This window comes from Siphonobacter sp., assembly GCF_048595215.1.
Taxonomy (GTDB): Bacteria; Bacteroidota; Bacteroidia; order Cytophagales; family Spirosomataceae; genus Siphonobacter.
On the sequence record NZ_JBMDWJ010000309.1, the window covers coordinates 1 to 56,799 of the forward strand.

39 protein-coding genes are annotated in these 56,799 nt (G+C 48.1%); 22 read left to right on the forward strand and 17 right to left on the reverse strand.

Features of this window, described 5'->3' with window-relative positions; all coding sequences use genetic code 11:
- Nucleotides 1-157: 157 nt before the first annotated feature.
- The 4 genes from ACOJTG_RS18960 to ACOJTG_RS18975 form a co-directional block, all read right to left on the reverse strand.
- Nucleotides 158-1,315: a glycoside hydrolase family 172 protein gene (locus ACOJTG_RS18960; protein ID WP_420155259.1), complete on the reverse strand. Its 1,158-nt coding sequence runs from the start codon at nucleotides 1,313-1,315 to the stop codon at nucleotides 158-160.
- 107 nt (nucleotides 1,316-1,422) lie between these two features.
- On the reverse strand, nucleotides 1,423-2,988 hold the full coding sequence (locus tag ACOJTG_RS18965; protein WP_420155260.1) for a hypothetical protein: 1,566 nt from the start codon (nucleotides 2,986-2,988) through the stop codon (nucleotides 1,423-1,425).
- Nucleotides 2,985-3,584 (reverse strand): RNA polymerase sigma factor, encoded by a 600-nt coding sequence (locus ACOJTG_RS18970; protein WP_104715864.1) that lies wholly within the window; start codon nucleotides 3,582-3,584, stop codon nucleotides 2,985-2,987. Before ACOJTG_RS18970 ends, ACOJTG_RS18965 begins: the two co-directional genes overlap by 4 nt.
- 725 nt (nucleotides 3,585-4,309) lie before the next feature.
- Entirely contained in the window at nucleotides 4,310-4,954 is a 645-nt protein-coding gene (locus tag ACOJTG_RS18975; RefSeq protein ID WP_420155261.1) for an NAD(P)-dependent oxidoreductase, read from the reverse strand.
- Between the two features lie 100 nt (nucleotides 4,955-5,054).
- Here ACOJTG_RS18975 and ACOJTG_RS18980 point away from each other — a divergent pair, with 100 nt between their 5' ends.
- Nucleotides 5,055-5,471: a winged helix-turn-helix transcriptional regulator gene (locus ACOJTG_RS18980; RefSeq protein WP_420155262.1), complete on the forward strand. Its 417-nt coding sequence runs from the start codon at nucleotides 5,055-5,057 to the stop codon at nucleotides 5,469-5,471.
- 74 nt (nucleotides 5,472-5,545) lie between these two features.
- Here the strand turns inward: ACOJTG_RS18980 and uvrB are convergent, their stop codons facing one another.
- Entirely contained in the window at nucleotides 5,546-7,561 is a 2,016-nt protein-coding gene (gene uvrB / locus ACOJTG_RS18985) for an excinuclease ABC subunit UvrB (RefSeq protein WP_420155263.1), read from the reverse strand.
- 209 nt (nucleotides 7,562-7,770) lie between these two features.
- Here uvrB and ACOJTG_RS18990 point away from each other — a divergent pair, with 209 nt between their 5' ends.
- A complete protein-coding gene (locus ACOJTG_RS18990) occupies nucleotides 7,771-8,691 on the forward strand; it encodes a hypothetical protein (protein WP_420155264.1) in 921 nt (306 codons plus the stop codon).
- Nucleotides 8,692-8,770: 79 nt separating this feature from the next.
- On the opposite strand, the gene ACOJTG_RS18995 is transcribed toward ACOJTG_RS18990, so the two are convergent.
- Nucleotides 8,771-9,763 carry an aspartate-semialdehyde dehydrogenase gene (locus tag ACOJTG_RS18995; protein WP_420155265.1) on the reverse strand — a complete coding sequence of 331 codons (993 nt, stop codon included), beginning with the start codon at nucleotides 9,761-9,763 and terminating at the stop codon, nucleotides 8,771-8,773.
- Nucleotides 9,764-10,069: 306 nt separating this feature from the next.
- A complete protein-coding gene (locus ACOJTG_RS19000) occupies nucleotides 10,070-10,729 on the reverse strand; it encodes a 5-formyltetrahydrofolate cyclo-ligase (protein ID WP_420155266.1) in 660 nt (219 codons plus the stop codon).
- Between the two features lie 104 nt (nucleotides 10,730-10,833).
- Between ACOJTG_RS19000 and ACOJTG_RS19005 the strand changes: the two genes are divergently transcribed.
- A complete protein-coding gene (locus ACOJTG_RS19005; RefSeq protein ID WP_420155267.1) occupies nucleotides 10,834-11,547 on the forward strand; it encodes an outer membrane beta-barrel protein in 714 nt (237 codons plus the stop codon).
- 78 nt (nucleotides 11,548-11,625) lie between these two features.
- Here the strand turns inward: ACOJTG_RS19005 and ACOJTG_RS19010 are convergent, their stop codons facing one another.
- The 3 genes from ACOJTG_RS19010 to ACOJTG_RS19020 all read right to left on the reverse strand — a co-directional run bounded on the left by ACOJTG_RS19010 (nucleotide 11,626) and on the right by ACOJTG_RS19020 (nucleotide 14,925).
- Entirely contained in the window at nucleotides 11,626-12,249 is a 624-nt protein-coding gene (locus ACOJTG_RS19010; RefSeq protein ID WP_420155268.1) for a thioredoxin family protein, read from the reverse strand.
- Between the two features lie 249 nt (nucleotides 12,250-12,498).
- Entirely contained in the window at nucleotides 12,499-13,971 is a 1,473-nt protein-coding gene (locus ACOJTG_RS19015; protein WP_420155269.1) for an amino acid permease, read from the reverse strand.
- A gap of 180 nt (nucleotides 13,972-14,151) precedes the next feature.
- On the reverse strand, nucleotides 14,152-14,925 hold the full coding sequence (locus ACOJTG_RS19020) for a TerC family protein (RefSeq protein ID WP_420155270.1): 774 nt from the start codon (nucleotides 14,923-14,925) through the stop codon (nucleotides 14,152-14,154).
- Nucleotides 14,926-15,210: 285 nt separating this feature from the next.
- Here ACOJTG_RS19020 and ACOJTG_RS19025 point away from each other — a divergent pair, with 285 nt between their 5' ends.
- The 3 genes from ACOJTG_RS19025 to rdgB are packed head-to-tail and all read left to right on the forward strand — an operon-like array spanning nucleotide 15,211 to nucleotide 18,647.
- Nucleotides 15,211-17,322 (forward strand): thioredoxin family protein, encoded by a 2,112-nt coding sequence (locus ACOJTG_RS19025; protein ID WP_420155271.1) that lies wholly within the window; start codon nucleotides 15,211-15,213, stop codon nucleotides 17,320-17,322.
- Between the two features lie 48 nt (nucleotides 17,323-17,370).
- Nucleotides 17,371-18,072, forward strand: coding sequence for a L,D-transpeptidase family protein (locus ACOJTG_RS19030; protein ID WP_420155272.1), 702 nt, complete (start codon nucleotides 17,371-17,373; stop codon nucleotides 18,070-18,072).
- Between the two features lie 5 nt (nucleotides 18,073-18,077).
- Complete coding sequence (gene rdgB / locus ACOJTG_RS19035) at nucleotides 18,078-18,647, forward strand: RdgB/HAM1 family non-canonical purine NTP pyrophosphatase (protein ID WP_420155273.1); 570 nt, start codon at nucleotides 18,078-18,080, stop codon at nucleotides 18,645-18,647.
- A 109-nt stretch (nucleotides 18,648-18,756) separates the two neighbouring features.
- Here the strand turns inward: rdgB and ACOJTG_RS19040 are convergent, their stop codons facing one another.
- On the reverse strand, nucleotides 18,757-19,716 hold the full coding sequence (locus ACOJTG_RS19040; protein WP_094808149.1) for an MlaD family protein: 960 nt from the start codon (nucleotides 19,714-19,716) through the stop codon (nucleotides 18,757-18,759).
- 296 nt (nucleotides 19,717-20,012) lie between these two features.
- Here ACOJTG_RS19040 and glyA point away from each other — a divergent pair, with 296 nt between their 5' ends.
- From glyA to ACOJTG_RS19055, 3 genes are all read left to right on the forward strand, one after another.
- Nucleotides 20,013-21,308: a serine hydroxymethyltransferase gene (glyA, locus tag ACOJTG_RS19045; protein WP_102202248.1), complete on the forward strand. Its 1,296-nt coding sequence runs from the start codon at nucleotides 20,013-20,015 to the stop codon at nucleotides 21,306-21,308.
- A 164-nt stretch (nucleotides 21,309-21,472) separates the two neighbouring features.
- Nucleotides 21,473-22,363 (forward strand): twin-arginine translocase subunit TatC, encoded by an 891-nt coding sequence (gene tatC / locus ACOJTG_RS19050; RefSeq protein ID WP_420155274.1) that lies wholly within the window; start codon nucleotides 21,473-21,475, stop codon nucleotides 22,361-22,363.
- A gap of 367 nt (nucleotides 22,364-22,730) precedes the next feature.
- Nucleotides 22,731-26,684 (forward strand): S8 family serine peptidase, encoded by a 3,954-nt coding sequence (locus tag ACOJTG_RS19055; RefSeq protein ID WP_420155275.1) that lies wholly within the window; start codon nucleotides 22,731-22,733, stop codon nucleotides 26,682-26,684.
- 65 nt (nucleotides 26,685-26,749) lie between these two features.
- Here the strand turns inward: ACOJTG_RS19055 and ACOJTG_RS19060 are convergent, their stop codons facing one another.
- From ACOJTG_RS19060 to ACOJTG_RS19070, 3 genes are all read right to left on the reverse strand, one after another.
- On the reverse strand, nucleotides 26,750-27,253 hold the full coding sequence (locus ACOJTG_RS19060) for a hypothetical protein (protein WP_420155276.1): 504 nt from the start codon (nucleotides 27,251-27,253) through the stop codon (nucleotides 26,750-26,752).
- A gap of 82 nt (nucleotides 27,254-27,335) precedes the next feature.
- On the reverse strand, nucleotides 27,336-28,178 hold the full coding sequence (mreC, locus tag ACOJTG_RS19065) for a rod shape-determining protein MreC (RefSeq protein WP_420155277.1): 843 nt from the start codon (nucleotides 28,176-28,178) through the stop codon (nucleotides 27,336-27,338).
- A 123-nt stretch (nucleotides 28,179-28,301) separates the two neighbouring features.
- Nucleotides 28,302-29,333: a rod shape-determining protein gene (locus ACOJTG_RS19070; RefSeq protein WP_104715878.1), complete on the reverse strand. Its 1,032-nt coding sequence runs from the start codon at nucleotides 29,331-29,333 to the stop codon at nucleotides 28,302-28,304.
- A 220-nt stretch (nucleotides 29,334-29,553) separates the two neighbouring features.
- Here ACOJTG_RS19070 and rnr point away from each other — a divergent pair, with 220 nt between their 5' ends.
- The 9 genes from rnr (at nucleotide 29,554) to ACOJTG_RS19115 (ending at nucleotide 46,545) form a co-directional block, all read left to right on the forward strand.
- On the forward strand, nucleotides 29,554-31,968 hold the full coding sequence (gene rnr, locus ACOJTG_RS19075) for a ribonuclease R (RefSeq protein ID WP_420155278.1): 2,415 nt from the start codon (nucleotides 29,554-29,556) through the stop codon (nucleotides 31,966-31,968).
- Nucleotides 31,969-32,152: 184 nt separating this feature from the next.
- Entirely contained in the window at nucleotides 32,153-35,626 is a 3,474-nt protein-coding gene (locus ACOJTG_RS19080; protein ID WP_420155279.1) for a DUF4175 family protein, read from the forward strand.
- A 213-nt stretch (nucleotides 35,627-35,839) separates the two neighbouring features.
- Nucleotides 35,840-36,256, forward strand: coding sequence for an rRNA maturation RNase YbeY (ybeY, locus tag ACOJTG_RS19085; protein WP_420155280.1), 417 nt, complete (start codon nucleotides 35,840-35,842; stop codon nucleotides 36,254-36,256).
- A gap of 141 nt (nucleotides 36,257-36,397) precedes the next feature.
- Nucleotides 36,398-38,260 carry a tRNA uridine-5-carboxymethylaminomethyl(34) synthesis enzyme MnmG gene (gene mnmG / locus ACOJTG_RS19090; protein ID WP_420155281.1) on the forward strand — a complete coding sequence of 621 codons (1,863 nt, stop codon included), beginning with the start codon at nucleotides 36,398-36,400 and terminating at the stop codon, nucleotides 38,258-38,260.
- Between the two features lie 148 nt (nucleotides 38,261-38,408).
- Nucleotides 38,409-39,293 carry a methyltransferase domain-containing protein gene (locus tag ACOJTG_RS19095; protein ID WP_420155282.1) on the forward strand — a complete coding sequence of 295 codons (885 nt, stop codon included), beginning with the start codon at nucleotides 38,409-38,411 and terminating at the stop codon, nucleotides 39,291-39,293.
- Nucleotides 39,274-40,905, forward strand: coding sequence for an Ig-like domain-containing domain (locus ACOJTG_RS19100; RefSeq protein ID WP_420155283.1), 1,632 nt, complete (start codon nucleotides 39,274-39,276; stop codon nucleotides 40,903-40,905). The genes ACOJTG_RS19095 and ACOJTG_RS19100 overlap by 20 nt, the downstream gene beginning before the upstream one ends.
- 585 nt (nucleotides 40,906-41,490) lie before the next feature.
- Nucleotides 41,491-43,326 carry a tetratricopeptide repeat protein gene (locus ACOJTG_RS19105; protein ID WP_420155284.1) on the forward strand — a complete coding sequence of 612 codons (1,836 nt, stop codon included), beginning with the start codon at nucleotides 41,491-41,493 and terminating at the stop codon, nucleotides 43,324-43,326.
- 152 nt (nucleotides 43,327-43,478) lie between these two features.
- On the forward strand, nucleotides 43,479-44,606 hold the full coding sequence (locus ACOJTG_RS19110) for a M48 family metalloprotease (RefSeq protein ID WP_420155285.1): 1,128 nt from the start codon (nucleotides 43,479-43,481) through the stop codon (nucleotides 44,604-44,606).
- A 130-nt stretch (nucleotides 44,607-44,736) separates the two neighbouring features.
- Entirely contained in the window at nucleotides 44,737-46,545 is a 1,809-nt protein-coding gene (locus ACOJTG_RS19115) for an AMP-dependent synthetase/ligase (protein ID WP_420155286.1), read from the forward strand.
- Nucleotides 46,546-46,619: 74 nt separating this feature from the next.
- Here the strand turns inward: ACOJTG_RS19115 and ACOJTG_RS19120 are convergent, their stop codons facing one another.
- Nucleotides 46,620-48,029 carry an APC family permease gene (locus tag ACOJTG_RS19120; RefSeq protein ID WP_420155287.1) on the reverse strand — a complete coding sequence of 470 codons (1,410 nt, stop codon included), beginning with the start codon at nucleotides 48,027-48,029 and terminating at the stop codon, nucleotides 46,620-46,622.
- A 386-nt stretch (nucleotides 48,030-48,415) separates the two neighbouring features.
- Between ACOJTG_RS19120 and purB the strand changes: the two genes are divergently transcribed.
- From purB to map, 4 genes are all read left to right on the forward strand, one after another.
- A complete protein-coding gene (purB, locus tag ACOJTG_RS19125) occupies nucleotides 48,416-49,762 on the forward strand; it encodes an adenylosuccinate lyase (protein WP_420155288.1) in 1,347 nt (448 codons plus the stop codon).
- 285 nt (nucleotides 49,763-50,047) lie between these two features.
- Nucleotides 50,048-51,253 carry an exonuclease subunit SbcD gene (sbcD, locus tag ACOJTG_RS19130; RefSeq protein ID WP_420155289.1) on the forward strand — a complete coding sequence of 402 codons (1,206 nt, stop codon included), beginning with the start codon at nucleotides 50,048-50,050 and terminating at the stop codon, nucleotides 51,251-51,253.
- A 53-nt stretch (nucleotides 51,254-51,306) separates the two neighbouring features.
- On the forward strand, nucleotides 51,307-54,414 hold the full coding sequence (locus tag ACOJTG_RS19135; protein ID WP_420155290.1) for an AAA family ATPase: 3,108 nt from the start codon (nucleotides 51,307-51,309) through the stop codon (nucleotides 54,412-54,414).
- 62 nt (nucleotides 54,415-54,476) lie between these two features.
- A complete protein-coding gene (map, locus tag ACOJTG_RS19140) occupies nucleotides 54,477-55,241 on the forward strand; it encodes a type I methionyl aminopeptidase (protein WP_420155291.1) in 765 nt (254 codons plus the stop codon).
- Between the two features lie 4 nt (nucleotides 55,242-55,245).
- On the opposite strand, the gene ACOJTG_RS19145 is transcribed toward map, so the two are convergent.
- Entirely contained in the window at nucleotides 55,246-55,740 is a 495-nt protein-coding gene (locus tag ACOJTG_RS19145; protein ID WP_420155292.1) for a hypothetical protein, read from the reverse strand.
- Between the two features lie 30 nt (nucleotides 55,741-55,770).
- Nucleotides 55,771-56,706 (reverse strand): L-threonylcarbamoyladenylate synthase, encoded by a 936-nt coding sequence (locus tag ACOJTG_RS19150; RefSeq protein ID WP_420155293.1) that lies wholly within the window; start codon nucleotides 56,704-56,706, stop codon nucleotides 55,771-55,773.
- Between the last annotated feature and the right edge of the window lie 93 nt (nucleotides 56,707-56,799).

Here is a 56,799-nt window from a genome sequence, read left to right on the forward strand (position 1 = left end):
CGACTCATAGCGTTCTGCGGCAATTTTCTGTTCACGAAACTTTCCTTTATCGGGATAAAAAATCATGACGACCAGGATAAACATTCCTCCAATAACCGTTCTCATAGGCAGCTGTATGATGAATGAATCTAGCCTTTAAAAATCTGTACTACGCCTCTTAGTTGATCTCCAAAGCGTTCTTATTAGGCAGTCGGGGAAATGCCGCATGTGGTTCGGTCTGGTACCAGAAAATGGTGCTTGCCACATCGGAATTTTGCTGGAGATACCGACCCTCACTCCGCCAGCCCAGATCCTGAATCGTTACTTTCAGGTCTTTCTCGAAACGAATAGGGTCCGTTAGATGCCAGCGATACAACCCAAACCGTTGCTGGGATTTATAGGTCCCATCGGGGCGAATTACCTGCGGAAGACCCGCGTACGCCGTTGAGAACTCGACGTATTTCCCCGCCCGGTCGAAGTTGTAACTTCCACAGAAATAATCCTCCGTACCCGTACCGGCAATGGTGGGAAACGCTTGGTCTCCGTCCATGTAGAACTTGATTTCTCCTTCACCCCACCAGCCCGTATTACGCACGCCCCAGGCCAGATACGTGCCTACGTACTGTCCTTTTCCCCTGATACCATCGACGAGTGTAATGACCTGCTCCGTTGGATGCCCATTCGCCCGGCGGAACTGAGCGTGGAAATACGCCGCATCGTCGGGTACATCTGTCAAGGTATAATCGACCTGATAGTAGAGTCGCATCTCACGCTCGTCGAGATTTTCCATCGTAATCCGGCATTTCTTTCGAAAAGGCATGGGCCAGTAACAGTTGAAGGCACTACCCGGATTAACCGTAACGGCCAATGAATTCAGCGGAGCATACTCGCCCCAACCCATGCCGAAGAAATCACCCACGGGTACTTCCACGGAGGGCGTCGTTTCGTCGTCCCAATACAAGCGAAGGATACTAAATCGCCAGTTACCCGTAGGTGTCATCCAAATGTGTTGGATTTGGCCCGAACCCGTAATTTCGGCCAGGGTGAACACCTGCTTTGATGGAATGATGACAAAGGGATTGACTTTCCAGCCCCGGCCCAGATCACGGGCTTCACGACGGGCATTGGCCTGATTGGGCCGTCGGTCGGAGGTATCCGCCATGGCACCTTTGCCGCGTTCACCCGTAAAGTTTTCGGGACTGATGGATCGGGTTTGAGCGTTGGAAAGGCGATACAGATTAGATAACCCAACGTCCAGACCATTCCAGGGTTTTGTTTGAGCCTGCGTTAGAGTACAGGTCAGGGAGACCATTAGTACAAGCCAATACTTTTTCATAGTAAGAAGAGGTTATAGGCGAAAGGTCGTGAATCCTCCCCTTACTCGCAATGATGAATCACCGTAAGCAGCAAAAAGGCCTGCCGTAATTACGGCAGTCCTTTCCTTTATGGTCCGAACTGGTACAGGGCTCGAATTCGTAAGCCTGCGGGTGTTTGTTCCTTTCGATAGGAACAATTTTCCAGGGATGGAGCCAGATACGCTTCCGTCTGTACGACCAGATGATTCCAGCGTTTTTCAATGCCTACGCCAACATTAAGATTATTCAGTACGGGCTCTTTGGGCTTGAAATCGATCTGACTTTTCGCAAAAGGAAATTCATTTTTGACTACATCGAATTGCAGTTGTTGCGTCACTTTCAGATCCAGCGTACTGCCGGCCATTGCCAGTAAAGTCCAATCCTGTTTCAGCGGAACCCGGTAATTCAGTTCAATAGGCATGCGTACGACCGAAGCCTGCGTTTGAATGTTTTTGATTTTAAATAGCTGCGGCGGCAGGATGATCTTATGCTCTTTTCTGAAATTTCGGGGAGGCTGATTTTTCTTGTGATCCCATTCGACTTCATCCCGGTATCGTGGTCCTTCTACCGTTCCCCAGCTTAAGCCTAATGAAAGGCCCCAGTGTTTGCCAACGATTACGCCCGCGGCCAGTGATTTCCCAAGAAAGTTCCTTTCTAGGTCCACGCCCGCTCCGGCTCGCAGAGCTACCGTAGTTTCCTGGGGAAGGCGTAGTTTGGGTGCTTTCGCTACCTTTTCGGTTTTCTCCGTGGTCGGTACGTAATTCGTCCATTTGTAATTTTTCCTCGTTACTACAGGCGAATGCAGGGCAGGTAAGGTAACGTCAAAGGTTAGCCGGGGCCGCAGTCGGGCAGCTTCCACCAAACCTTGACGATTTTCGGCTATTGTTTCAAAGGATTCCCTTGATCCTTTTTTCTCAATACCCGTTAATTCATTTCCGTACTCACCTGGGAATGTTTGCCGAATTGAGGTGCGTTTGGTTTTCCCAGACGAGTTGGGTGTACGAACCAAGGACGGACGATCGATACCCGATGACGTAACATCCGCACGAGCACCTTCTGTCTGGTGATTAGGACGGATGATTTTATCAGAAGCGGTACGAATCGACTCCGTAGTACGAACGTCAGTGGCAACCGCTTCACGCTGCTGGTTTTCTTCGAACGAAGTGGGATCTAAACTGATCGTTTCTTTTTCCTGCGATCCAGAAGCCGGTCGGGTTTGGGAATGAGTTATCGTAGCCTTATTCGCTTTCTTGGTACTGTTGGGTTCTACCTCATTTTCAGAGTAATCAGAAACGGCTGGATTTGCCGGTGTCTTGACAGCAGGTACAGATGCATCATAGGCTGGGGTCTGAACAGCCGCCGATTCTGACCGCTGCATTTCTTTGGTTTGCTGAACTTCTTTTCTTAATTCGGCTACCGTTTGGGTAAGCTTTTTATTTTCCTGATACTGAATGAGATTGGTCACAATGAGCAGCGTAGCTACTAAACCAGAAGCTCCGTAGCCAATCCACTTAGCTCCGCTCCGGACCCACCACGAGGCGGGCATCTGTTGTTTGGTAAACGTCTGAAACTTCTTCCATTCCTGTTCTTGGAATGGCGGTTCGATTCCCTCCAACTTTCGTCGGATGGCTTCGTTGAAACGATCCGTTTTCATTGTAAAGATGTATTTCCCCAGTTTCGCTGAGCGACGTGGGGATACGATTCAATAACCAGTTGCTGAAGGATCACGCGAGCCCGGGCAAAATGCGAGCGTACGGTCCCTTCCTTTAAATTCAGTTGATCCGCGATTTCACGAAGCTGGTACCCATCCACCACGTGCATGAGGAAAATAGAGCGATAAATGGGTCGGAGCTGTTGAACCAGTTCTAAAATTTCCTCCGCCGCGATCTGTTCGACCACGTCATCGTCCAGAGCTGGTTCTGGAAAAGATTCAAAGCCAATTTCGCTATGGAATTTCTGATGTTTTCGGAAATAGCTAATGGCCGAATTGACCATAATAGTCCGTAACCAGGCTTTAAAAGGCAATTGCAGATCGTAATGATGCAGGTTTTTGAAAACCTTAAAAAACCCTTCGTTTAAAATTTCCTCCGCTTCTTCTACGCTCGAGGAGTATCGTAAACAAATGCTTTTGGCATAACTGAAATACTGTTGGAAAAGCACCCGCTGAGCCCGCTTGTCTTCTAACAAACAGGCCTGAATAACCCCTTCGAGGTCATCATCAGTGAAGGATGATTTTTTCCGGAAAAACAAAATCAGTTAAAAATTAAGGTTCCTCAATGAATCTATACGCGAAGGATTGTCTGGCCGTTGCAGCCAACCAATAAAATTCTGCTAAAAAATAACCCGGCCTCTTTCTCCGCTACAAATTTTACTGATTTTCAATAAGCTACGCTTAAGGTATGCTTAAAATAACGTAATCCTTTTTCCTGGCCGCAACGCGGCATAGGCCTTCGGCGTACTAGGTATATAGTGGAATCATACCCACCCCAAAACTTACGGTACAGACCTGATTAGTAAAACGCTGGCTTTTGAGTAGTCATCAGGACCGCTAATTTTCAACCAAACGCACACCTGTATGGAAATTTTCTCTCCACAATCGCCTAAGTCTGAGCATAAATCTTTGATAGAATTTGATACCCCTCAACGTCAATATTCGCTGGGAGCATGGATACTTGAAGCCTTAGTTATCAGTATAAGCATTTTTATGGCCTATCTAGTATTCTAAAAATCAATAGCTTATACAAAGAAAAGCCCCTCGTTCCCAGAAGGATCGAGGGGTCTGTATAGTTAATGTGACTCCACCGCCTTGGTGTCACGTTACTGAATTTGTATCAACAATAAAGCTTCAGGTCGCCACCTCCGCCTTATTGTTGATACAAAGTTGAACGTTAACCACGACTAATTTTTAGAACTTCGATGGATAGTAACATTTACAGTTTTTTTGGATAGAATTAAGCCTTTATTGGTATTAACTACTAATACCCTACGGTAAAGCGTTGTTGGGAAAACTGTTGATTTTCAAGTTCATCCACAATCGCTACGGCTAAATCAGCTACCGTAATGCGGCTCTCTCCTTTTTCATCCGCAACGGGTGTATCCAGTTCGGTGCGATACTGGCCCGTCCGTTCTCCGGGAACCAGCTGAATAGCCGGACTCAGGAAAGTCCAGTCCAAGGCTTCTTCTTTCTTAATGACATTCAGAAAATCGCGGGAAGCGGTCGCTCCAGCTTTCCAGTCAGCTGGAAACTGAGGCGTGTCTACCAATTGAAGGCCCGGAGCGGCGTATAAACTCCCAGCTCCACCCACTACGAGTAAACGGGGTACACCAGCAGCTTTTGTACCGTCGAGAATGGCCTGTGATCCTTTCAGGAAGTCATCGTAGAGATTAGGGTTTGTCCAGCCCGCGTTAAAGGCACTTACTACGGCGTCTGTTCCGGCTACGAGTTCCTGTACTTCCGCTGAATCCATTACATCCCCCGTCTTGAGGATAAGATCATCCGAAGTATTCGTAATTTTTTCGAGGTTCCGAGTAATCGCCGTTACTTGGTGTCCTCGGTTCAATGCTTCCGACAATACGGCTGTTCCGACAAAACCGCTTGCTCCAATCAGTGCAATTTTCATAGTAATTAGTTATTTTTGTTTCCTTAGTTACTTTTAATAACTCAAAAGTAAATCAAGGTTTTAATTCCGACAAGAAGGCATTTTCAGATAACCAAGGCACATGGTAGTAACTATTGTTGATAGTCAGGCAACTCCTGTTCAGGAAAAGATAGAAAAAATTTTCAGCAAGACCGATGACTTGGGTGTATGCCCCGTTCGCGGTATTTTGGATCGCATTGGAGACAAGTGGTCTTACCTAACCATCCTACACTTAGGCAATTCGGGTAAGCTCCGTTTCAATGAATTGAAAGCTCAGATTGGTGACATTTCGCAGCGAATGTTGACAGTTACGCTGCGAAGTCTGGAGGAAGATGGACTGGTTCAGCGACATATCTACGCCGAAGTTCCGCCCCGGGTGGAATATCAGCTTACGGCTTTGGGCGAGAGCTTACTCCAACGCATGATTGATCTAGCCGAATGGGCTAATATGTATAAGGCAGAAATTGTGAAGGCCCGCAGTCGGTACTCAACGAATTAGTGGTTGATGTAAAAACAACGGCTCGGAAATCTTAGGACTTCCAAGCCGTTTCATCTTTTATCCACTGTATATACTTACAACATCTTCTTCAAAGTCATCATTTCATCCCGCAGTTTGGCAGCGTTGAGGAAGTCCAGCTCCTTGGCGGCCTGCTCCATTTCTTTTTGTACCTGCTTGATGCGTTCGTTAATGGCATCTTTGTCCATGTACGCCATGACCGGGTCAGCAGCCAGCGAGAGTTCCTGCGGTTCTACGTAGTATTTCTTGGTTGGCTTACCCATCACGTCAGCGACACTGGTTTGCTCCATAATTGACTCTTTTGACTTACGAACCGTACGGGGTGTAATCCCGTGATCGGCATTATACTCCATTTGCAGGGCCCGGCGTCGCGAGGTTTCATTGATGGCTTTTTCCATGGAACCCGTAATACGATCGGCGTACATGAGCACCTTACCGCGGTCATTCCGGGCGGCCCGGCCAATGGTCTGGATCAACGAACGAATGTCCCGTAAGAAGCCTTCCTTGTCGGCATCCATAATGGCTACCAGCGATACTTCCGGTAAATCCAGACCTTCCCGAAGTAAGTTTACGCCGACTAATACGTCGAAGATTCCCAAGCGTAGCTCGCGAAGAATTTCTACCCGCTCGAGGGTTTTAACTTCCGAGTGAATATACCGGCACCTTACCCCAACCCGATCCAGATACTTGGAAAGTTCTTCAGCCATCCGCTTGGTAAGCGTCGTAACCAGTACGCGTTCTTCGCGGCGGATCCGGTCGTGGATTTCATCCAGCAAATCGTCAATCTGATTGATACTGGGCCGTACTTCAATTTCAGGATCCAATAATCCCGTCGGACGAATGATCTGCTCGACGACCACCCCTTCACTCCGTCTCAACTCATAATCAGCGGGCGTTGCGGATACGTAAATCGTTTGAGGGGCCATGCCTTCAAACTCTTGGAAAGTCAGCGGTCGGTTGTCCAGAGCACTCGGCAGACGGAATCCGTAATCCACCAGAGCCTCTTTGCGGGAGCGGTCACCACCCCACATCGCCCGAATCTGCGGTACGGTTACGTGACTTTCGTCAATCACCATCAAGTAATCTTCCGGGAAGAAATCCAGCAAACAGAACGGTCGCTGGCCGGGCAAACGGCGGTCAAAATACCGGGAGTAGTTCTCAATTCCTGAACAGTAACCCAGTTCCCGCATCATTTCCATGTCGAACTCCGTGCGTTGCTTGATTCGGTCGGCTTCCTGCAAGCGAAATTCTTTCTCGAAGAATTTAATTTGCTCGACCATATCGTCCTGGATTTCGTGCATGGCCCGGGCCAGCGTGTCTTTTCCGGTTACGAACAGGTTGGCGGGGAAAATAGAAACCCGGTTCTCTTCCCCGATTTTCTTTCCGGTTTGCGGATTAATCCGGTGAATGGCTTCAATTTCATCCCCAAAGAACACAAAGCGGTACCCAAATTCCGCGTACGGCAGGTGTACATCTACCGTATCTCCTTTTACGCGGAAGGTGCCCCGGGTAAATTCGGCCTCCGTTCGTGAGTACAGAATTTCTACCAGTCGGTACAGAAACTGATTCCGGGAATAGATTTCACCGACGCCCACCCGCATGATGCTTCTACGAAACTCTTCGGGGTTCCCCATCCCATAAATACAGGATACGGAAGCCACTACGATTACATCCCGCCGTCCGGACATCAGAGCCGAGGTTGCCGAAAGCCGTAGCTTATCGATTTCCTGGTTAATTGCCAGATCTTTTTCGATGTACGTATTGGTCGTAGCGATGTAGGCTTCGGGCTGGTAGTAGTCGTAATAACTAATGAAGTACTCGACGGAGTTGTTCGGGAAGAATTGTTTAAACTCCCCATACAGCTGGGCCGCCAGCGTTTTATTGTGACTGAGAATTAAGGTAGGCCGGTTAATCTCCTTGATCACATTGGCTACCGTAAAGGTCTTTCCCGATCCCGTAACCCCGAGAAGTACCTGAGCCGGTTCATCCCGATGGATGCCTTCAAGGAGTTGCTGAATGGCTTTGGGCTGGTCGCCCGTAGGCTGGTATTCAGAGGTTAATTCAAAATTCATGGCGTTCGGAGCGGCTTTGTTAAGCGAATGAACCGAAGGGACGTGGGTCCGTTTCGAATCAGTGAAACTACTAAAAAATGACCAGAAACCGAAGGTTGGGGCCATCCAGACAGTAACGTCTAAAAAATGCTTTCCATTCCAACGGTTTTGAAATTTTTAGGGTCTTTCGTGTAGTTACGACTCTTTTTATAACCTACCCTACGCCTTTTATGTCTTACCTCTATCGAATCGTTCTTTTTTGTTGTTTTATTGCCTGCCTGTCTAGCTGCCAGGCGATCTACAATCACCGATTAGGAGCTGGACTCCATGCCCATGATCTAATTTATCAACCCAAGCCACTGGCCTCCCGGGACAGCGGTGTGAACACGGCAACGTATCTGGGCGGCGTAGCACTTTGGGGAAAGGGATATCACGAAGGATTTATGAATGGACAGTCACAAGATCGTCATTGGCTGGGACTTTTGCAGGTTAGTAGGGCTCATAGCTGGAATGCAGCGACCGTTTCCTATGGAGCTTTCGGATATTTGGGACAATATTATATCGGCGGTGACTCTTTCAGTGAATACCCCAAAGATTCCTTAGGTAATGTTATGAATAAGCCGTTACCAAGTATTTATCAGGGTAACTATGGATTTTATGGATTTGGCTTTCGCGGTAGTGCTCAGTTAAATGCCATTTTGGGGCGAAATACAAATTGGCGGTTTTTAGGCGTTGACATGGCTTATAGTCGTGAGTACGGAGAATTAACGAGCATCCGTCAACGCATCCCGAAAAAGACGGTTAACAACGGCTTAGGCAGAGTATATTCAGGCCATAGTACAGGGTATGATCGTTGGATTGTTGCCCGCCAACCTGCTCTTTTTACCATTGCGGCTACTACAGAAATGGTGTTTAACTCCGATCCAGGGAAAGATCGTTCGTTTAGTATGAAGTACAGTATCGGAACCTCCTCTGCACCCTATGGCACCTCCCGCTGGTTTACCATTAGTCAGTTGGTTGCTGCGTATCAGTATTATCAGCATACCGTTTCTGTAACCCTCGGGTATTTTAATTCCAAACCCAATACCCACCTTTCCTACCATCAACGTTTCGGCTACAAGCAAAAAAAGAAAGCGAACCTATATGAATAAGCTCGCCTTCTTTGGTAGGGTTTCCCAGGGTTTTACCCTGGGCTATTGCTATTAAACGCTTTTAACGTTTGAAATCTGATTATACTAATTCATTCGTATTCAGATACTCAGCAATTTGAACGGCGTTCGTTGCAGCACCTTTCCGTAGGTTGTCAGCTACGATCCACAGGTTGAGCGTATTGGCTTGTGACTCGTCCCGACGGATACGACCTACGAAGGTATCGTCTTTGCCGTGAGCGGTCAGCGGCATGGGGTATACCTGATTCTTCGGATCGTCCTGTACGACTACGCCGGGAGCTTTTTCCAGGATAGCCCGTACTTCTTCCAGATCGAAATCGTTTTCGAACTCGATGTTTACGGCTTCCGAGTGACCGCCAATCGTGGGAATACGTACCGTTGTAGCCGTTACTGCGATGGCATCATCTCCCATGATTTTCTTGGTTTCATTCACCATCTTCATCTCCTCTTTCGTATAACCGTTATCCAGGAATACGTCGATGTGCGGCAGTACGTTCAGGTCGATGGGGTGCGGATATACTTTTTTCACACTGTCATCGCCTTTACGCTCGGCAAACAACTGATCTACCGCGGCTTTACCCGTACCCGTTACCGACTGGTACGTCGAAACGACTACCCGTTTGATTTTGTATTGCTGGTGCAGGGGGTTCAATACCACCACCATCTGAATCGTTGAGCAGTTGGGGTTGGCAATGATTTTATCTTCTTTCGTCAGCGTGTGAGCGTTGATTTCGGGTACTACCAGTTTCTTGGTAGGGTCCATCCGCCAGGCTGAGGAGTTGTCAATGACGAAAATACCAGCTTCAGCAAACTTGGGAGCCAGTTCCAGTGACGTACTACCACCCGCCGAGAAAATAGCAATCGCAGGTTTGGCAGCGATGGCGTCCTCAAAACTTACTACGCTATATTCCTGTCCCTTGAAGGTCACCTTTTTACCAACAGACCGCTCGGAAGCGACCGGAATGAGTTCGGTGATGGGGAAGTTACGTTCTTCCAGTACTTTCAGCATCTCACCACCTACAAGACCGGTGGCTCCAACAACAGCGACTTTCATTGTTTTGTAAAAAAGAAATTAGGGTGAAAAATAAAATATGAGTCTATAATCCGCTCATCCTCAACAACCATTTCTATGCCAGCGTTGAGGTATGGGCATAAAAAAATTCGTCACCGTGAAGGAGAGAAAACCGACAAAACAATTCTGGCAAACGAGGGTCGAGGCCCCGCTCACTCCGAATGTTCTATTTAATTTTCTTAGTGTTCACTGTGACGAATTGTCGAATTGGCCGCAAAGTAAGCGCTTTCTAGCGTACTGAAAAAACACAAGCCCTATTTTTTTATTTTTCTTTTGGCCAGTCTCGACTTATAAAAGTTCTTTACTTCCCTCAAACCTCCAAATACCCTTTGGCGTAACGGAAGCCGTGAGTGGAATATCAAAGTTATCCACATCGCTAATGCTTTCTACTGGCTCAAAGAAAGAGAGGCCAATTTTCAGTACATCCGGTCGGCACTGAGCCAGAAAACGATCGTAAAAACCCATCCCATACCCTACCCGATACCCCCGTCGATCAAAAGCCAAGAGTGGTACTAACACGGCATCCAGTTGTTCAGGAGCTATCTGTAAGCCTGATTGCGGTACGGGTTCTGGGATACCCCACTCATTTTCAAGGATTTCGGTCTGATCTGTGTACCGATAGTGTTCCATCTCACGGGCCTGAGCATCCGATCGGGAAATAGCAATGTGGATATGTGGATAACTTTCACGCAAATTGTGGATAACTATATAGTTGTCCACTTCTTTCTGTCGACGAATGGGTAAGAAGGCGTGTACGGTCTTACTATCGTTCAGTAAATCAGATTGAATAAGTTGCTGAGACAATGCTCGGGTGTGGATAAGTACATCGGCTTCGCTCAGTTTCTGTCGGCGTTGCCGGAACTCCCGTCGTATTTCTGCTTTCGTCATCGCTACCTTTTCAAATTCATCCGCTGTTTTCACCCTTCCTCCGTAAAAAATTCCTTTCATACGGGTTTTCGTCACCTTCTCCTTGCGGCGTTCATCTGTTTTTTGAATTCGAAAATACGAATTCTATTCCAACAACTGACGAACCTCTTAATTCTCGTATAGCCATGAAACGTTCATTGATTGCCTTCGCTACTATCGCTTTATCCACCGCGGCATTATCCGCCTTTGCTCAAATCAGTACGGACACTTTACCCGTCACGACAACGATCAAACCCTGGATTCCTGCTCACAAGAGCGACTTAGAAATTTCACTGGGGTTCAATACCTTCGCCGGAAAGAATGCCCAGACGACCAATGGTTACGAACTTCGTCCCTTAGGTAGCCGCTTCGTTTCGCTGGGTGCCATGCACCGCTTCCGGATTGTCAGTGGACAAAAGACCGCCCTGGCGTTGAAGACGGGTCTGGAAGTAAGCTGGAATAACTTTATGCTCGAAGGAAACCGGGTGATTAGTACTACGGGTGGACAAGTGGCTTTCATGGATTCTGACGTACCCCTGGCTAAAAGCAAACTTACCGTAGCGTATCTGAACATTCCCGTTATGCCTACGGTCGTTTTCCGCAAAGGAGCCGTGAGCCATATTAGCTTAGGCGGCTACGCGGGTATGCGACTCGATAGCTATACGAAAACCAAAACGCAGTCGGGCAGCAAAGACCGCGATCATGGTCGCTACTATGTGAATAACTTCCGTTACGGCGTAGGGATGAGCGTTGGCTTCCGTTGCGTAGGTACCGTATTCGCCGAATATGATTTAAATAAAGTGTTTGAAGCGGGCAAAGGTCCTCAGGTGAGTGCGGTAAACTTTGGTATTCGCCTATAAGATTTCTAATTTCCTTCCCCCATATAAAAGGCTCGCGACAATCATCGCGAGCCTTTTATATGGGTCTATTCACTTGTTCTATGCTTCCTTCCACTGAATGGCACAGCCTACGGGTCTGGTTACGTTTAGCATCACGGGCTTTCCCTGTAATAGATTATTAACCGCATCTTCCACGTACCGCCGGGTTACACTGCTGGGGTCTTGTGAACTATCGTCGATGGTACCGATGTACTGAACGGTGAATTTATCGCCTTGTCGCTGCAGTACAAACACCTGGGGCGTACGGGTAGCTCCGAAGGCTTTGGCCGTTTTCTGCGTATCATCAAGCAGGTACGGAAAGGTATAGCCCTTGGTTGAAGCCCGGGCTTTCATGTTTTCAAAGGAATCTTCTTCGTACGCCGCCGGATCATTGGGATTGATGGCCACGACAGGAAATCCCTGCGAGCGATACTTCATATCCAGAGCAATGATTCGCTCTTCGTAGGCTTTGGCAAAGGGGCAATGGTTCGTTGTAAAGACGACGATTACGCCCTTATTTGTTTTCAAATCTGAAAGGCGTACCGTGTTTCCATTGACATTTCGTAGTTGAAAGTCGCCGACGGCTTCCCCAATATTATAACCCCGCTGTTCCAGGGGTTTATCGGCTGCTCCTGCAAAGTTCCAGGCCCAGACGAGAACCCAAATCAGCCCAATTGATTTCATACGTAACATAATATTCATAGTGGTCAGATACATAAAATAGGATGCCGAAGCAAACAGTGGCGGATGTTTTGTTGTACAAGATTGTGTTTGTACGGATGAATAACGAATAGTGAACAGAATTTATTTGTGTAACGGGTTTGAAGACTTGATTTTCAACCGTATAACAAAAGAGCGACGCAGAATGATCTGCGTCGCTCCTATTTATTTTTTGTTCGGATGAAACGGTCCGATTTGCTGTTTCAGTCCTGCTTATTTGCGTTGCAATTTACTGCGACGAACGCTGTATCCGAAGTAGATGACCAAACCAATACCCATCCAGACAATCAGACGCATCCAGTTTTCGTGACCTAAGCCGTAGATCATTAGTAAACAGGTCAAAGCCCCTAGAATCGGAACGACCGGAGAGAAAGGCGTTCTAAAGGGACGCTCAATGTCTGGATCTGTTTTACGCATGATAACCACGCCAATCGATACCAGAACGAAGGCAAACAACGTACCGATACTGGTCATATCGCCTACCACGTCACCCGGTACGAACGCCGCGAAGATGCCTACGAATACGAAGAAAAGCAGGTTTGAGCGGTAGGGCGTACGGAATTTCGGGTGCAGTTGGCTGAATACTTTAGGTACCAGACCATCGTTAGCCATCGAGTAGAATACCCGTGACTGACCCAGCAACATCACCAGAATTACGGAAGAGAAACCAGCCAGAATGGCTACCGTAATCATCGTACCCAACCACTGATAATCGTGCATGTATTTCTGAATGGCATATACCACGGAAGCTTCTTTACCAGCCGTCCGGAATTCGCTGTAGTGAGCTACGCCCGTCAATACGTGACCGAATAGAATATACAGGATTGTACAAACTACCAGGGAAACCAGAATCCCGATGGGCATATCCCGACTCGGATTTTTTGCTTCTTGAGCGGCGGTTGATACGGCATCAAAACCAATGAAAGCGAAGAACACGGTACCAGCCCCGCCAACAATTCCCCAGAAACCGCCAAAGTCATGGGACACACCCGCACCGTCTACTACCTTAGTTGCTTCAGGAATGTAAGGCATGTGGTTAGCTGGGTTGATGTACTGCCAGCCTAAAGCGATGAACAGAATGACAATCGCCACTTTTAATACGACGATAACGGCATTAACGGTAGCCGATTCCTGTACGCCGCGAATGAGCAGCAAGGTCAGACAGAACAGAATGAATACGGCGGGAATATTCATAATCCCTTGCGTACCCAATTCCGATACCTGAAACGGAGAATGGCACCACTGGTAGGGTATTTCGGTCCCAAATAAAGTCGCTAAGAGCTTATTGAGGTATTCCGACCAGGCGATGGAAACCGTAGCGGCTCCTAGTGCGTATTCAAGTACTAAATCCCAGCCAATCGTCCAGGCCACAAATTCACCCATCGTTGCGTATGAATACGTATAGGCAGATCCCGCAATGGGAATCATGGAAGCAAATTCAGCGTAACATAAACCGGCCAGAGCACAGCCTACGGCGGCTAAAATAAATGAAATCGTAACCGATGGACCTGCACTTTCGGCCGCTGCTGCTGCCGTACGTACGAAAAGTCCAGCTCCAATAATTGCACCAATCCCCAACGCTACGAGGTTTCCAGCCGAGAGCGTCCGCTTGAGCGAACCTTCGCCTGAGGCTTCGGCCTCGTTCATCAGTTGTTTCAGGGGTTTCTTTACCCAAATGTTAGCCATACAAATGTTCCGTTAGGAGTAAATTTTAGAATGATGTTTAGGTTTGTGAATGAAGCGACAAATATTATTCGTCAAATATGCAAAAAAACAGAGCTTAGCCGCAAACGATACGTAATTTTTGAGGAATGCTTTCTTGCGTATGATTAGGGTTGAAGTCACGAAAATCAGACGGACAGTATATTACTCATCCGCTACCGTGTGTCGTTTGGGAAAATTAAATAACCAGGACGTTAAAATAGGAATTACGAATAAAACGACCGTAGCAATGGATACGTATAGATCGGCTTCTTCGCTTTCCATGAAGTGACAAATGGCCGTTTCCTTGAAAAAGTGACAAGCCGCCGAAGACATCAGTTTCATACCCAATAATCCGATGACGAGAAAGGCAATACCTTCCAGAAACGGAAAACGCTCCATGAGTCGCACGAATGACTGAGCCACAAACCGCATCGCCAGAATTCCGATGAAAACGCCCGTACAAATCAGGTAGATATTGTCGGTAAAGGCCACCGCCGCAAAGACGTTGTCGATTGAAAAAGCCAGGTCCATTACCTCTACCAACGCTACCGTTGCCCAGAATTTACCCAGTAAACCAATAGTATTGCGATAAAACCAGGAATCCTTCTTTTCAATGTGTTCTTCTTCGTGAGGCTTATCGCGACTCAGAAAATAATTGAAGCACAAATACAGCAAATACAGCCCGCCAATGGGTTTAAGCCACCATACTTTCACCAGCCAGGTAGCAGCAACTAAACAAATTCCCCGGAAGATATAGGCACCAATGATTCCGTACTTGAGGGCTTTCTTTCGCTGATCCGGCGAAAGATCCATGACCATCGTGGCGAGTACAGCAGCATTGTCTACGGAGAGTAAACTTTCAATCAGGATCAAATTTAAAATCACAAACCCGGCCGCTTCCAGATCATTGCCGAATAACTGGTGTAGAAAATCCATTATGGTTTTTGTAAGAGAAAATTGCGAGAGTTGCCCCTTACGCAAGGCAAATTTACGGCATCAAGCCCGAAAAGCTTCTTTCTTAAGCGATCCACCGGCAATTATTTGCTACCAATTGCGTCATATGCGTGATTAGAGCATACCTAAAACTAAACTATACTGACTTATTTTGCGTTGCCGAATCATTCAGGTACCATCGGATTCGATACGAATGCAGAAGAGCCCCCGGAGCATAGCCACTCTATTCCTTCGTATTCGTAACGTTATACGCTTTTAAGCTTCTTCATGAAAAAATTAGTAGTTCTCAGTCTTTGGATATGGACGGCCGTGGCCGCTCAGGCTCAGGTTGTCAAGCCCTATAGTCTGAAATTTTCCCTGTCGAAAAATGAAGTGAAAGTGGGTGAAACCGTCGATATTCTCGTCGAAGCCGACGTGAATGAGGGCTGGCACATCTTCTCGCCCGATCAGGATCCGGACGTGGGTCCCCTACCCACGATACTCAAGCTCAAGAAAAATGACGCCTACGAAGCCGTGGGTAAACTTCGGACCACGAGCAAACCCAAGGAAAAAATGGACGAGATTTTCGATGGGAAAGTCCGTTTTTTTGAAGGCAAAGCTACCTTTCGCCAGAGTGTCAAGATTTTAAAGGAAGGAGCCAAACTCGAAGGTAACATTGGTGGACAGGTTTGCCAGGACGATGGTTTATGTATTCCTATCAATGATGGTGACTTTAATCTAAGCAAACTCAAGGTAATTGCCGCCGCTAACACAGCCGTACCGACCGAAACGGCCCCAGCTACTACGCCATCGACGACGACGGCTTCGGCTCAGGATACGACGACGGTTGCCCCCGCTACCACGGCTGTAGCAACGGATACGAATACCACTACGGTTGAAAGTGCCGCTCCGGCCGTTGCCTCCACTAGCGAACCCGCCGCTGACAAACCCGCCAAAGGCGTTTCGTTTGGCGATTTAGTACTGGCCTTTTTAGCCGGACTCGCGGCAGTAGCCATGCCCTGCGTATACCCCATGATTCCGATGACGGTAGCCATGTTTACCAAACGCGTGGATTCGCGGGCGGAAGGAATTACCAAAGCCCTTTTCTACGGTCTCTCGATCATTCTCATTTTTGCCTTCTTTGGTACCCTGATTTCCGCTCTGTTTGGAAGTGGTTTTACTAACTTCATCAGTACGCACTGGTTACCCAACGTATTCATCTTTACCATTTTCGTTCTGTTCTCGCTTTCGTTCTTGGGAGCGTTTGAACTGACCTTGCCCAGTGCCTTTGTGAATAAAGTAGACGCTCAGGCCGATAAAGGTGGCTGGGGCGGTATTTTCTTTATGGCCTTTGCTCAGGCTCTGGTTTCGTTCTCGTGTACCGCTCCAATCGTAGGTACGGCGGCCATTCTGGCGGCCAGCGGTAGTGTATGGGATTCGGCCTTGCTGAATATCAGCTTCGGTACGGCCTTCGCTCTCCCCTTCGTGGTCGCTGCGTTTATCCCCAGCTTCCTGAAAACCATGCCTAAATCCGGCGGCTGGCTGAACACGCTGAAAGTGCAATTAGGTTTCCTGGAATTAGCGATTGCCCTGAAATTCCTGAGTGTACCCGATCAGACCTACCACTGGGGCCTGTTGAACCGGGAAGTATACCTTTCGCTCTGGATTGTCATCTTCACGCTGATGGGATTGAACCTGATTGGTAAAGTACTGATGTCGCACGATAGCCCAGTAGATCGGGTTTCGATTCCCCGGGTGTTGTTTGCGATTGTTATTTTCTCGTTTGCGGTCTATCTGGTACCCGGCTTGTTCGGGGCTCCGCTGAAACCACTTTCGGGTCTGTTGCCTCCCGAAACTTCCCAGGAGTTTAACCTGCACCATAATACGCCGACCAGCAGTACACCGGCTTCGGCGGGTACGCTTCCGGCTAACCGCAAATACGTGGGCTTCTTCAAATTACCCCACGGACTGGAAGGCTTTTTCGATTATGAGGAGGGCCTCGCCTACGCCAAGCAGGTGGGCAAACCCATCTTCATTGACTTTACGGGTCACGGCTGCGTGAACTGCCGGAAGATGGAAGAAACCGTCTGGAGTCAGCCGGAAGTACTGAAACGACTTCGGGAAGATTACATCATCGTTTCGCTCTACGTGGATGACAAAACGGAACTACCCGAAAATGAGCACTACACGTCGAAAGTAGATGGCAAACAGAAAACGACCATTGGCGACCAGAACCTGGACTTTGAGATTGCCAAGTACAATTTCAACGCTCAGCCCCTGTACGTACTGATTGATCCGAACAATGATGCACAGCCCCTCGTAAAAGCTGTCGCCTACGAACCCAATGTGGAAACGTTTGTGAAGTACCTGGATGAAGGGAAAGCGAAATTTCAGAAATAATATACGGGCCATTCGTCATTAGCGAATGGCCTTTTTCTTGTGTATTGCATGCGAAAACTCGTCTTTCTATTCCTGATCTGGAGCATCACCGTACAGGCCCAAACGCTAGATACGCAGCAATTGCTCGTTGTAACGATGCCTACCTTGACCAGCGTAACCGGAACATTGCGTACTTACGAATGGAATCAGATTCAGCAGCAATGGAAGCAAGCACGACCCCCTCAGGCTATCGTCGTAGGAAAAAATGGACTAGCCTGGGATCGTAAACACCCGCTGGCTTCGCCCCCGTATAAACAGGAAGGCGATGGCAAAGCTCCGGCGGGTATCTTCCGACTGGGTACGGCCTTTGGTACGCCACCTAAACCCGCTACTATACGCTGGCCGTATGTGCAAACCAATCGCTCCTGTTTCTGCGTGGACGATGCCCGTTCCCGATACTATAACCAGCTCGTTCATACCGATTCCGTACAGAAAGACTGGGCTTCGGCGGAACGCCTGTTTATCCCCGATTACAAGTACGGTCTGGTGCTTGCTTACAATACCGATTCACCGCAAGCGGGTGCAGGTTCCTGTATTTTTATGCACCTTTGGGAAAATCCTACGCACGGTACGTCGGGCTGTACGGCCATGACTGAGACGGATATGCTGTCAATTTTACGCTGGCTTGACCCGGTAAAAAAACCGTTATTGATTCAGATGCCGGAGCCGGACTACGACCGCTTAAAACGTTTATATGCTTTACCCGAATGACTGAAATGAAATTAGTAGTTGCTACCAACAACCGTCATAAGCTCGAAGAAATACAGGCTTTTCTCTCTCCCTCCATTCAGCTCTTAACCCTGGCTGACATTGGCTGTACCGAGGAATTACCCGAAACCGGTCGTACGCTGGAGGCTAATTCGCTGCAAAAAACCAAGTATCTGGCCGATTATTACCAGGTTGATTGCTTCGGCGATGATACGGGACTGGAGATTACGGCTCTTCAAGGCGAACCCGGCGTTGACTCGGCTTTTTACTCGGGTTCGCGGGATGCTCAGGCCAATATGCAGAAAGTGTTGACGCAACTACAGGGCGTTACCGATCGCTCGGCTCGTTTCCGTACGGTGATTACACTCCTCATTCAGGGAGAAATGTATCAGTTTGAGGGAATCGTGGAAGGAACCATTCTGGAAGCTCCGCAGGGTGAGCAGGGGTTCGGTTACGATCCTATTTTCGTACCCGAAGGCTATGATCGCAGTTTCGCCCAAATGAGTGTCGCCGAGAAAAATGCCATCAATCACCGGACCCGGGCGGTTGCGAAGATGGTGGAGTTTTTGAATCAGTAGAGATTTCCAGTGGTCATAATCTTAGGTTAGCTCATTAAAAAAGGCGGCAAGAATATATTCTTGCCGCCTTTTTTAATACGAATGAAAGGGATAAGCCCTATTGCTCTGCCTACTTTTCTCCATTGCCCAGCGTATCGCCCGCGGCTTTATTCTTCTTTTTACCCCCTCCAAAAACGGAGAAGTGTACGTACCGTTTGGGTTGCTGACGTAAGTCTACCAGCAGTTTATCCAGATCTTTGATGGACTGGTTCATGTTGGTATACAGCTGATCGTCCTTCAACAGTTTTCCTGCCGTACCCTGACCATTTTGCAAGCTTTGTAACATCGCCTGCAATTCGGCTACCGTCTGGTTGGCCTTGGCTACGGTCTGACCCAAGCGTAATGCATTAAGTGAATCGGCAAACGTATTGGCTTTAGCCATAATCGGCTGAATACTTTTCTCCGTTTCAACCAGCTGAGCGGAAAGTCGATTCAAATTCCCCGTGATGGAAGAAAGATTTTTCCGGTTCTCGTTGAGTGTTGCCCGTAATGCTAAACCCGTTTGATCCACATTGGAAAGCAGTTGATTCAGTACATCGCCCGTCTGTTTAAAGCGGGAAACGACTACGTTCAGGTTACGAATCAGCGAATCCGCATCCGTCATAATCGGCAGAGCCTTGTCCTGTAACGCCGCCGTTAGACCTGCTTGCTTGGAGGACTTCAGGGTATCGCCGGGTACAATGGCCGTACCCTTGCCGATTTGGAGCTGAATGACTTTTCCACCGATCAATCCATTATCGCCCAAGGCGGCTACGGTATTGTTCGTCAGCGGAATTTCCTGATCCAGAGTCAGTACCACCAGAATCTTATTATTTCGATCGGTAAGAATGCGGGTTTCCTTTACTCGCCCTACGGCCACGCCGTTCAACATCACTTGATTAGAGGCCGTCAGACCGTCTACACTGTCATAGAGAGCGTAAAAATCGCGGGAAGAAGAAAACAAATCGGAACCCTTTAGAAAGTTAAATCCGAAATATAAAATGACGCCCGAGACGAGGGTCATCAATCCAACCTTAATTTCTTTAGACATGGCTTTTTTCAATGTTCAGTAAACAATAGTCAGGCGTTGTTGAAGGTTCGAACGCTGTAAGGCTGACTATTCCGACAGAAAACTCCCAAAAGTAGCCGATAAGCGGGAAATTGCAGAACGTGTTTATAAAAACACTGAGCCAGCCGCAAGAAACCCACGGGTATTTGGCAAGCTTAGCTTTCCGGTGTACCTTTGTGTTTCGCTATCCTTCTTGGTCCTTAAGAAGGACAATTGGCTGACTTTCAGCTAATTTTTTAGCTAATCGACTCATCTTTTTACAACCAGCTTTTTTGCCCATGTCAACGGTCACCGCTTCCCGCATTGAACGCGACACCCAACTTTTCGATCTCATTGAGAAAGAAGCTCATCGCCAGGAATACGGCATCGAACTGATTGCTTCCGAAAACTTTACCTCCAAGCAGGTGATGGAAGCTCAGGGAAGTGTTCTGACGAATAAATACGCTGAAGGTCTGCCCGGTAAACGTTACTACGGCGGATGCGAAGTCGTTGATCAGGTTGAACAACTCGCTATTGATCGGGCGAAAGAATTGTTCGGAGCTAGCTGGGCGAACGTACAACCGCACTCCGGAGCACAGGCGAACGCTGCCGTTTTCCTTTCGTTCCTGAATCCCGGTGATAAAATTTTAGGCTTTAGTCTGGCCCACGGTGGCCACCTTTCGCACGGGTCGCCGGTTAACTTTTCCGGAAAATATTTCCAGCCTTTCTTCTACGGTGTTGAACAGGAAACGGGTCTGATTGACTGGGATAAAGTAGAAGAGATTGCATTGCGGGAACGTCCCCGTCTGCTGATTTGCGGAGCTTCCGCGTACTCACGTGATTGGGATTACGTTCGTCTGCGGGCCATTGCTGATCAGATTGGTGCTTTATTGCTGGCTGATATTTCGCACCCTTCAGCCCTGATTGCCAAAGGTTTGCTGAACAATCCAATGGAACATTGCCACATTGTAACGACAACGACGCATAAAACGCTGCGTGGTCCTCGCGGTGGTCTGATTCTGGTTGGCAAAGATTTCGAAAATCCCTTCGGTATCAAGTCCCCTAAAGGTGAACTCCGTACGATGACGAGCCTGCTGGATTCAGCGGTATTCCCCGGTACGCAAGGTGGTCCGCTGGAACACGTAATCGCAGCGAAAGCCGTAGCCTTTGGTGAAGCTTTGACGGAAGAATTCGGCGAATACGCTCTTCAAGTAAAGAAAAACGCTCAGGTGATGGCTCAGGCCTTCATCGATAAAGGATATCAGATCAGCTCCGGCGGTACGGACAATCACCTCATGCTGATTGACCTGCGTCCGAAAGGCTGGACAGGTAAACTGGCCGAAAACACGCTGATCAAAGCCGACATTACGGTTAACAAAAACATGGTACCCTTCGACGACAAGTCACCCTTCGTAACTTCCGGTATGCGGGTAGGTACGGCGGCTATGACGACGCGTGGCCTGAAAGAAAACGATATGCTGCAAATTGTGGAGTGGATCGATGATGTACTCACCCACAATGACAACGACAGCTACCTGGCCGAAGTGAAGAAAAAGGTAAACGCCTGGACGGAAAACTTCCCGCTGTACCGTTAAAATCAGCTTACGTGTGAAGATCGTTTGAAACAGTTGAGAAGGCTTTGAAGTTTCTTCAAACAAACTGCTTCAAACGATCTTTACGTTTATAGGTACAGTCCGTGTTTTGCGTAACCCCACGAACCTGTTTACATTTGATCATTACACCTACTAACTAAGATACAATGCCTCTGGATCAACACTGGGACGAACAAGAGGAAGAAGGCGGCGGCGAAATGACCTTCATTGAACATTTGGAGGAACTTCGCTGGCACATCATCCGGGCACTCGCAGCAATTATCATTTTTACCGTTTTAGCTTTTGTTTTCAAAACCGAACTGTGGAATGGCGTTATTTTAGCTCCCAGCCGCCCCGATTTCTGGACTTACCGTAAACTTTGTGAATTTGCTGAAGTGGTAAGTGCTCCTGATTTATGCGTCAAAAAAATTGACTTTATCCTGATTAACCGGGAGATGACGGGTCAGTTTATGATGGCCATTACGTATTCCTTTTTCATTGGTCTATCGCTGGCTTTTCCGTACGCTTTTTGGGAACTCTGGCGATTCATCAGACCCGGTTTACGCGACGTCGAAGTCAGTGCCTCTCGGGGAGCCGTATTCTGGGTAACCTTCCTGTTTTTTTGCGGTGTACTTTTCGGCTATTACGTGGTAAGTCCGCTGGCGATCAACTTCCTGGCTGACTTTAAGATCGACGAATCCATTGAAAACCAGGTGGATATTTCTTCGTACGTAAGTTTGCTGGTGATGATGGTACTGGCCTGCGGACTCACATTCCAGTTACCCATGATCATCTTCGTACTCTCGCAGGTAGGCATCGTGACCCCTAAATTCATGCGGGAATACCGGAAGCACGCGTTCATCGTGATTCTGATTATTGCGGCCATTATTACGCCCTCGCCGGATATCTTTAGCCAGTTGCTGGTAACGGCACCGCTGCTGCTACTCTACGAAATCAGTATTTTCGTTTCGGCTCGGGTCAATAACAAACGGGAAAAAGCCCGATTAGCCAGCGAAATTGCCGAAGAAAACGAGATGCGTTTCCGTAACAATCAATAAGGTATTTTATATGCTAAAAAGCCTTCGATGTAGATCGAAGGCTTTTTTTATGTCTTTTATTGGATACGTTTTTTAGGATGGTTTAATTTATACAATTAAGAAGTCCGATTTTAATAGACTGTTTTTAGTCCCGTTGAGACGGCTGGTTTTTAGTCCGTATGCATTGCATCCCATGCCGGCACGCTTGCCGAACCAAACTTCGTTTGCTCAAATTGCCATAAATTAAACCATCTCTAAACGATAACCCTTTACCCCACTTTACCTTTTTCCCCCCACGAGTCTTATCCACATTCGCTTGCTCATCACCTTACGCAACGCCCGCTGATTGAACAGCGTATTCCTAATAGAACCGACTTCCTGCCCGGATATGAAAAAACTTGTATTGCTTGGCTTAAGCTTCTTTGCCTTACCCTGGGTATGGGCTCAGAAACCGATTTCCTTATATACCAATACCACCACCAAACAGCTCGAAAAATCAGCTCGTCAGGTAGCGGATGCGGAACAACAGTCGTACACCAAAGCCCTAAGCTTAGCTCAGAAACGAGGCTGGTTTATCGAGCGGATGTACGCCAATGGCCGACGCGTGAAATTGCAGGGACTGGATGCTCTGGGAGACCCCATCTACCTGAGTACCTTTTCAAACGTGGTAGCCGCCGCCACTACGCGTACCAATACCCTGCAAACGGGCGGAAGTTTGGGCCTCAACCTGACCGGCGGCAGTAGTCGGATGAGTGGGCGTCTCGGGATCTGGGACGGTGGTGCTGTGCGTTTGGATCACGTAGAACTGACCGGAAGAGTAACGCAGGTGGATAACGCAACGACGGCCAATGCTCACGCTACCCACGTATCGGGTACGATGATTGCCTCGGGTGTAAACCCGGCGGCGAAGGGAATGGCGACGGGGGCCTCACTACGAGCCTGGGACTTTACCAATGATCTTTCAGAAATTACGGGGGCCGCCTCGGGTCTGCTTATCTCCAACCACTCCTACGGACAACTGGCGGGCTGGGATCTGGACGAAGACGGTACGACCTGGCGTTGGTACGGCAGCGATGCGGTCAGCGAAACGGAAGATTATAAGTTCGGTTACTACGATTCGAAAGCCCAGTCGCTCGACAAGCTGGCCGTTAACACCCCGAATTACCTCATCTGTTTTTCAGCCGGAAATTCCCGGGATGCCGCAGGTGTCAATAAACCCGCCGATGGAGCTTCGTACAACCTAGGTTCGGGTTCAACTACCAGTACCAAAGTCCGCAAGAGCAATGGAGCTTTTGATAATATTCCGACCTATAGTACGGCTAAGAATATTCTCACCGTCGGAGCCGTAGGGGGTCTTCCCAATGGCATCAATCAGGCTTCCGATATTCAACAGGCTTCGTTTAGTAGCTCCGGTCCTACCGATGATGGCCGTATCAAACCCGATATTATGGGCGATGGCGTGGGTCTGCTCTCGTCTACCTCCACGGCAACCGATGCCTATACAACCTTATCTGGTACCTCGATGGCTTCTCCCAATGTCTCGGGTAGTTTGTTTTTATTACAGGAATTATACGGGCAACTCAATGACAACCAATTCATGCGTTCCTCGACGCTAAAAGGCTTGGTTATTCATACGGCTGAAGACGCCGGAAACCCTGGTCCGGATTATAGTTTCGGTTGGGGATTACTCAATGCAGAAAAGGCCGCGACGGTGCTGTTAAACACGGATAAAAGTCATTCGGTAACGGAACGTCAACTTACTTCCGGCCAAACCTATACCCAACAGGTGATCGCCTCAGGTCGTGGTCCGCTGACGGTTACCATTACCTGGATTGACCCCGAAGCTACGCCAGTCGCCATCGGTCCATCGGCTTTAAATAGTCGTACCCCCCGGCTGATCAATGATTTAGATATTCGGATTTCCGATGGTACGACGACTTACCAGCCCTATATACTCGATCCCAATAACCCTACGCAGGCGGCTACCACGGGCGACAATATTCTGGATAACGTAGAGAAAATCTACATCGCCAATCCCGTTCCCGGTCGAACCTATACCGTAACAGTCACGCATAAAAACAGTTTGCAGGGCGGTACTCAGGCCTATAGCCTCCTGATGAGTGGCATGGGTGGTACGGCCTATTGTTCTGCTCTGGCGACTACTCCCAACGTTAGTAAAATCAGTAAGGTGGTTTTCGGAAACTTCAGCCGTACCCTGCCCGATGGCTGTGGTAGTAATCAGATCTACACGGATCAGGTCGCTGAAATTTCAGTGGGTCAGACCCTTTCCTATGAAATTTCGGTAGCCAACTGCAACGGCCAAAACACGCAGAAAACGATTCGGATGTTTGCGGACTGGAATCTCGACGGCGATTTTGACGATAGCAACGAAACGCTGGCGACGTCTGGTACGTTAAGCAGTGGCGGGGTATTCAGTGGCTCGCTAACGATTCCTTCCAATGTAAGTGTGGGGCAGCTTATTCCGCTACGCATCATTAGCCGGGAAGGCACGACTGCCCCTACAGCCTGCGGTAACTACACGGCTGGGCAAACGCAAGAGTATCAACTCAAAGTAGTAAAACCCGCTCGGGACGCGGGCGTAACGGCATTGCTTTCTCCCGAAAATAATTTTTGCCCAAATGGGGGTATCGCTCTTCAGGTCACGGTGCAGAACTTTGGTACCGAAGCTCAGACAAACGTACCCGTTACAGCTCAGATTAGCGATGGTACTACAGTCGTTGCTACATTGCGGGGACAGGTTAGTCTCAATGCTTTTCAGCAGAAAAATGTCTGGCTTACCAGCGATTTTACGGCTGTGGCCAACAAAAGCTATACGATTACGGTACGTACGGAGTTGGAAGGGGATCAGCTAAGTACGAACAATGCCCTTACCCAAACCCGCACGACCGCGGCCGTCATCGCTCCACAAGCAACGGCTCAAACCTGCGGTACCGACGGGAAAGTGACGCTTCGGAATACAGCCGCGGGTACGGCCTTCTGGTACGATGCTCCCAGCGGTGGTAATCTGATTGCCATTGGAAATGCTACTTCACTGGAACAGAAACCCGCGTCCGCAACGGTATACGTAAGTTTAAACGAGTTCAGAAGTACGGTAGGCCCCGCGACTAAATCGGTTTTTGCGGGAGGTGGATATAACCAGTTTTCACCCGCCCTCACCGTACGGGCGGAAGTTCCGGTTGTCTTGGAAAGTGCCCGGCTGTACATTGGTAATTCGGGGAAAATTACGTTTACGGCCGTCAATGCAGCCGGAAGGAATGTCTCTAGCGTGACTTTGGACGTGACGGCTACCCGAAATCCAGCCGCCGCCGGAGCCAGTACCGATGATCCTAATGATACCGGAGCGGTTTATCCCTTGAACCTGACCTTGCCCGAGGCGGGAGACTACCAGATTCAGATTTCGTACGCGAACGGAGCTACGATTTACCGAAATCTGAGCAGCAGCACGAAGCCCTACCCCTTCTCCCTGCCCAATGTCTTTTCCATTACTGGAAACACCGCCGGATCGGCTGCCAACACCTACTATTATTATCTGTATGATTTGAGCGTACGGGCAAACGGATGTACGAGTAGTCGTTTGGCCATTCCTATTACGGCGGGCACCGTGACTTCACCCGCCCGAATTACGGCCGGAGCGAATGCTACGCTTTGCCAGAACAGTTCGTTGACCTTACAAGCCAATACGGGTACGGGTTTCGTGTACCAGTGGTACCGCGAGAATCAGCCTATTTCGGGAGCTACCGGAGCTACGTTTACGGTCACACAGGCCGGGAACTACACCGTTCGTGTATCCGAAGCTTCGGGTTGTGAAACTACGTCTTCGCCTACCAGCGTTCAGATACAGGCCGTTTCAATACCCACCATTGGCCGGGAAGAATTGAAACTTACTTCTTCTCAGGCCGCGGGTTATCAATGGTATCGCGATGGTACCTTGATTACGGGAGCCACCAGTCAGAATTACTTGGTGGGACAGTCTGGGGCCTACACCGTACAGACCAAAAATGCTGCGGGATGTACGGCCACCTCCGAGCCTACGACGGTAACTATTACCGCCATTACTCCCGAGCAAACGCAGTTCCTTTTCACGTTACAACCCAATCCCGCTCAGGAACGTATTCGCATTACCTACCAGGCCGTTGGTCTTCAACAGGCTACCGCCCGCATGTATAGCAGCGACGGCAAGCTGATTTCCACACAAAGCGTAGCCGTTGAAGGGAATCTCTATCAAACCGACGTGGATGTAACGCATTGGGCACCGGGCCTGTATTTGGTTCAGATTTCAGATGGCCAGCGAATCGTCAGCAAACGGTTTATTAAAAACTAAAGGCTGTACCACAAAAAAAGCTCCCTGTTTGGCAGGGAGCTTTTTTTGTGGAGATAAGATAAGCCTTATTTTCCGCGAAAAAATTGCAAGGTCACCATCACAAACGTCGAGTAGAATGTACTGGTGATAATCTTAAGTAACGTCGGTATCAGTAGAGCCAGACTCAGGGCTTCCAGACCAAATAAAAGCGTATGGTGAATCAGAGCGGCAATAAACGTATACCGAATCACCCACCAGAGATTCATTACGGCGAGCGTAGGTTCGTTGCGTTCTTCGTACCCCCGAGCTGGGGTCAGTAAACGCAAAATAGCTGGTCGTATGAAAGCCAGAAAGACGGTACAGGCCGCGTGTAAACCTAACGTATTATAGAAGAAATCTACAAATAAGCCGGTTGCGAAGGCCAGCAACAGAACCCGCGTCTGAGGCGTATCGAAGGGCAGCGAAAGGGTACTGGCAATGTATACAAAGCAAAAGGCATGATCGAAGAGAATCATGCTGCGGAAAAAGAAGACCTGAAGCAGTAAATAAACAAGTACCCAAAGAGCACTACTAAAAAAATTCCGATTCATTGATCACTGGCTGTTAGCTATCAGCTGGAGGCTTTTAGCTAGTGATGGGTTCATTCAACGAAAATCCTTTCGTTTGAAAGTCTTATTTCGCCTGAATTGTTTTTTCCAACTGCTCCTGCTCTTTCTGAAGGCGGTTGTTGATGATGTACACGTAAGACAAATTACGGAAATCCGTGGCTAATTTCAGATCAATATCCCAGAAGGTCTGATCTGAGCTAACGCCCAGTTTCTTCACCGTCCCTACCATGATACCACCGGGGAATACCGAGTTCAGTTGCGAGGTTACCACCGTATCGCCCATTTTCACCGACTTATACCGTGATACATCGAATAGCTTCACGACTTCGGTATTATCTCCCTCCCAGCGACTGGAACCGATTTCTCCACTCCGTTTTACCTGAGAAGAAATTCGCATGGGTGGATCTAGATGCAACAAGGACGTAACCAGTGAGAAGTGTTCCGAACAGCCTCTGATGATTCCGACTACGCCCGTGGGTGAAACAACCCCCATACCCGGTAAAATACCGTCAGCGGTACCTTTATCGAGCGTCAGATAGTTGTTCTGAGCAACGACAATAGAGTTTTTTACCACCTTGGCTACGATGGGTTGAAAACGGGCGGCTACCGTGGAATCCGCTTTGTAATTGATGATCGTAGGAACCTGCTGGCCTTTCAGCGTAGTCAACTCCGCATTCAATCGGGCATTTTCTGCGGCTAAACCCGCATTTACCTGACCCAGATTTAAATATTGGGTAACCGATGCCTGGAGTTGAAGTCCTTTCGCTACGTAATAGTTGGTCGTATGAAAATAGATGGCACTCGGGTAATTATTGAACTTGAAGTAAAACCACAAGCTCAACACTTCCAGCAAAACGAATACGATAAAGGCCCGCTGCCGGGCGATAAAGGCAAATAGCGAATTCATAGAATAGGACAGCGGATTACAAAGAGACGATAGAGAACAGCGAATAGATGACAGAGCCTAGAATATTAGCAACGCTAACTTCTACTCTCCGTCATCTATTCGCTCTATACTTTGATCGCTCCTCTAGCTGATAAGCACAGCTTTGTACTTATCCAGATCTTTCAGCACTTCGCCCGTACCCCGTACGACGGCCCGCAGTGGATCATCGGCGATGTGAATGGGAAGCTTCGTTTTCGCACCCAAACGTTTATCCAGACCGTGCAGCAGAGCACCGCCACCCGTCAGATGAATACCGTTGTGGTAAATATCCGCCGAAAGCTCCGGAGGTGATGTTTCCAGGGCTTTCATCGTAGCTTCTTCAATCTTTGAAATCGATTTGTCGAGTGCGTAGGCAATCTCCGAATACGTTACCTTGATTTCTTTCGGAATACCCGTCATCAAATCCCGACCGCGGATTTCGAAATCAGCGGGTGGGTTTTCCAGTTCGGGTAACGCCGCTCCTACCTCAATCTTGATCAGCTCCGCCGAACGTTCCCCGATCAATAGGTTGTGTTCGCGTCGCATGTAATCGACAATATCACGGGTGAAAACGTCACCGGCAATCCGTACCGATGCTTCGCAGACGATACCGGAAAGAGCAATCACGGCGATCTCGGTTGTACCTCCTCCGATGTCCACAATCATGGAACCATTGGGTTGCTGAATATCGATACCGATACCTAGAGCGGCCGCAATAGGCTCATGCACCATGTACACTTCTTTAGCACCGGCATGCTCGCACGAATCTTTTACAGCTCGTTTTTCTACCTCTGTAATACCGGAAGGAATACAAACGACCATTCGGTGTGAAGGAGTGAAGAAACGTAGCCCTTTACGTTCGTCGATCATTTTAATCATCCCCCGAATCATCAGCTCGGCGGCCGTAAAGTCAGCGATAACGCCGTCCTTTAAGGGCCGAATCGTTTTGATGTTTTCGTTGGTTTTTTCGTGCATTTGCATGGCCCGGTGGCCAATGGCAAGTACTTTACCACTAGTTTTATCGAGGGCGATAATAGAAGGTTCGTCTACTACTATTTTGCCTTTATGAATAATGAGCGTATTGGCCGTGCCCAAATCGATCGCTATGTCGCTGGTTAGAAAATCGAATAATGCCATTGGAAGCCTCTGAGCGTCAGTTTTTTGGTTTCAATTCTTAGGAATGTGCAAAATTAGAGAATCTATCGCAGAATAGCCCGCGAAAGATTTTTTAAATCGTACAACGTAATTCGTTGTTCTTTGCTACAGTATAGGTATTTCCAAGCCGTATATACTTTATTTTCAACGCAGAACCATTTCACTCAACTATCTGTTAATCAATACGTAACAATATTTTTACATGAAAAAGAATTCCCAAGAAAAACATACTGCCTCGAAAGAAGAACGCTTTATCACTCAACTAAAGGCCGAAATTCACTCTTTTTTTGATATTAATTACAACGAGTCTTTTACAATTTCTGAGTTGTGCGATCGAATGGATGTACGGGGAAAATCCCTTCGGGAGATTTATCGCCTGATGATCGAAGAATTGCACGAGGATGGAAAGCTACTATTTGAAAACGGTAAGTATCAGATAGATACGGGCTTAAAATTCCGCACAGGACGGCTTGAACACGTCAATAAAAATTTTGGATTTGTTGTTTTAGATAACGCTCAGGAAGGCGAAGCTGATGTATACGTGCCTACTGAAAATTTAAATACGGCCCTTGACGGGGACCAAGTAAAGATTTCCATCTGGAAAGGAAGCCGCCGTTCGAACTTTCGTCCTGAAGGCGAAGTGATTGAAGTCGTACAAAGAATCCGTAAGGAATTGGTGGGTACTTTCGAACAGATGAGTCCGAAGTACGGCTTTGTTTACCCAGACAATCGTCGCGTTTATAACAGTTTCTTTGTGCGTAGCGAAGATTTCAACGGCGTTCAGGATGGACAAAAAGTAATCGTAGAGATTACTAAATTTCCTACTGAAGGGCAACGAGCGGAAGGAAAGGTTAAAATCGTATTAGGTGACGCTGGAGATAACGATACAGAAATGCACGCTATCCTGGCGGAATTCGGTTTACCAAATGAATTCCCCGCTCAGGTAGATGCCGAAGCGAATGCGATTTCAGAGAAGATTCAGATCAAAGAAATCAAGAAGCGTCGGGACTTCCGTCCCATTACGACGTTTACGATTGACCCCGCCGATGCCAAGGATTTTGATGATGCGCTCTCCATCGAGTATCTGGATAACGGAAATATTCGCGTTGGGGTACACATCGCTGACGTAACCCACTATATCCAGCCCAACACGGAGCTGGAAAAAGAAGCGTACATGCGGGCGACTTCGGTGTACTTAGTGGATCGTACGGTACCGATGCTTCCCGAAAAGCTTTCCAATAACCTGTGTTCCCTGCGTCCGAATGAAGATAAGCTGACGTTCTCAGCGGTATTTGAACTGGACGAGCAGGCCCGGATTAAAGAAGAATGGTTTGGTCGCACCATTATCCACTCCGACCGCCGTTTTAGCTACGAAGAAGCTCAGGAGTTACTGGAATCGGAACTGACGCCCGATACCGAAGTAGAAGTACAGTCGCAAGAGCCGGTGAAAGGACGGAAGAAAAAGGCAACAGCCCTTCCACCAAGTACAAATTTCACCCAGCACCTGCATGTGCTAAATGATCTAGCCAAGAAGCTTCGGGACGAACGTTTCCGGAAAGGTGCAGTTAATTTTGAAACCGTTGAGGTTAAATTCCGCTTAGACGAAAATGGTAAGCCCCTGGAAGTCTATCAGAAAGTCCGGAAAGACGCTCACAAGCTGATTGAAGAGTTCATGCTGCTGGCTAATAAACGCGTGGCTGAATTTGTCTTCAATCTGCGAAAAGAAGAACCCCGGAATACAATGGTCTACCGGATTCACGAAGCTCCTGACAAAGATCGGCTGAAGACTTTTGCGGATTTTGCCCTGCGTTTCGGGTATCAGGTGAATGTAGAGGGTAATATTTCCAGTTCGCTCAACAACATGATGACGGCCGTAGAAGGCAAGCCCGAACAAAACCTGATGGAAAATCTGGCGATTCGGACGATGGCCAAAGCCCGGTATTCCACGGAGGAAATTGGTCACTTTGGACTAGCCTTTTCGCACTACTCGCACTTTACCTCGCCCATTCGCCGGTACCCGGATATGATGGCTCACCGGCTGCTCCAGCATTACCTGGATGGCAAGGAATCGCCCAACAAGAATGAATTTGAAGGTCGCTGCAAACACAGCTCCGAGCGGGAGAAAATGGCTGCTGAAGCCGAACGGGCCAGTATCAAATACAAACAGGTCGAATTCATGCAGACGCGGGAAGGCGAAGTGTTCACGGGTATGGTTTCCGGCGTAACGGAGTTTGGGGTGTTTGTGGAAATCAAGGAAACGGCCAGCGAAGGCATGGTACGCTTGAGCGAACTGAAAGACGATTATTACGAACTCGACGAAGCGAACTACCGACTTATCGGACAGCGATCAGGCCGGATCATCAACTTTGGTGATAGGGTACAGGTAAAAGTGATGGAAGCGAACCTGAGCCGCCGTACGATTGATCTGGAATTACTGGGCATCATGAGTACGGGGGAAGCTCCCCGGATGAAACCCCTACCCCGATCCACGGGTCGATCGGGACGTAACGAAAGCCGAGGCGGTGGAGGAAGAAAGTCTTCTTCCCGCGGTAATGAAAGTAGCCGGAAGAGTGGTAATGGCGGTAAGCCGGAAGCCAAAGGTCGCAAGCGACGTTAGTAGTGTATGCATCACCGTTCGAAAGACATACTGCCCTGGGTAGTATGTCTTTTCTTTTTTCGTCGCTATCCTGCCCGCTTTCCAGCAAATTTTTTGTACCTTAATTCGTTCTAGTAATAGATTATAAATAGACGAGTTCGGGTATAGTTTTTATACATGGTTTATCGTCAGGCCTCTGCTCCGTATGCAACATTCTTCGATCACTACCTTGCTGGTTCAGCTGGATGAGTACAAGCGAAAATACTATACGAATCTCCTGTTGAAGGGCGTTATTTTTTCAGCAGCGGTCGTACTCTCCGCGTACCTGTTCCTGAATACACTCGAATATTTCGGGCATTTTGGTACGACCTTTCGTACACTTTTATTCTTTGGTTTTCTGGGCGTTTTTCTGTTTTCTCTGGTATTCTGGGTAATCAAACCCATCGTGTATCTCTACGGAAAACAAAAGCCGCTGTCGAACGAAGAAGCCGCTCAGCAGATTGGACGGTTCTTTCCCGAAGTCGGCGATCGTCTCCTGAATACACTTCAACTGGTTAGTCTCAATCCCAATCAGAATGAATTATTGCGGGCTTCCATCGAGCAAAAGTCGCAACAGCTCGCTTTTGTGAAATTCGCCGATGCTGTCAAGCTGAATGAGAATAAACGTTACCTCAAATTTGTCCTCGTTCCAGCCTTGGTCATTGCTGGTATTCTGCTGGTATGGCCGCAGTTTTTCACGAAGTCAACGACCCGGATTGTTCATTTCACGAACGAATACGCCGAGGAAGCTCCTTTTACCTTTGTACTGGAAAACAAAAATCTCAAAGCATTTAAAAACGAAGATTACACGGTTAAGCTCAATCTACAGGGCGAAGCCATCCCGGAGGGCGTGTATCTGACGTTCGAGGGTCGTCGGTTTAAAATGGAAACGACCGATCAGCGGCATTACGAATATACTTTCCGTAAAGTACAGCAGGATATTTCGTTTACGTTCGAAGCGGCGGGTTACTCCTCTCCTACCTACGAAGTCGATATTATTGCTCGGCCTAACCTGACGGGCTTTGAAGTTCAGTTGAATTACCCTTCGTATCTCAACAAGCCTAACGAAGTGGTAAAGAACACGGGTAATCTCACCGTTCCCGAAGGCACAAAGATTGAGTGGCAGTTTGCCGCCACGGAGACCGAGGCCGTCGAGCTAAGCTTTGAAGGCGATCAGGAAAAAAGTACGGCTGAGAAGTCCATGCTCAGTGGCTTTACATTCGAAAAACGGGCAAAAAAATCGGGCGAGTATCAGGTTTTTCTAAAGAATAAGTATGCTACCAACCGCGAGCCTGTCAGCTTCTTTTTGAACGTCATTCCTGATAAATACCCAACTATTTCGCTGGAACAGTACCGGGATTCTACGCTCTACAATTACCTCGTACTGGGCGGAAATATTGGCGATGATTACGGCGTCTCCAACCTGCGGCTTTTCTATAAGGTAGTTCGTGAAGGTGGTAAGGACCAGAAAGCCTATGCTTCGGTGGGCATTCCCTTCTCAAAAGGACAAACCATTCAGAGTTTTTACTATCAGTGGTCCACGGATAGTTTAAAACTGGCTCCGGGTGATAAAATCGAGTATTTCGTACAGGTATGGGATAACGACGGTGTCAACGGAGCGAAGTCGGCTAAAACGGGCGTACTCAACTATTCCATTCCTTCCAAGCGATCCATTGAGAAAGAAATTGATCAGGCCGTTGAGAAAACGGAAAGTCAGATTGATAAATCCCTGAGTAAAGCTCAGCAATTACGGAAAGAACTTGCAGCTCTGGAAACCCGTCTTCGCAACAAGCGAGACCTGGATTTTCAGGACAAAAAACAGATCGAGGAACTTCTGAAGAAGAAAGAAGAACTCCAGAACGAGCTACGTCAATTGCAGGAACTCAACCAGTCACTTACGCAAAAGCAGCAACGATTCAACGAACAGAAACCCGAACTGGCTCAGAAATTCGAGCAGTTACAAAAGCTGATGAATGAGTTGCTCAAAAGCGATACGGACAAGCTGTACGAGCAACTCAAACAAATGCTCGAAAAGAATCAGGACGAACGGATGCTGGATATGCTGGATCGTCTGAAAGCGAAAGAGCGTAATTCCGAGAAAGATCTGGACCGGGCCATGCAATTGTTTAAACGCCTGCAACGCGAACAAAAGCTCGACAAAAGTATTGAAGAGCTAAAGAAACTAGCTGAAAATCAGGAAAAATTAGCTCAGGAAACGGAAAAAGCGAAAGATCAGAAGGATACAAAAGAAGGGGCTTCCCAGGATCAAAAAAACAAAGACGGCAAGAACGAATCTGATTCGTTGAAAAACCAGAATTCCAAAGAGAACCAGTCGGATCAGAAAGATCAGAATAGTAAGGAACCGAGTACTAAAGATCAAAACGGAAAAGATCAAAATAAGAGCGGTGAAAATTCGCTTCAGCAGGAGCAGGAGAAACTCAAAGAGGAAATGGAAGACGTGAAGAAAGAGCTGAAAGACGTAGAGGAACTCAATAAAGAGCTGAAGGATGAAGACAAAGACATGGGTAAGCAGGAGCAGCAGGAAATCTCCGAGCAGCAGCAGCAGAGTATGCAGGACATGAAGAACGGGAACAACAAGTCTTCCTCCCAACGCCAGAAAAAGGCCGCTCAGCAAATGAAAAGTCTGGCCCAAAAGCTCTCGGAGATGAAGCAGGAAGCGGAGATGAAGGAGAATCAGGAGAACATGGATGATCTCCGTGATATTCTTGAAAACCTGGTACACCTGAGTTTTGCTCAAGAGCGGGTGATGAAGGATTTTCGCGGTATTCAACTCGCCGATCCCCGCTTCGTGAAACTGGCCCAAGAGCAGATTAAGCTTCAGGAAGATGCGAAAATTGTGGAAGACAGCCTCTATTCCCTAGCAAAACGAGTATTGCAAATCCAGTCTTTCGTTACCCGTGAAGTCGGTGATATGAAGAAAAACATGGATGATGCGGCCAAATCCATTCGTGAACGTCGGGTATCGCAGGCCACTGCTCGCCAGCAGTTCGCCATGACCAACATGAATAATCTGGCCCTCATGCTTTCGGATGTACTCAAACAGATGCAGGAAAATGCCATGAACATGATGGCGATGGGTAAAGGCAAGCCGCAAAAGCAAAAAAGCAGTATGCCGAGTATGGGTAAACAGCAGGAGAAGATGAATCAGCAGATGCAGCAAACCCAGCAGGGTAACAAGAGCGGCAAAGCTTTTTCAGAACAGCTCGCTCAGATGGCCGCTCAGCAGGCCGCCATTCGCAAGCAACTCCAGGAAGCGATGGAGAAGCTAAAAGGGACGGAAGCCGGGAAAAAATTACAGGGTGAAGTAAATGATCTCATGAAGAAAATGGATCAAACGGAAGAAGACCTGGTTAACAAACGGATTACGCCCAACACGATTAACCGCAATAAGGATATTCTCACCCGCTTACTGGAATCGGAAAAAGCGATTCGGGAACAGGAAGAAGACGAGAAGCGTAAGTCTGAAACGGCTAAGCCCATTCCGCCCAAGGTACCACCTGCCTTCGAACAGTACGTAAAAGAGAAACAGAAACAGACGGAGTTGCTTCGAACGGTTCCGCCATCATTGGCCCCTTTTTACAAGAAAGAAGTAGACAACTATTTTAAAAAGTTGAAATAATTTTAAGAATTAACCAAAAGGCTGAGGCATACGTCTCAGCTTTTTTTGTTTAATAGGCACTCATAATCAATTACTTACCAGCTGTCTTAACAGACTTAAGACCTATTTATTAACTTATCCACATAGTTATCCACACCCTAATCAAGGGTTAAAAAAAGAGTGAAGTCCCTACCCTTTTTCCTTGTACCTTTGTGATTATCAATTCATTTACCCATGATTCGTTATTTCGTAGAGGACGTCGAATTTCAGGTCCCCTTCCCTCAGAAGACTCGCCGTTGGCTGAATACCGTTGCTTTGGCTGAAGGCTTTCAGATTGCTGAGCTTAACTATATTTTTTGTTCCGACGAATACCTGCATAAAATCAATGTGGAGTATTTGGAGCATGATACGTATACAGACATCATCACCTTCGACAACTCCGAAGAAGAGAAGGTAATTAGTGGAGATATTTTTGTCAGCGTGGAACGAGTTGAGGACAATGCCCGTTCTCTCAACGTCATTTTCCAGGATGAACTTGCCCGGGTGATGGTACACGGGGTTTTACACCTGGCTGGCTACCTGGACGAGACGGATGAAGAGGAGGAAAATATGAGACGTCTGGAGAGCCACTACCTTCTTACCAGAATTTAAAAAGTTTTCACGTGGAACACATTTCTGTAAGTTTTAAAAGTTTTCACGTGAAACACCAAAAATCAGCAATTTCTTATCCGACGAAACTGAGCTAATTTTCAAGGAGTTAGCTTCTGAAAATGAGTCATCTAGAAGCAAGCTATGTTTAGTGAGTACGATGTAATTGTAGTAGGAGCCGGACACGCCGGATGCGAAGCCGCTCATGCCGCTGCCCAAATGGGATCGAAGGTAATGCTCATTACGATGAACATGAACACCATCGCCCAGATGTCTTGCAACCCCGCCATGGGGGGCGTAGCTAAGGGGCAGATCGTTCGGGAGGTAGATGCCTTGGGCGGTATGTCGGGGATCATCTCGGACAAGACCATGATCCAGTTCCGGATGCTCAACCGCTCCAAGGGACCCGCCATGTGGTCGCCGCGTTGTCAGTCGGACCGGATGCGGTTCGCCGAAGAATGGCGACTGGCTCTGGAGCAAAATCCCAACGTGGATTTCTGGCAGGAGATGGTATCGGGTTTGATCGTGGAAGAAGGCAAGGCGGTCGGAGTAAAGACGCAACTGGGCATTGAGATTCGTGGCAAAGCAGTAGTACTTACCAACGGTACCTTCCTGAACGGAATCATTCACATTGGTGAAAAACAATTCGGCGGCGGTCGGACGGCAGAGCGGGCAGCGACCGGAATTACGGAACAGCTCGTACAGTTAGGCTTCGAAGCAGGACGGATGAAAACGGGTACGCCTCCTCGGGTAGACGCCCGTAGTTTGGACTATTCAAAAATGGAAGAACAACTCGGCGATGAAAATCCTGAAAAATTTTCTTACCTGGATACGCCCCGACTGACTGAGCAACGCAGCTGCTGGATTACCTATACCAATCAGGACGTACACGAAATTCTGCGGACGGGTTTTGAAAAATCCCCCATGTTTGCCGGACGTATCAAAGGACTGGGTCCTCGTTACTGTCCTTCGGTCGAAGACAAAATCAATCGCTTTGCGGATAAAGATCGTCACCAGATTTTCGTAGAACCCGAAGGCTGGAATACGGTAGAGGTTTACGTCAATGGCTTTTCGACTTCTCTGCCCGAAGATGTACAATATCAGGCCTTGAGAAAAATTCCAGGATTTGAAAATGTTCGCATGTTCCGACCGGGTTACGCCATCGAGTATGACTTCTTCCCTCCTACGCAACTCAAGCAAACGCTGGAAACGAAGCTCATCGAAGGTCTGTACTTTGCTGGACAAATCAACGGAACGACGGGTTATGAAGAAGCCGCCTGTCAGGGACTCATGGCTGGGATCAACGCCCACAATCAGGTACAGGGAAAAGAGCCTTTCGTACTGCACCGCTCGGAAGCATACATCGGCGTACTCATCGACGATCTAATTAATAAGGGTACGGAAGAACCCTACCGGATGTTCACCTCGCGGGCTGAATACCGCACCTTGCTACGTCAGGATAATGCCGATTTACGCCTGACCGAAAAAGGCTATCAATTGGGTCTGGCTTCAAAAGAACGCTACCAACGGGTACAAGCCAAGCAACAATTGACGGCTGAATTGATCGACCGACTCAAAAAATTCAAGGTCGCTCCTGAAGAGGTAAACCCCGCTCTGGAAGCTCAGAACTCCGCTTTACTCCGGGAAAAGGGCACCTTATACCAACTTTTAAAGCGTCCAGAATTGGATGTACGGAGTCTGGGTCGACTGAGCACCGCTGTGGAGGAACTACGGAGCGAATATTCCGAGGAAATTCAGGAGCAGGCCGAGATCAATATCAAGTACGAAGACTATATGGAACGGGAGCGGATTCAGGTCGAGAAACTGAGTCGGCTGGAAAACCTGATGATCCATCCCAACTTCGACTACGAAAAAATTACGGCCCTTTCCAAAGAGAGTCGTCAGAAACTCGGACGGATGCGTCCGCAGACCCTGGGTCAGGCTTCCCGCATCAGCGGTGTATCGCCCTCGGATATTTCCATCCTAATGGTACACCTGGGCCGCTAGTTAGCACAACTGCTTATCGAAAAAACCCCTTCAGATCGAAGGGGTTTTTTCGTAGCCCTGTCCAAGTGTTAAGGATATTTAACCAAGCATATAGCGCTTGTCGAAACAGACACGCGTTGAATCAAAAGACTTCGGCTATTTTTGAAGTATGAAAATGGAAACCCTTGGTCGTTGCCCCGTCTGCGGAAGTGAACACCATTCCCCCTATTTGGTTTGTAAAGATTACACCGTGAGTCAGGAAGAGTTTACACTGGTGCAATGTCCGTCCTGCGGCTTTGTCTTTACCAATCCCCGACCCACCGAAGCCGCGATTGGTGCCTACTACCAGTCTACTGAATATATTTCGCATAGTAATACCCGACAGGGCGTTATTGCTCAGGCCTACCATCAGGTACGAAAAATCACCCTTCGCAATAAGCTTAAACTGATCAACGAGTTGAGCCCTTCGAAAGGAAAACTCCTCGACGTCGGCTGCGGTACGGGTATGTTTCTGTCGGTAGGCAAAGCCGACGGTTGGAAGGTTTCGGGCATTGAGCCCGATCCCGGAGCCCGGTCGTTAGCAATGAAAGAAACGGGCGAAACCATTCAGCCTTCGATTCTGGAAAGCTACCCCAATGAGACCTTTGACGTAGTCACGCTCTGGCACGTACTCGAACATATTCACCAGCTTGAGGCTACGCTGGACTGGCTGCGGCAACGCGTCGCGGGCCATTTGATTATTGCGGTTCCCAATTTCCAGTCGTACGATGCGCAGGAATACGGCAAGTACTGGGCGGCTTACGATGTCCCCCGCCACCTGTATCATTTCTCCCAACAAACCATGCGGGCCCTACTCGGCCAGAAAGGATTTCGACTTGAACAGACGCTGCCCATGCCCTTCGATTCGTTTTACGTGAGTATGCTCAGTACGAAATACCGGGATGGAAAAACTAATTATCTGGAAGCCGTACAAAAGGGTTTTCAGTCGAATCAGTGGGCCAAACACAACAAGAATAATTACTCAAGTCTGATCTATGTCTTTAAGAAAATCTAAGAGCAGCCGGCTAGCTGTGCTGGTAAGTCTGGCCGGAATTCTGCTGTGGGGATGTGCTCAGCAAAGTTCTCCGACGGGGGGTGAGAAAGATCTGATTCCACCGAAAGTAGTCCGGATCGTACCGGAAAATCAGACGATCAATTTCAAGGGAAGAGTAGTAGAACTTGAGTTTGACGAGTACATCAACATTGATAATCTCAACCAGCAATTATTGATTACCCCGGCCATCGAAGGGACGTTTGACTTCAAGACCTACCCCAAAGGCGTACGCATTACCTTCGATCAGGACTTCCGGGCCAACACTACGTACACGCTAAATTTCCGGAATGCCTTTAAGGATGTGACCGAACGCAATCCAGCCCGTAACGTCAAACTCGTCTTTAGTACGGGACCACAGCTGGACTCGCTCCGACTCCAAGGAACCGTGAAAGAACTGCTTACCGATAAACCGGTTTTCGATGCCCTCGTCGGTTTGTACCAGCAGAGCGATACGCTCAAGTTCTCCAAAAACAAACCCTACTATTTAACGAAAACGGATAGCTCGGGGCGTTTCGACTTAGAGAATATGTCACCCGGACAGTACCGACTGGCCGCTCTCAAGGATGTTAATAACAACCTCTTTTATAATACCGACAAAGATCTGATTGGCTTCCATCCGAACCCGATTACACTTCCCGGTTTTACTGGATCACCCGAACTGAAAATTACGGCGGCTAATTTATCGCCGCAACGTACGCCTAAAACTGTGGCTACTTCCCGTATTTTTTCACTGGTTTATCCAAGAGGCGTACAGGGTGTGCAGGTGCAGTTCGAGCGTAAAGAAGATAGTCTGACTTATGCACTCATCGAGCCAAATCAGTTGCGGTTCTACAACATTCTCAATACGACGGATACGGTACGGGCGACTATTACAGTACAGGATTCACTGAGCCGTGATTTCACGCATACGCAGAAAATTAAGTTTCGCGAACGGGGCAAACGCGATGCCGATACGCGGGAATCCATGGAAGTAAAAGTCAGTCCAAAAACGGGAGAGGACCAGGAACAACTTTTCCAGGTAACCATCGACTTTAGCAAACCCATTACTCAATTCAATCCGCTACGGGTAGAAATTCAGGAAGACACCATTCGTCGGGTTATGTTCTCAGCCAACGATTACCAGTGGAATCCGTACCGAACGCAATTGAAAATTGAGAAGGAATTAAAGTTTCGGCGGGACGTTCGAAGTATTTTTCCCAAGGGTACATTCATTTCCATCGAAGGCGATACGGCACAGGCGATACGATTGCTCAATCCTCTTCGTGACCCCGAGAAGTATGGGACCATTAGTGGAGAAGTACGGAATATACAATCTGATTTTATTGTCGAACTCCTCAGTGCCGCCGATTACAAAGTAGTACGTAGCCTTCGGAACCAAACTCCGTATACCTTCAAATCGGTACCGGCCGGAACCTACCGCCTGCGACTCGTTCTAGATATCAACAAAAATGGACGCTGGGATGCCGGGAATCCGGATGCATTTGTACCGCCCGAAACCGTTATTCTTTTTCCCAGTGAAATCAAGTTGAAAGCGAATTTCGAATTACTGGGGAATGATTTCACCTTGCAATAGTTGAAATTACCACCGCATTAGTTTCAAGCCTCGCCTACCTGGGCGGGGCTTTTGTGTGCCTTTGGCAGTCTCTTTTACGATGTGGAATACTTCTGTGGACAAGTGGTCAAATGAGCCCTAAAAAGGCTACTACGGAAAAGCTACATTCAAAATAAAAAATGTCCAAGTATAACGTGGATAAGTCCGTGGATAACCCACCCTTTTTATGTGGAAACGGGGGATAAACCCTGTGGATGATTTCTATACCTATACACATTCCTTACTACGTAAGCCCTGACAAGGGAGATCCCGTTGAAAACTCGGGAGAAATCCCCCGTTTCATACACGAGTTATTAACCGTAATTCACACCCTTCGAAAAACAAACTTTTCCACGGTGGATAAAACACTATTTTGTGCATAACTACGGTTTGGTTGTAAATCAGTATATTAGATGTGGAGAAGCCTGTGGATAGTTGTGGAGAAGTAGGGAAATAATCAACGAAGTATCAGGCAAGGATTTGAAGAGAAAAACTTTCCCACTTTTCCACCGCCCCTATTACAACCATTAAAAAAGATTTAAAAGAAAGATATTGTTAATAAATGTAATGGTAAACGATCTGTGTAAACTGATTTTCGTTGGGGCTCTATTGCTCACGCTGAATGTACAGGCTCAGCTTCAGCCCGCTCAAGTGGAAATGCCCGAAGTACAGTTGGGGCGGGAATACCTGCGGAATGGGGAATATGAAAAAGCCCGTGCTACCCTTGAGAAATTGACGCGGAATAAGGAAACGGTAGGTGAAGTATACGAGCCCTATCTGGAAAGCCTGATGCGTTTGAAAGAATTAGCTGAAGCCGAAAAGTTTTTGAAGCGTCAGATCAAGAGTGATGGGGATAACCCATTCTATCTGCTCGACTACGCTCGGCTGCAGGAAAGTCAAGGAAAAATCAAGGAAGCCGATAAGCTCTACGCCGAAGCCCTGCTCAAAGCCCAGAAGAAAGAAGAGCTCACTTATCGCCTTGGAAAGAACCTGGCCGACAAGGATCAGGCCGATTTGGCCCTAAAACTCTTCCTGGAGGCTCGCAAAACGCAAAATGATCCCCTCCGCTACTCCATCCAGATTGCACGGCTCTATCGCATTCTCCAGCAAAATGAAGCGATGATGGAAGAATACCTCCGGTTTGGCTCGCAGGAAGGCAATGTGGATTTAGTTCAGGGCATTCTTCAGGATGAGATGAAGGATGAGAAAATGACCCTGTTACTGGAAAAACTGCTGTATAAAAAAGTGCAGGAAGTACCCAATGAAAAGTACTACGGTGAAATGCTGGTCTGGTACCTCGTTCAACAGAAAGAATTTGGAAAAGCCTTTATTCAGGCCCGGGCTCTCGATCGTCGTCTGAAGCAGGAAGGTCAGAAAGTAACCGAGATTGGCTTCATGGCCATGCAGAACAAGGATTATGAGGCAGCGGGGAAAGTTTTTGAATATTTGGTGAAGGAATACCCCAAAAGTCCCAACTATCCCGTCTACCGCCGATTGCTGATCAACGCCAAAGAGGAAGTAGTCAAAACCACCTACCCCGTCAAATTAGACGATATAAGACTCTTAATTAGCGAATACCAGCGATTCTTTGCCGAAGTCGGAGAAAACCCGCGTACGCTCGAAGCCTTGCGAAATACGGCCCATCTGTACGCATTTTACCTGAACGAAAAGGATACAGCCGCCGTTATTTTGCAAAAAGCGATCAGGAGTGCGGGAATGGATCAGGATTTCATTGACAAGTGCAAGCTGGATTTAGGCGATGTGTATTTGTTGAAAAGTGAACCCTGGGAAGCAACGCTCTTGTATTCGCAGGTGGAAAAGTCAGCCAAGGAAAGTCCCCTGGGCTATGATGCCAAGCTGAAGAATGCGAAACTCTCCTACTACAAAGGCGATTTTGAGCTGGCCAAGGAAGTTCTCGACATTCTCAAAAAAGCCACGACTCGCGAAATTTCGAACGATGCGATTGAGTTGAGCCTACTCATTCAGGATAATACGGGCATGGATACAACCGAAACGGCGATGAAAGCTTACGCTGCGGTAGATCTGTTGCTGTTCCAAAACCGGACGGAGGAAGCGTTAGCTTCGCTGAATACCCTCTACGAACAGTACAAAGAACATCCGCTGGCAGATGAAATTTTGTGGCGTCGGGCGAATACCCTGTTGAAGCAAAACCGTCCCGCTGAGGCTCTAGCGGATCTGGATAAAATCCTTAAGAACTACTCGGTGGATATCCTGGGAGACGATGCACTGTTTCTATCGGCTAAGATTCAGCAGGAAAATATGAATGACAAAGACACCGCCATGAAGCTGTACCAGGAGATTCTTCAGAAGTATCCCGGAAGTATTTATACCGCCGAAGCCCGGAAACGTTTCAGAAATCTGCGGGGTGACGCAATAAATTAAGGCGAAATACCATTTGTACCATAAAGTCCGTGGCTTGTGATACGAGTATGTACAGGGCCGCAGTGAAATGAGCCACGGGCTTTTCTTTAGTTTTGTGGACAAGTACCCCTCATTGTTAATAACTCAGACAAGTTATCCACATTTGCACACCTATGAACAGCTTTTTCAAGCAAGGCCTTCTATGGGGTTTATTAGCGGTAAGTGGACCCGTAATGGCTCAAGATTCCACTGATAATCAAGAAGATCGTTTTCCTACCTGGAGCTACGGATCACAGAAATTGCAAAAAGGTCCCTGTGACGTATACCTATTCAAGTCGAATCAACACGCCGAGACGGTTGTGGATAACATTCTGAAGTCGGCCGGGATGGGATTTGGCAAACGCAATTTCCAGGTAGTCGAATGCCCTAATACCGATAACTGCTACGCGACCATCATCAACGGTACCCGCTACGTCGTTTATGATAACGCTTTTCTAAAACTGGTGGAAAACCGCACCCAAACCGACTGGTCGGCCGTAAGTATCATGGCTCACGAAATCGGTCATCATATTCTGGGTCATACCTCCGATGGTACCGGCAGCCGTCCCGACAAAGAACTTCAGGCCGACTATTTCTCGGGCTTTGTTTTACACAATTTGGGTGGAAGTTTAGAGAATGCTCAGATAGCCATCAAGCTCTTACAAAACGACGAAGGAGACTATACCCATCCACCCAAGCGTGATCGATTATCCGCAATTGAGAAAGGATGGCGAGAAGCGGATAATTTTTACCCACGTATAGCCAGTAAAGAGCCGGCTTCCTCCCCTACCCCATCGACTCCCGTTGCCAAACTTCCGTCCGTACCACCCGTGACCAAAGTGGAGACTAAAGCCCCAGAGATTACTCAGACGGGATGTCTGGCGGGCAACTGCGACAATGGTACAGGCCTCTACGTAAACCGGAAAACGCTGGAAAAATACGAAGGTGACTGGAAGGAAAGTCGCCCCAATGGTTTTGGAACGCAGTATTATTCAACGGGCAAAAAGAAGTACGAAGGAAACTTCCTCAACGGACGATTCGATGGCAAGGGTACCTTGTGGTATACCAACGGGGCGATGTACGCCGGTGATTTCTCCGCGGGTCAATGCCATGGTAAAGGCGTGCTACGTTATGCCAACGGTGATCGCTACCTAGGGGATTTTAAAAATGGCTACCGCCACGGAAAAGGAAAATATATCTATGCGAGTGGATACGAGGAAGTGCTGTATTATTTGAACGATAAACGGCAACCCGAAAAATAATGGTATAGTATTTACTGAGAAAAGGCCGGATCCCGGCCTTTTTTTGTGCATTATCCAGCCACTTGAAACGTTCAATATTAAAATGTTTTAAATTGAACTTCGAAAAGGAATATATTGGACCTGTACCACTATGGAAACGCAGACCCTAACACCCCGCCCACCCATGCGTGAAACGCATTATCCCTACGACAGGGTTTTCGATATACTGCCGCAGTATGTACTGCAAACCAATAGCGACGAAGCCCTAGCCTCCAAAATCAATGGATTGTGGAAAAAAATAACGGCTCAGCAATTTGCTCAGCAGGCCAATCAGGTAAGCCTGGGCTTATTGAAAATCGGTATCGGTAAGAACGACAAGGTGGCGATCATTTCGAATAATCGTCCGGAGTGGAACATGGTTGATTTCGGCATTCAGCAAGTAGGAGCCGTGTCGGTACCCCTGTATCCGACCATTACGATTGAAGATTATCGTTACATTTTACGCGATGCCGGAGCAAAAGTAGTTTTTGTATCCAGCAAAGACTTACTGGTGAAAGTACAGCAAGCGGTTCAGGAAGTACCAACCGTACAAGCCATCTACACGTTTGATGCTATGGACGGAGCTACGCACTGGTCAGAACTCACTAAACTAGCCAATCCAGATAATCAGCAAGAACTGGAACGCATCAAAAGTAGCATCCGTACCTCTGATTTATTGACCTTAATTTACACCTCAGGGACGACAGGTACGCCTAAAGGGGTAATGTTGACGCATCGGAATATCGTTTCCAACATTGAAGGGGTAAATCCTTACATGCCTATGAAGCCCCACGAACGGGCCTTAAGCTTTCTTCCCTTAAGTCACGTTTACGAGCGTACTATTTTGTACGTTCACATGCGGTACGGGGTTTCTATCTTCTACGCGGAGAGTATGGAAACCATCGCGGAAAATTTACGGGAAGTAAAACCCACCGTTTTTACCACGGTACCGCGTCTGCTGGAAAAAGTATACGATAAAATCGTAGCGAAGGGATATGAACTGAAAGGCATTAAAAAGCAACTGTTCTTCTGGGCGTTGAACCTGGGCCTCCGGTACGATCCTGTTCAAGACCTGGGATTCTGGTATAATACGCAGTTGAAAATTGCTCGTAAATTAATCTTCAGTAAGTGGAAAGAAGCTCTAGGAGGTAAAATCCGCATCGTAGCGACGGGTTCAGCAGCTTTACAACCTCGCTTATCCCGGGTGTTCTGGGCAGCTGGGATACCCATTGCCGAAGGGTATGGATTAACGGAAACTTCGCCGGTAGTATCGGTAGGTCGAGTGGATCCGCCGGATCTACGTGTAGGATGTGTGGGTACGATCCTACCCGAAGTTGAAGTAAAAATCGCCGAAGACGGAGAAATTCTGGTGAAAGGTCCTAATATCATGCAGGGCTATTATAACCAACCGGAGTTAACAGCCCAAGCTATTGACCAAGAGGGATGGTTTCATACCGGCGATATTGGAGAAATGGTAGAAGGCCGTTTCCTCAAAATTACCGACCGTAAAAAAGAGATGTTCAAAACCTCCGGGGGTAAGTATGTGGCTCCGCAGCTGGTAGAGAACAAACTCAAAGAATCCAAGTATATCGAGCAGGTGCTCGTCGTAGGTGAAGGTCAGAAATTTCCGGCGGCTCTGATCGTACCTGAGTTTGGAGCATTGAAAGTATACTGCAATCTTAACCAGATTGCATTCACTACGCCGGAGGAGATGGTAAAAAATGACAAGGTTCTGGAGAAAATGCATCAGGAGGTCGAACGCCTGAATGAAAGCTTTGCTCAGTATGAACGGGTCAAAAAGTTTAAAATACTGGCTAAGCCTTTTACGTTGGAAGCGGGGGAATTGACACCTACCCTAAAACTAAAGCGAAAAGTGATTCATAAGAATCGTCAGGCTGAGATTGACAGTATTTATCAATAATCGAGTCATAGATTTAAACTGAAAAGGGCTTAGCAATACCATTGCTAAGCCCTTTTTTAGCGAACCGCATAGGCCTATACGGTAGCTCGCTTTCGCCAGACCCAATAAAAAGGTAATCCGGTAGCCATCAACAAAAGTCCAATCATAGCTTCTGTGGTACGGGTGAATAAGGTATTGACCACTAGAAAGGTACAGAAGACCAGAAACAGTCCAGGCACAATTGGATAACCAATGACCTTATAAGGACGGTTGACGTCCGGCATTTTTCTACGAAGAATGAAGACACCCAAAGTCGTAGCTCCGTAGAAAATGAAGGAGGCGAAAATGAGCATATCGGTTAACTGATCGAAGGTTCCGGATAAAATCAGTACCGAAGACCAGAAGCCCTGAATCCACAATGCTTTGGAGGGTGTGTTGAAAACCGGGTGGATGTAGTTAGCTGTCTTAAAGAATAATCCGTCTTTGGCCATGGCGTAAAACAAGCGGGAAGCCATGAGAATGGTACTGCTTGTACAGTTGAACGTGGTGACCAGGATTAATAATGAAATCACTAAACCCCCTCCATTCCCCAGAAAATGCTTTACGGCCACTACCGCAGCAATGCCATTCTTAGATTGATGGACCGCAATAATGTCGTCAATTGGTAAGACGTAGAAATAGACGAAGTTCATCAAGAGATAAATCGTCATGATGATGAGCGTGCCAATCGTTAACGCCCAGGGCAAGTTTCGCTGAGGGTTACGAATTTCACCGCCAATGTAGCCAAGGTTATTCCAGCCTTCGTACGCCCAGAAAGCACTTAAACACGCCAGGGCTAATGCACTTGCCAGCGTACCTCCCGACATTTGTTCAGCGTCGAAATTCACCGAAGGTTGTTCAATATTCGCCCAACTGCCCGTAGCTGAGAATAGACCCAGAACGATAATGACCAGCATGGTGGAAATCATGGCTACGGTCAGAATTCGGCTAATGGTTTCGCCCATTTTCAACCCTCGGGCATTGAGAAGCGTTAGAATCAGTACCAGTCCGATGGCTACCAGTTTGACGCTCAGGTTGTCCAGTGGTTGTAAACCAAGCACGTGTATGGCAGCGAGTGATTCGGGGGTAGCCGGCAACGTAATAAGTGAGCCTAACGATTGAGCAAAAACGTAGGAAATGGAAGCAATAGAAGCCGTTCGAATGACTGCGAAGTTGGTCCAGCCTAGCAAAAAGGCAAAGAATCGATTGTAAATCGTACGGAAATAGACGTACTCACCTCCCGAATCTACGAGCATACTAGCCACTTCAGCGTTACTGAGGGTCCCGGCCAGACTAATCAATCCGGCCAGTAACCAGGCCGCCAGTACCATTCCCGGTGACTGCAACTCCGCCGACATGGGAGCCACTTTCTTAAACACGCCCGTTCCAATAACGGCACTAATCACAAAAACAATTCCGGAGACCAGACCAATCGAACGCCGAAGGTGACCCTGAGATTCAGGCATACAAGCAAATTTTAGTTGGGAAAAGCGGTTAGATGAAAAAGCAAATTCGGAAAAAAATAGCGAAGTTGGTATAGTTTTCGGTTTAGAGTTTTCGTGTAGGCTAGCTGCCTATCCCGTTTCTTACCGAGTGATAGGCAAGTTTACTCTATAATTATACTACTCTTCTCACATGACTTGTGATCCATTGCTAACCTCGAAAGGAGGTTCTCTGTAAATAGGCCTGCATGCAATGCAAATTGGTTATAAAGGCAGTTGGAAACTGCCTCATGGTGGGTACAGGTTTGGAAACCTGCACAGTGACCACTCAAAACCCTAAACTCAAAACCCAACACGCAACCCTAAACCCGATTCTCTATGTAACTTTGTCTTTTACGAAGCAAATCAGTATGGCTCTTACTACCCTTACGGCTATTTCGCCCGTAGATGGCCGCTATCGTCGGACTACGGAATCGCTGGCCCCCTTTTTCTCTGAATTTGGGTTAATACACTATCGGGTTCGGATAGAAATCGAATATTTCATCGCTCTTTGTGAGCTTCCCCTGCCCCAACTCGCTGATTTTGACACTTCGCTGTTCGATCAGCTACGGTCCATTTATACCGAGTTTTCTGAAGCAGACGCCCTGCGGATTAAAGAAATTGAAAAGACGACCAACCACGATGTCAAGGCGGTCGAGTACTTTATCAAGGAAAAACTCGCCGATCTATCCATTGAGCAGTACCTGGAATTCATCCATTTTGGACTCACTTCCCAGGATGTGAATAACACCGCCATTCCGCTTTCCCTCAAAGAAGCGATGGACGCCGTGGTCACGCCCGCTTTCGAAGAGGTTATCTACAAGCTCAGTTCGCTGGCAACCTTGTGGAAAGATATTCCGTTACTAGCCCGTACGCACGGTCAGCCTGCGTCACCGACCCGCTTAGGAAAAGAATTGCAGGTATTCGTTGAACGGTTACAGCAACAGCGGAACCTGCTCGTTCAGATTCCCTACGCGGCGAAATTTGGCGGAGCAACGGGTAATTTTAACGCTCACCACGTAGCCTATCCGGGTTTCGACTGGCCAGAATTCGGAAATGATTTTGTGAGCAGTTTGGGATTGTCGCGTAGTCGGTATACCACGCAGATCGAGCATTACGATCATATGGCAGCGATGCTGGATACGCTCAAGCGTCTCAACACGATTCTCGTCGATTTCTCGCGGGACGTGTGGAGCTACGTATCCACCAATTACTTTAAACAGAAAATCAAAGCGGGCGAAGTGGGTTCTTCCGCGATGCCCCATAAGGTAAACCCGATCGATTTTGAAAATGCAGAAGGCAACCTGGGCGTAGCCAATGCTTTGTACGAACACCTGTCGGCCAAACTACCCATCTCCCGCTTACAACGGGATCTGACGGATTCAACCGTACTGCGGAATTTGGGAATGCCATTGGCTCATACGCTCATCGCTTTGAAATCGCTGATGCGGGGTATGGACAAACTGGAATTGAACGAAGCCGCCATCCACGCGGACCTCGAAGCCAACTGGGCCGTAGTCGCTGAAGCGATTCAGACGGTACTGCGTCGCGAAAGTTATCCACAACCCTACGAAGCCTTGAAGGCTCTTACCCGGAAGAACGAAGCCATTACAGCGAAGACTATTGCCGAGTTTATTGAGACCTTGGACGTATCAGAGGCCATTAAAGCCGAATTACGGGCCATTTCGCCGTTTAATTACCTCGGTGTAATGGAATAAGGCTAAAAAGAGCGTTTCATTCGATTTGTGGACAAGTGATTTGAATGTGGAAAAAACTGTGGATAACTTATTGACAATCAATTTTTAATCGACTGAAAATCGCTCCGAGCTGGCCGCTGAGATTTGGATAGAAAAACGGAGCTGTACCTTTGTGCAGCTATAAATTATTCTCAGGAAGCTCAAAAAGTACCTTTTTAAAGCCGTTGAAAAAAATTCAGCGAGAACCCCGGTCGGTCATCCAGGCCCGCCGGGGTTTTTTCGTGGCGAATGTTTTATTTTTGACGAATGAAGATTTTACACACGGCGGACTGGCATTTGGGAAAACGCCTGTATCAAACTGATTTGCTGGAAGACAGTCGCCGCTTTGTAGAGTGGCTGCTGGCAACGATTGAGGAACGACAGATTGATGTGCTGCTGGTGGCGGGCGATATCTTCGATACGGCCCACCCATCGGTGGAGGCCATGCAGGTATACTATGATTTTCTAAAAGGACTCATTGCCTCCAAGTGTCGCCTGGTCATTACGGGTGGCAACCATGATTCGGCGGCGGTCCTGAACGCTCCCCGTGAAATTCTGCGACTACTCGACGTTCATGTTATTGGGGGTGCCTGCGACGATTGCTGCGAGGAAGTACTGCCCCTACTCGACCGCCGGGGGAATCTACAGGCGGCCGTAGCGGCCGTACCTTTCCTGCGGGATCGGGATCTGAAGCGTTCGGTTGAAGGAGAAAGTTTTGAAGATCGTCGGATGGCCGTACGAGCGGGTATTCAGCGTCGGTATGAGCAGGTGCACGCCCATGGTCGGAAAATCTACGCCAGTGTACCCGTATTGGGCATGGGGCATTTGTTTGTCAACGGCTCGGCTACGTCGGATAATGACGAGAAATTACACAGCATCGGTACGCTGGATTTATTCGAAGTCAACTTGTTTCCAGCATTCGATTACTTGGCTCTTGGGCATATTCACCGACCCCAGATGTTGGGTAAAATGGAATACGTTCGGTATTCAGGCTCACCAACGGCCCTGAGTTTCAGCGAGCGGCTGGATGAAAAGCTGATTATTCAACTAGAAATTAAAAATCAAAAGGTAGTTGATATTCAGGAACTTAAAGTGCCAAAGTTTCGACAATTGCGGCGGTTTAGCGGTTCGTTTACCGAAATTGAAGCAGCCGTTGATGCGTATCAACATTCCGATGTGTTACGGACGCTGGCTGAAATTGAGATTCTGGAAGAACACCGCGATCCGATGCTGATTGACGTGGCCAAGAGCTATTTTCTCAAACTCAATCATCCCTACCTGTCCGTACTCAACTGGCGGTTCAAATTTCAACAACAGTTAAAAACGACGGACGAATTGTTTGGGGAAACCATGGCCCTGCCCGAACTCGCTCCGACGGAAGTGTTTGAGCAATGGCTCCAGGAAAATGCGGAAACCGAAGAATCCAAAGCCTTACTTACCGAAGCCTTTCAAGAACTACTACATAGTCTGTAAGAGTTATCCACATAAGTTATCCACATTTTACAGCGGGGGGTTGATAAGATCGCATGCGTATTCTAAAAGTATCTTTCGAAAATATAAATTCGTTACGGGGACAACATACCATTGATTTTCAGAACGAAACGGCCTTTCGTACGTCCAATCTGTTTGCGATTACCGGGCCAACGGGAGCGGGAAAGACCACGATTCTGGATGTGATTACGCTGGCTCTATACCACCGTACTCCCCGATTAGGCGAGGTCAATACCAATTTGCTGGAAAAACTCGGCGGCGTACTCACGCGTGATACGCACGCGGCTCAAGCCGAAGTAACGTTTTCCACACCCGGTGGTACCTATCGGGCCAAGTGGGGTTTGCAGCGGGAAATGATTAGTCGGGGGGCAAACAAAGGGCAATTTCGACTGGATGAATACGCTGAAATTGCCGATGTGGATAACAATGTTATACTCGCTTCCAAGAAGAAAAAAGAAGTACAGGAAGAAATCAAAAAGCGGATTGGACTGGATTACGAACAATTCGTTAAGGCCATTTTGCTTTCCCAGGGTGATTTTGCGGCTTTTCTAAAAGCGAAGCGAGAGGAACGAGCCGAATTACTCGAGCGGATTACGGGTACGGAAATCTACCGGAAATTGGGGATGGAAGCGTATGCTCGCTGGCATGATGGCTACAAAAGGGAAATCGAGCAGAAACAGCAATCACTGGATTTACAGAAGCTTTTATCCGACGAAGACGTCAAAGAATACGAAACATCCATTAAAGAGTATGACGAGCTTTGCCGACAGGCCGAGGCGGGACGCAAAGGCCTGGAAGTACAGTTGCAGCGAAAAGTACGGATTAGCGAAATCTGGAAATCGCTGGAAGCCATCCGGCAAACGGAATGGCCCAGCTGGGAACGCGAGCAAGGCCAGTTCGACGAGCAGCATACCCCCGCCCTAAATCGGCACGAACGCGTACAGCAGTTTTCAACTCAATTAACGGAATATCAGGTCCAGGAACAAAACGTAAAAAATGCTCAGATTCAGGCCGAACGGCTGACCAACGAATACCAGCGGGCCCAGCAAAACCGCACGCAGCTGCTGGCAGATATTGCCAAACTGACCAGTGAACTGGTAACGGATCAGTCGGCTCAAAGCGGACTGGAACGGTTTCGGGAAACGGTATCCGGACTTGTTACTGCTCGGCAGGAAGTGGCTCAGCAGTGGCAATCGGCGAAAGAACAAGGGACGTATTGGCTCGATAAAACGGGTTCGGGGGAATTGCAGTCCCTCTGGAAGCGGGAATCGTACGGCGATTGTCTGGGCAGTTCGCGGGAATTGTGGAAAGAAACGCAACGGCGTCAAACGGACATACGAACGCTGTATAACTGGGATACGCAAGCCAAGCTGCCTGAGATTCGCCAGCAGTCGCAGATCCGCCGTGATGCTTTACAACAACTGGAAATACAGGTTCGTCAGTACGAAACCGTTCGCCGACGATTGGCTGACTACGATCGTCAGGTGGACGAACAACGAAAGCTGATACGGGCTAATGAACCCGCCTTACAAGCGGCTCAGCAGGCCGTTACAGAAGCTAAGAATTTAGTACAGATCGCTCAGGAAGAGCAACTTACCTTTATTCGGGAAACCTCCATTCCCCGCTTGCGTACGGAGTTACGTCCGGATGAACCCTGTCCCGTTTGTGGCTCTATGGATCATCCCGCCGAAAACAGGAGCGATGATCATTTCAGTATCGAACGGTACTTACAAGAATTGGCCAGTTTGAAAGCCCGTTTTGAGGCTCGTGAACGCTCGCTGAGTACAACGGAGCAGCAATTACGGCAGGTCGAACTTGTGACCAAAGCTGCGGAAGCAACGATTCAAACCCTGGAGCGGGAGAAAACTCAGGCCCAGACAGAACTCCAGCCCATTGCGGAAGCGGTGGGAATGTGGAAAACTCAGTTAGCCATTGAAAAGATTGGTAAATCGGAAGAGGTAAAAGGCTGGGTACAGGCGGAGGTCGAACGATTCCAGTTACTCGAAGAACTTATTCAGCTACAGGAACGGAGCGATAGTCTGGCTCATTTTGGGAAACACTTGAAAAATGGCCTCGAATTCTTCCAGAAACAGCAGGAATACACCGCAGAACTACAGAAACGCTACCCCAAAGACCCAAAATATCTAAATACCGAATGTGACGAATTGCTCCGCAAACTGGTGCAGAAAACCTTTTCGCCGCAGCAGTATGAACCAGAGCTGGTGGAAAACAAAAGGCTCTTATTGGATACACAGGGAGTTTTCCACCAGTTGCAGACAAAGTTATCCACAGAGTTATCCACATCGGGCTTTGCCAGTGTGGAAGAAGCCCGATCGGCTTTGTTATCCACCGAATTATATCGAACCCTGATTGAACGTAAAGACCAGCTCATTCGCCGGAAAACCCAACTGGAAACGCAGATGGAGAACCTGACGAAGGAAGTGGAAAGCCTGATTCAGGCCGACGATTCGGATTTGTCGATCGATGTGTTGAAAAGTCGAATGGAGGATTACCGCAATTCTGAACGGGAGTATCTACAGAAAATTGGTGGCTGGAAGCAGTCACTCAAAGATAATGAAGCGAGTCGAGCCGAAAATGCCCGCCGGATTGCCGAAATCGCGGATCTCGAACAACGCTATAAAAAATGGCGATTACTGGCCGAAGGGCTGGGGGATCGGGAAGGAAAGAAATTCAATCAGTTTGCCCAGAAATTAACCCTGGCGAATCTGGCCCGTTCGGCCAATAGTCGTTTGAAGGACCTCTCGGATCGGTACCTGCTCCTGCCGCCCGAAGGCGATGAGGAAAATCTGTGGGTACTCGATCGAAACTTTGACGAACGCCGGGCGGTGGCTACACTCTCGGGCGGAGAAACCTTTCTGGTAAGCCTGGCTTTGGCCCTGGGTCTCAGCGATATGGTATCGAAAAACGTCCGGATCGAAAGCCTGTTCATCGACGAAGGTTTCGGTACCCTCGATCCCGATACGCTGGAAATTGCTCTGGGAACGCTGGAAAAATTACAGGCCGAATCCAATCGTATGATCGGGATCATTTCCCACGTGGAAGCCCTGAAAGAACGAATCACTACCCAAATCCGGCTTCGGAAACAGGCTAGCGGATTCAGTGAAATGGAAATTGTCGGATAAACTAATTCGAGTTATCCACAGTTATCCACAAGCAATACCTTTATTCACAAATTAGGAAAAATATGTCGATTACCTCACAGGCCGAACTGGCGGGAATGCAACAGGTGAGCGAAGCTGTCGGGCTGACCCTCAAGGAAATGCGAGCGTACGCCCGCCCCGGTCTCACGACGAAAGACCTGGATAATTTCGGGGGAAAAATCCTCAAGAAACTGGGAGCCCGCTCGGCTCCCCGCCTGAGTTACGGGTTTCCCGGCTGGACCTGCATCAGCGTGAATCACGAAGTAGCCCACGGCATTCCTTCCGCTAAAAAAGTACTTCGCGAAGGCGATCTGATTAATATCGACGTATCCGCCGAGCTGAACGGCTTTTGGGCGGATAATGGCGGTTCATTCGTACTGGGACAGGATACCCGGAAACACCAGCCGCTGGTCAATACGTCTAAAGAAATTTTACATAAGGCGATTCACCACATTAAAACGGGCGTACGCATTGCGGATGTCGGTTTACTGATCGAAACGGAAGCAAAAAAAGCGGGATACCGGGTGATTAAGAACCTGGCTGGCCACGGTATTGGCCGCAAATTACACGAAGAACCGAGCAGTATTCTGAATTGCTACGATCGTTCGAATAAGGCTCGTTTCAAGAAAAATTCGGTGGTAGCCATTGAAACGTTTATCGCCACGGACTCCATGTACGCCAACGAAACCAATGATGGCTGGACGCTGATTGGCAACCGGGGTGGATTTGTGGCTCAGCACGAGCATACCATTGTCGTAACGGATGATCAACCGCTGATCCTTACGGCGATGAACGAAATCTGGAATTAAGAAATTAGTTTCGCCGCAAGACGACGCGTTGCAGATGATCGACGGAGTAGTTGACAACGGATTGCGGCGAACCTTTTTTTCCGGAAGTAACCTCAAAAATTAACTCATTCTCCCGTAGTTCATACGTGGAGGTGAGCACGATTCCTTCCGTTTCGAATACGCTATAGAGCTTATTACCAAAGCGATAGCTCGTTAACTCCGTGCCGTCACGTTCGTCCACGAGGTACAGACCCGTAGACGCATCTTTCAATCGTAACCGGTAATCTTTGACAGCGGGCTGTTTCGCAGAAAGGTACTCGGTTTTCCAGGACCAGCTTTCCGGCTCTGTGGTCTTTCCTACTGTCAAACGAACGGAAACCGTATCGCGTAGTTTTCCACGAGCATAGATTTCCATCCGGCCCGTCCACGTACCTACACAAGCTTCCCCGAAGGGAACCTGAGCGGCGGTTGACTGAAGAAAAATCCACAGGCAAGCGAGTGTACTCAAAAGCGTTTTCATGCAGTCATAGAGGGTGAAAAGCAAGTATTCTTATTCGGCCGCGGCTCTTCGGATCCGGTCGTTGATTGCAGTTCCCAAATCCCGTTCGGGTACTAATTCGGCGTAGATTCGGTCGAGGCCCAGAGCATCCAATCGTCGCATGGCGGCAAAAAGATTATGGGCCGCTTCGGCAAAATCGCCCGTTATGGAAAGAATTTCTTGATGCAACCGGCCGTAATCATTCTGGAAACTAAGCACTCCTATTCGATCTGAGTGCGGTACCGAGACAAAATCGTTCATCAAGGTCAATGGCGTACGTGGGGCGTAATGACTTTTCAACATGCCCGGAGCCTGTGGATTGGAACTGGAATGAGCCCGTACCTCGACAGGGCCTACTAGTTGTTCAATGCGTTCAATGGGCGTACCTCCCTTGCGGTACACAATGACCTGATCGCCTTCAAAACCTACAATGGTTGACTCCACGCCTACTTCACAGGCTCCGCCATCCAGAATGTAGGCAATCTGCTTGCCCAGTTGCTGTTCGACGTGCTGAGCGGTGGTAGGACTGATATACCCAAACGGATTTGCACTCGGAGCGGCCAGCGGAAAGGCCAGTTGACTCAACAGCGAAAGGCTTACCTCGTGCCGGGGAATGCGTACGGCGACGGTATCCAGACCGCTGGTCACCAGGTCAGGTACGGATTCGGCTTTGGGTAACAAAAACGTAATCGGACCCGGCGTTAAGTGTTCTGCCAGTACCAAAGCCTTCTCGGGGATTTCCCGCACAAACTCCCATAAACGTTCAAAGGCGTTGGTATGCACAATGAGCGGATCGAAGGCGGGTCGGTTTTTTACTCGAAAAATAGAAAGTACAGCCGCTGGATCGAGGGCATTACCCGCTAGACCGTACACCGTTTCGGTGGGAATGGCGACGAGTTCTCCCGCTTCTAAAAAGGCCTTCGCCTGCTGTATATCCGTACCAGTCATTCTTGTTAGTGTTCAGTCTTTCTTTGCCGTTCCCAGGGTAAGCTTTCCGACAAAAATACGGAAAATGCGGTTGATTTGGGTACAAAACAAAGC

What these genes read in the sequence shown, in the direction of transcription:
- ACOJTG_RS18960 (WP_420155259.1), bottom strand. Translation starts at nt 1,315, where the DNA reads ATGAAAAAGTATTGGCTTGTACTAATGGTCTCCCTGACCTGTACTCTA.
- ACOJTG_RS18965 (WP_420155260.1), bottom strand. Translation starts at nt 2,988, where the DNA reads ATGAAAACGGATCGTTTCAACGAAGCCATCCGACGAAAGTTGGAGGGA.
- ACOJTG_RS18975 (WP_420155261.1), bottom strand. Translation starts at nt 4,954, where the DNA reads ATGAAAATTGCACTGATTGGAGCAAGCGGTTTTGTCGGAACAGCCGTA.
- ACOJTG_RS18980 (WP_420155262.1), top strand. Translation starts at nt 5,055, where the DNA reads ATGGTAGTAACTATTGTTGATAGTCAGGCAACTCCTGTTCAGGAAAAG.
- uvrB (WP_420155263.1), bottom strand. Translation starts at nt 7,561, where the DNA reads ATGAATTTTGAATTAACCTCTGAATACCAGCCTACGGGCGACCAGCCC.
- ACOJTG_RS18990 (WP_420155264.1), top strand. Translation starts at nt 7,771, where the DNA reads ATGTCTTACCTCTATCGAATCGTTCTTTTTTGTTGTTTTATTGCCTGC.
- ACOJTG_RS18995 (WP_420155265.1), bottom strand. Translation starts at nt 9,763, where the DNA reads ATGAAAGTCGCTGTTGTTGGAGCCACCGGTCTTGTAGGTGGTGAGATG.
- ACOJTG_RS19000 (WP_420155266.1), bottom strand. Translation starts at nt 10,729, where the DNA reads ATGAAAGGAATTTTTTACGGAGGAAGGGTGAAAACAGCGGATGAATTT.
- ACOJTG_RS19005 (WP_420155267.1), top strand. Translation starts at nt 10,834, where the DNA reads ATGAAACGTTCATTGATTGCCTTCGCTACTATCGCTTTATCCACCGCG.
- ACOJTG_RS19010 (WP_420155268.1), bottom strand. Translation starts at nt 12,249, where the DNA reads ATGAAATCAATTGGGCTGATTTGGGTTCTCGTCTGGGCCTGGAACTTT.
- ACOJTG_RS19015 (WP_420155269.1), bottom strand. Translation starts at nt 13,971, where the DNA reads ATGGCTAACATTTGGGTAAAGAAACCCCTGAAACAACTGATGAACGAG.
- ACOJTG_RS19020 (WP_420155270.1), bottom strand. Translation starts at nt 14,925, where the DNA reads ATGGATTTTCTACACCAGTTATTCGGCAATGATCTGGAAGCGGCCGGG.
- ACOJTG_RS19025 (WP_420155271.1), top strand. Translation starts at nt 15,211, where the DNA reads ATGAAAAAATTAGTAGTTCTCAGTCTTTGGATATGGACGGCCGTGGCC.
- ACOJTG_RS19030 (WP_420155272.1), top strand. Translation starts at nt 17,371, where the DNA reads ATGCGAAAACTCGTCTTTCTATTCCTGATCTGGAGCATCACCGTACAG.
- rdgB (WP_420155273.1), top strand. Translation starts at nt 18,078, where the DNA reads ATGAAATTAGTAGTTGCTACCAACAACCGTCATAAGCTCGAAGAAATA.
- ACOJTG_RS19040 (WP_094808149.1), bottom strand. Translation starts at nt 19,716, where the DNA reads ATGTCTAAAGAAATTAAGGTTGGATTGATGACCCTCGTCTCGGGCGTC.
- glyA (WP_102202248.1), top strand. Translation starts at nt 20,013, where the DNA reads ATGTCAACGGTCACCGCTTCCCGCATTGAACGCGACACCCAACTTTTC.
- tatC (WP_420155274.1), top strand. Translation starts at nt 21,473, where the DNA reads ATGCCTCTGGATCAACACTGGGACGAACAAGAGGAAGAAGGCGGCGGC.
- ACOJTG_RS19055 (WP_420155275.1), top strand. Translation starts at nt 22,731, where the DNA reads ATGAAAAAACTTGTATTGCTTGGCTTAAGCTTCTTTGCCTTACCCTGG.
- ACOJTG_RS19060 (WP_420155276.1), bottom strand. Translation starts at nt 27,253, where the DNA reads ATGAATCGGAATTTTTTTAGTAGTGCTCTTTGGGTACTTGTTTATTTA.
- mreC (WP_420155277.1), bottom strand. Translation starts at nt 28,178, where the DNA reads ATGAATTCGCTATTTGCCTTTATCGCCCGGCAGCGGGCCTTTATCGTA.
- ACOJTG_RS19070 (WP_104715878.1), bottom strand. Translation starts at nt 29,333, where the DNA reads ATGGCATTATTCGATTTTCTAACCAGCGACATAGCGATCGATTTGGGC.
- rnr (WP_420155278.1), top strand. Translation starts at nt 29,554, where the DNA reads ATGAAAAAGAATTCCCAAGAAAAACATACTGCCTCGAAAGAAGAACGC.
- ACOJTG_RS19080 (WP_420155279.1), top strand. Translation starts at nt 32,153, where the DNA reads ATGCAACATTCTTCGATCACTACCTTGCTGGTTCAGCTGGATGAGTAC.
- ybeY (WP_420155280.1), top strand. Translation starts at nt 35,840, where the DNA reads ATGATTCGTTATTTCGTAGAGGACGTCGAATTTCAGGTCCCCTTCCCT.
- mnmG (WP_420155281.1), top strand. Translation starts at nt 36,398, where the DNA reads ATGTTTAGTGAGTACGATGTAATTGTAGTAGGAGCCGGACACGCCGGA.
- ACOJTG_RS19095 (WP_420155282.1), top strand. Translation starts at nt 38,409, where the DNA reads ATGAAAATGGAAACCCTTGGTCGTTGCCCCGTCTGCGGAAGTGAACAC.
- ACOJTG_RS19100 (WP_420155283.1), top strand. Translation starts at nt 39,274, where the DNA reads ATGTCTTTAAGAAAATCTAAGAGCAGCCGGCTAGCTGTGCTGGTAAGT.
- ACOJTG_RS19105 (WP_420155284.1), top strand. Translation starts at nt 41,491, where the DNA reads ATGGTAAACGATCTGTGTAAACTGATTTTCGTTGGGGCTCTATTGCTC.
- ACOJTG_RS19110 (WP_420155285.1), top strand. Translation starts at nt 43,479, where the DNA reads ATGAACAGCTTTTTCAAGCAAGGCCTTCTATGGGGTTTATTAGCGGTA.
- ACOJTG_RS19115 (WP_420155286.1), top strand. Translation starts at nt 44,737, where the DNA reads ATGGAAACGCAGACCCTAACACCCCGCCCACCCATGCGTGAAACGCAT.
- ACOJTG_RS19120 (WP_420155287.1), bottom strand. Translation starts at nt 48,029, where the DNA reads ATGCCTGAATCTCAGGGTCACCTTCGGCGTTCGATTGGTCTGGTCTCC.
- purB (WP_420155288.1), top strand. Translation starts at nt 48,416, where the DNA reads ATGGCTCTTACTACCCTTACGGCTATTTCGCCCGTAGATGGCCGCTAT.
- sbcD (WP_420155289.1), top strand. Translation starts at nt 50,048, where the DNA reads ATGAAGATTTTACACACGGCGGACTGGCATTTGGGAAAACGCCTGTAT.
- ACOJTG_RS19135 (WP_420155290.1), top strand. Translation starts at nt 51,307, where the DNA reads ATGCGTATTCTAAAAGTATCTTTCGAAAATATAAATTCGTTACGGGGA.
- map (WP_420155291.1), top strand. Translation starts at nt 54,477, where the DNA reads ATGTCGATTACCTCACAGGCCGAACTGGCGGGAATGCAACAGGTGAGC.
- ACOJTG_RS19145 (WP_420155292.1), bottom strand. Translation starts at nt 55,740, where the DNA reads ATGAAAACGCTTTTGAGTACACTCGCTTGCCTGTGGATTTTTCTTCAG.
- ACOJTG_RS19150 (WP_420155293.1), bottom strand. Translation starts at nt 56,706, where the DNA reads ATGACTGGTACGGATATACAGCAGGCGAAGGCCTTTTTAGAAGCGGGA.